Annotated in this window: 62 protein-coding genes and 3 pseudogenes; 14 read left to right on the plus strand and 51 right to left on the minus strand. The window is 68.8% G+C overall.

Annotated features, from left to right (window positions below):
* The first annotated feature begins 1,807 nt into the window (after nt 1-1,807).
* From ACO1BR_RS23865 to ACO1BR_RS23875, 3 genes are all read left to right on the plus strand, one after another.
* Nucleotides 1,808-2,104, plus strand: coding sequence for a hypothetical protein (locus ACO1BR_RS23865; protein ID WP_426797129.1), 297 nt, complete (start codon nt 1,808-1,810; stop codon nt 2,102-2,104).
* 104 nt (nt 2,105-2,208) lie between these two features.
* Nucleotides 2,209-3,237, plus strand: a complete 1,029-nt coding sequence (locus ACO1BR_RS23870; RefSeq protein WP_426797130.1) for a hypothetical protein — start codon at nt 2,209-2,211, stop codon at nt 3,235-3,237.
* 654 nt (nt 3,238-3,891) lie between these two features.
* The gene (locus tag ACO1BR_RS23875) at nt 3,892-4,710 is read left to right on the plus strand and encodes an SAM-dependent methyltransferase (RefSeq protein ID WP_426797131.1); all 819 of its coding nucleotides are present in this window, start codon (nt 3,892-3,894) and stop codon (nt 4,708-4,710) included.
* Between the two features lie 33 nt (nt 4,711-4,743).
* Here ACO1BR_RS23875 and ACO1BR_RS23880 read toward each other — a convergent pair whose 3' ends face one another.
* The 3 genes from ACO1BR_RS23880 to ACO1BR_RS23890 all read right to left on the minus strand — a co-directional run bounded on the left by ACO1BR_RS23880 (nt 4,744) and on the right by ACO1BR_RS23890 (nt 6,969).
* Nucleotides 4,744-5,658: a helix-turn-helix domain-containing protein gene (locus ACO1BR_RS23880; RefSeq protein WP_426797132.1), complete on the minus strand. Its 915-nt coding sequence runs from the start codon at nt 5,656-5,658 to the stop codon at nt 4,744-4,746.
* Between the two features lie 94 nt (nt 5,659-5,752).
* The gene (locus ACO1BR_RS23885) at nt 5,753-5,995 is read right to left on the minus strand and encodes a DUF397 domain-containing protein (RefSeq protein ID WP_426797133.1); all 243 of its coding nucleotides are present in this window, start codon (nt 5,993-5,995) and stop codon (nt 5,753-5,755) included.
* Between the two features lie 734 nt (nt 5,996-6,729).
* Nucleotides 6,730-6,969: a hypothetical protein gene (locus tag ACO1BR_RS23890; protein WP_426797259.1), complete on the minus strand. Its 240-nt coding sequence runs from the start codon at nt 6,967-6,969 to the stop codon at nt 6,730-6,732.
* Between ACO1BR_RS23890 and ACO1BR_RS23895 the strand changes: the two are divergent.
* Nucleotides 6,868-7,149: pseudogene (locus ACO1BR_RS23895) on the plus strand (ATP-binding protein); the annotation flags it as partial. The gene ACO1BR_RS23890 and the pseudogene ACO1BR_RS23895 overlap by 102 nt on opposite strands.
* Nucleotides 7,150-7,248: 99 nt before the next feature.
* Here the strand turns inward: ACO1BR_RS23895 and ACO1BR_RS23900 are convergent.
* Together ACO1BR_RS23900 and ACO1BR_RS23905 are read right to left on the minus strand one after the other, a co-directional pair.
* A complete protein-coding gene (locus tag ACO1BR_RS23900; protein WP_426797260.1) occupies nt 7,249-7,620 on the minus strand; it encodes a hypothetical protein in 372 nt (123 codons plus the stop codon).
* A gap of 43 nt (nt 7,621-7,663) precedes the next feature.
* The gene (locus ACO1BR_RS23905) at nt 7,664-8,131 is read right to left on the minus strand and encodes a hypothetical protein (protein WP_426797261.1); all 468 of its coding nucleotides are present in this window, start codon (nt 8,129-8,131) and stop codon (nt 7,664-7,666) included.
* A 202-nt stretch (nt 8,132-8,333) separates the two neighbouring features.
* On the opposite strand from ACO1BR_RS23905, the gene ACO1BR_RS23910 reads away from it, so the two are divergent.
* From ACO1BR_RS23910 to ACO1BR_RS23920, 3 genes are read left to right on the plus strand one after another with little or no spacing between them, the layout of a single operon-like run.
* Entirely contained in the window at nt 8,334-8,561 is a 228-nt protein-coding gene (locus tag ACO1BR_RS23910; RefSeq protein WP_426797134.1) for a hypothetical protein, read from the plus strand.
* Nucleotides 8,558-8,770 (plus strand): LexA family protein, encoded by a 213-nt coding sequence (locus ACO1BR_RS23915; protein ID WP_426797135.1) that lies wholly within the window; start codon nt 8,558-8,560, stop codon nt 8,768-8,770. The genes ACO1BR_RS23910 and ACO1BR_RS23915 overlap by 4 nt, the downstream gene beginning before the upstream one ends.
* Nucleotides 8,771-8,782: 12 nt before the next feature.
* Nucleotides 8,783-9,001: a hypothetical protein gene (locus ACO1BR_RS23920; RefSeq protein WP_426797136.1), complete on the plus strand. Its 219-nt coding sequence runs from the start codon at nt 8,783-8,785 to the stop codon at nt 8,999-9,001.
* A 109-nt stretch (nt 9,002-9,110) separates the two neighbouring features.
* Here the strand turns inward: ACO1BR_RS23920 and ACO1BR_RS23925 are convergent, their stop codons facing one another.
* The 30 genes and pseudogenes from ACO1BR_RS23925 to ACO1BR_RS24070 all read right to left on the minus strand — a co-directional run.
* The gene (locus tag ACO1BR_RS23925) at nt 9,111-10,226 is read right to left on the minus strand and encodes a DnaB-like helicase N-terminal domain-containing protein (protein ID WP_426797137.1); all 1,116 of its coding nucleotides are present in this window, start codon (nt 10,224-10,226) and stop codon (nt 9,111-9,113) included.
* Nucleotides 10,227-11,492, minus strand: coding sequence for a DNA cytosine methyltransferase (locus tag ACO1BR_RS23930; RefSeq protein ID WP_426797138.1), 1,266 nt, complete (start codon nt 11,490-11,492; stop codon nt 10,227-10,229).
* Entirely contained in the window at nt 11,489-12,358 is an 870-nt protein-coding gene (locus ACO1BR_RS23935; protein WP_426797139.1) for a hypothetical protein, read from the minus strand. The genes ACO1BR_RS23930 and ACO1BR_RS23935 overlap by 4 nt, the downstream gene beginning before the upstream one ends.
* A gap of 105 nt (nt 12,359-12,463) precedes the next feature.
* Nucleotides 12,464-12,781 carry a hypothetical protein gene (locus ACO1BR_RS23940; protein WP_426797140.1) on the minus strand — a complete coding sequence of 106 codons (318 nt, stop codon included), beginning with the start codon at nt 12,779-12,781 and terminating at the stop codon, nt 12,464-12,466.
* Between the two features lie 242 nt (nt 12,782-13,023).
* The gene (locus tag ACO1BR_RS23945) at nt 13,024-13,797 is read right to left on the minus strand and encodes a hypothetical protein (protein ID WP_426797141.1); all 774 of its coding nucleotides are present in this window, start codon (nt 13,795-13,797) and stop codon (nt 13,024-13,026) included.
* Nucleotides 13,798-13,877: 80 nt separating this feature from the next.
* Nucleotides 13,878-14,591, minus strand: a complete 714-nt coding sequence (locus ACO1BR_RS23950; RefSeq protein WP_426797142.1) for a DUF317 domain-containing protein — start codon at nt 14,589-14,591, stop codon at nt 13,878-13,880.
* Nucleotides 14,588-15,391 carry a hypothetical protein gene (locus ACO1BR_RS23955; RefSeq protein WP_426797143.1) on the minus strand — a complete coding sequence of 268 codons (804 nt, stop codon included), beginning with the start codon at nt 15,389-15,391 and terminating at the stop codon, nt 14,588-14,590. The genes ACO1BR_RS23950 and ACO1BR_RS23955 overlap by 4 nt, the downstream gene beginning before the upstream one ends.
* Before the next feature lie 71 nt (nt 15,392-15,462).
* Entirely contained in the window at nt 15,463-16,227 is a 765-nt protein-coding gene (locus ACO1BR_RS23960) for a hypothetical protein (protein WP_426797144.1), read from the minus strand.
* Between the two features lie 129 nt (nt 16,228-16,356).
* Entirely contained in the window at nt 16,357-16,932 is a 576-nt protein-coding gene (locus ACO1BR_RS23965; protein WP_426797145.1) for a hypothetical protein, read from the minus strand.
* Between the two features lie 361 nt (nt 16,933-17,293).
* Entirely contained in the window at nt 17,294-17,779 is a 486-nt protein-coding gene (locus ACO1BR_RS23970; protein WP_426797146.1) for a hypothetical protein, read from the minus strand.
* A 69-nt stretch (nt 17,780-17,848) separates the two neighbouring features.
* Nucleotides 17,849-19,651 (minus strand): TraM recognition domain-containing protein, encoded by a 1,803-nt coding sequence (locus ACO1BR_RS23975; RefSeq protein WP_426797147.1) that lies wholly within the window; start codon nt 19,649-19,651, stop codon nt 17,849-17,851.
* 46 nt (nt 19,652-19,697) lie between these two features.
* Nucleotides 19,698-20,465: a DUF317 domain-containing protein gene (locus tag ACO1BR_RS23980; RefSeq protein ID WP_426797148.1), complete on the minus strand. Its 768-nt coding sequence runs from the start codon at nt 20,463-20,465 to the stop codon at nt 19,698-19,700.
* 4 nt (nt 20,466-20,469) lie between these two features.
* On the minus strand, nt 20,470-21,075 hold the full coding sequence (locus ACO1BR_RS23985; RefSeq protein WP_426797149.1) for a hypothetical protein: 606 nt from the start codon (nt 21,073-21,075) through the stop codon (nt 20,470-20,472).
* A gap of 69 nt (nt 21,076-21,144) precedes the next feature.
* Nucleotides 21,145-21,972 (minus strand): DUF317 domain-containing protein, encoded by an 828-nt coding sequence (locus ACO1BR_RS23990; RefSeq protein ID WP_426797150.1) that lies wholly within the window; start codon nt 21,970-21,972, stop codon nt 21,145-21,147.
* The gene (locus ACO1BR_RS23995; RefSeq protein WP_426797151.1) at nt 21,969-22,325 is read right to left on the minus strand and encodes a hypothetical protein; all 357 of its coding nucleotides are present in this window, start codon (nt 22,323-22,325) and stop codon (nt 21,969-21,971) included. The genes ACO1BR_RS23990 and ACO1BR_RS23995 overlap by 4 nt, the downstream gene beginning before the upstream one ends.
* A gap of 49 nt (nt 22,326-22,374) precedes the next feature.
* Nucleotides 22,375-23,250 (minus strand): DUF317 domain-containing protein, encoded by an 876-nt coding sequence (locus ACO1BR_RS24000; protein WP_426797152.1) that lies wholly within the window; start codon nt 23,248-23,250, stop codon nt 22,375-22,377.
* Entirely contained in the window at nt 23,247-24,053 is an 807-nt protein-coding gene (locus ACO1BR_RS24005) for a DUF317 domain-containing protein (RefSeq protein WP_426797153.1), read from the minus strand. Before ACO1BR_RS24005 ends, ACO1BR_RS24000 begins: the two co-directional genes overlap by 4 nt.
* On the minus strand, nt 24,050-24,439 hold the full coding sequence (locus ACO1BR_RS24010; RefSeq protein WP_383914819.1) for a hypothetical protein: 390 nt from the start codon (nt 24,437-24,439) through the stop codon (nt 24,050-24,052). The genes ACO1BR_RS24005 and ACO1BR_RS24010 overlap by 4 nt, the downstream gene beginning before the upstream one ends.
* A gap of 251 nt (nt 24,440-24,690) precedes the next feature.
* Nucleotides 24,691-25,098 carry a hypothetical protein gene (locus ACO1BR_RS24015; protein ID WP_426797154.1) on the minus strand — a complete coding sequence of 136 codons (408 nt, stop codon included), beginning with the start codon at nt 25,096-25,098 and terminating at the stop codon, nt 24,691-24,693.
* Between the two features lie 30 nt (nt 25,099-25,128).
* A complete protein-coding gene (locus ACO1BR_RS24020; RefSeq protein WP_383914770.1) occupies nt 25,129-25,908 on the minus strand; it encodes a hypothetical protein in 780 nt (259 codons plus the stop codon).
* Nucleotides 25,909-25,935: 27 nt separating this feature from the next.
* Nucleotides 25,936-26,649: a hypothetical protein gene (locus ACO1BR_RS24025; protein ID WP_426797155.1), complete on the minus strand. Its 714-nt coding sequence runs from the start codon at nt 26,647-26,649 to the stop codon at nt 25,936-25,938.
* 16 nt (nt 26,650-26,665) lie between these two features.
* Entirely contained in the window at nt 26,666-27,583 is a 918-nt protein-coding gene (locus tag ACO1BR_RS24030) for a hypothetical protein (protein ID WP_426797156.1), read from the minus strand.
* The gene (locus ACO1BR_RS24035; protein ID WP_426797157.1) at nt 27,583-28,359 is read right to left on the minus strand and encodes a tetratricopeptide repeat protein; all 777 of its coding nucleotides are present in this window, start codon (nt 28,357-28,359) and stop codon (nt 27,583-27,585) included. The genes ACO1BR_RS24030 and ACO1BR_RS24035 overlap by 1 nt, the downstream gene beginning before the upstream one ends.
* Nucleotides 28,356-28,778, minus strand: a complete 423-nt coding sequence (locus ACO1BR_RS24040) for a hypothetical protein (protein ID WP_426797158.1) — start codon at nt 28,776-28,778, stop codon at nt 28,356-28,358. Before ACO1BR_RS24040 ends, ACO1BR_RS24035 begins: the two co-directional genes overlap by 4 nt.
* A gap of 106 nt (nt 28,779-28,884) precedes the next feature.
* A complete protein-coding gene (locus tag ACO1BR_RS24045; protein ID WP_426797159.1) occupies nt 28,885-29,334 on the minus strand; it encodes a hypothetical protein in 450 nt (149 codons plus the stop codon).
* Nucleotides 29,335-29,701: 367 nt separating this feature from the next.
* Nucleotides 29,702-30,805: a hypothetical protein gene (locus ACO1BR_RS24050; protein ID WP_426797160.1), complete on the minus strand. Its 1,104-nt coding sequence runs from the start codon at nt 30,803-30,805 to the stop codon at nt 29,702-29,704.
* A gap of 83 nt (nt 30,806-30,888) precedes the next feature.
* Entirely contained in the window at nt 30,889-31,227 is a 339-nt protein-coding gene (locus ACO1BR_RS24055) for a hypothetical protein (protein ID WP_426797161.1), read from the minus strand.
* Nucleotides 31,224-31,682 (minus strand): hypothetical protein, encoded by a 459-nt coding sequence (locus tag ACO1BR_RS24060; protein WP_426797162.1) that lies wholly within the window; start codon nt 31,680-31,682, stop codon nt 31,224-31,226. Before ACO1BR_RS24060 ends, ACO1BR_RS24055 begins: the two co-directional genes overlap by 4 nt.
* 28 nt (nt 31,683-31,710) lie before the next feature.
* Complete coding sequence (locus ACO1BR_RS24065; protein ID WP_426797163.1) at nt 31,711-32,823, minus strand: hypothetical protein; 1,113 nt, start codon at nt 32,821-32,823, stop codon at nt 31,711-31,713.
* Nucleotides 32,816-33,193: pseudogene (locus ACO1BR_RS24070) on the minus strand (glycosyltransferase); the annotation flags it as partial. The pseudogene ACO1BR_RS24070 and the gene ACO1BR_RS24065, both read right to left, overlap by 8 nt.
* A 171-nt stretch (nt 33,194-33,364) precedes the next feature.
* Here ACO1BR_RS24070 and ACO1BR_RS24075 point away from each other — a divergent pair.
* From ACO1BR_RS24075 to ACO1BR_RS24085, 3 genes are read left to right on the plus strand one after another with little or no spacing between them, the layout of a single operon-like run.
* A complete protein-coding gene (locus ACO1BR_RS24075) occupies nt 33,365-34,501 on the plus strand; it encodes a tyrosine-type recombinase/integrase (protein ID WP_426797164.1) in 1,137 nt (378 codons plus the stop codon).
* Nucleotides 34,502-34,549: 48 nt separating this feature from the next.
* Nucleotides 34,550-37,090, plus strand: a complete 2,541-nt coding sequence (locus ACO1BR_RS24080; protein WP_426797165.1) for a tyrosine-type recombinase/integrase — start codon at nt 34,550-34,552, stop codon at nt 37,088-37,090.
* Entirely contained in the window at nt 37,087-37,671 is a 585-nt protein-coding gene (locus tag ACO1BR_RS24085; RefSeq protein WP_426797166.1) for a DUF6262 family protein, read from the plus strand. The genes ACO1BR_RS24080 and ACO1BR_RS24085 overlap by 4 nt, the downstream gene beginning before the upstream one ends.
* A gap of 264 nt (nt 37,672-37,935) precedes the next feature.
* On the opposite strand, the gene ACO1BR_RS24090 is transcribed toward ACO1BR_RS24085, so the two are convergent.
* From ACO1BR_RS24090 to ACO1BR_RS24165, 16 genes and pseudogenes are all read right to left on the minus strand, one after another.
* Nucleotides 37,936-38,400 carry a hypothetical protein gene (locus ACO1BR_RS24090; RefSeq protein ID WP_426797167.1) on the minus strand — a complete coding sequence of 155 codons (465 nt, stop codon included), beginning with the start codon at nt 38,398-38,400 and terminating at the stop codon, nt 37,936-37,938.
* 436 nt (nt 38,401-38,836) lie between these two features.
* Nucleotides 38,837-39,736: a glycosyltransferase family 2 protein gene (locus tag ACO1BR_RS24095; protein ID WP_426797168.1), complete on the minus strand. Its 900-nt coding sequence runs from the start codon at nt 39,734-39,736 to the stop codon at nt 38,837-38,839.
* Between the two features lie 25 nt (nt 39,737-39,761).
* Nucleotides 39,762-40,127 (minus strand): annotated as a pseudogene (locus tag ACO1BR_RS24100) (glycosyltransferase family 2 protein); the annotation flags it as partial.
* A 55-nt stretch (nt 40,128-40,182) separates the two neighbouring features.
* Entirely contained in the window at nt 40,183-40,701 is a 519-nt protein-coding gene (locus ACO1BR_RS24105; protein ID WP_426797169.1) for a hypothetical protein, read from the minus strand.
* A 115-nt stretch (nt 40,702-40,816) separates the two neighbouring features.
* Complete coding sequence (locus ACO1BR_RS24110) at nt 40,817-41,344, minus strand: hypothetical protein (protein ID WP_426797170.1); 528 nt, start codon at nt 41,342-41,344, stop codon at nt 40,817-40,819.
* 61 nt (nt 41,345-41,405) lie between these two features.
* Nucleotides 41,406-42,182 carry a hypothetical protein gene (locus ACO1BR_RS24115; RefSeq protein WP_426797171.1) on the minus strand — a complete coding sequence of 259 codons (777 nt, stop codon included), beginning with the start codon at nt 42,180-42,182 and terminating at the stop codon, nt 41,406-41,408.
* A 509-nt stretch (nt 42,183-42,691) separates the two neighbouring features.
* Nucleotides 42,692-43,156: a VOC family protein gene (locus ACO1BR_RS24120; protein WP_426797172.1), complete on the minus strand. Its 465-nt coding sequence runs from the start codon at nt 43,154-43,156 to the stop codon at nt 42,692-42,694.
* A 72-nt stretch (nt 43,157-43,228) separates the two neighbouring features.
* Nucleotides 43,229-44,125, minus strand: a complete 897-nt coding sequence (locus tag ACO1BR_RS24125) for an IS982 family transposase (RefSeq protein WP_426797173.1) — start codon at nt 44,123-44,125, stop codon at nt 43,229-43,231.
* Nucleotides 44,126-44,188: 63 nt separating this feature from the next.
* Nucleotides 44,189-44,758, minus strand: a complete 570-nt coding sequence (locus ACO1BR_RS24130) for a hypothetical protein (RefSeq protein ID WP_426797174.1) — start codon at nt 44,756-44,758, stop codon at nt 44,189-44,191.
* Between the two features lie 15 nt (nt 44,759-44,773).
* A complete protein-coding gene (locus ACO1BR_RS24135) occupies nt 44,774-46,288 on the minus strand; it encodes a VirB4 family type IV secretion system protein (protein WP_426797175.1) in 1,515 nt (504 codons plus the stop codon).
* A 42-nt stretch (nt 46,289-46,330) separates the two neighbouring features.
* Nucleotides 46,331-46,795, minus strand: coding sequence for a DUF6238 family protein (locus ACO1BR_RS24140; RefSeq protein ID WP_426797176.1), 465 nt, complete (start codon nt 46,793-46,795; stop codon nt 46,331-46,333).
* Between the two features lie 38 nt (nt 46,796-46,833).
* Nucleotides 46,834-48,306 carry an SCO6880 family protein gene (locus ACO1BR_RS24145; protein WP_426797177.1) on the minus strand — a complete coding sequence of 491 codons (1,473 nt, stop codon included), beginning with the start codon at nt 48,304-48,306 and terminating at the stop codon, nt 46,834-46,836.
* Between the two features lie 87 nt (nt 48,307-48,393).
* Nucleotides 48,394-49,764, minus strand: coding sequence for an SCO6881 family protein (locus tag ACO1BR_RS24150; RefSeq protein WP_426797178.1), 1,371 nt, complete (start codon nt 49,762-49,764; stop codon nt 48,394-48,396).
* A gap of 24 nt (nt 49,765-49,788) precedes the next feature.
* Nucleotides 49,789-50,478, minus strand: a complete 690-nt coding sequence (locus tag ACO1BR_RS24155; RefSeq protein WP_426797179.1) for a hypothetical protein — start codon at nt 50,476-50,478, stop codon at nt 49,789-49,791.
* On the minus strand, nt 50,479-50,793 hold the full coding sequence (locus tag ACO1BR_RS24160) for a DUF6112 family protein (RefSeq protein WP_426797257.1): 315 nt from the start codon (nt 50,791-50,793) through the stop codon (nt 50,479-50,481).
* Between the two features lie 131 nt (nt 50,794-50,924).
* Nucleotides 50,925-52,061: a C40 family peptidase gene (locus tag ACO1BR_RS24165; protein ID WP_426797180.1), complete on the minus strand. Its 1,137-nt coding sequence runs from the start codon at nt 52,059-52,061 to the stop codon at nt 50,925-50,927.
* 523 nt (nt 52,062-52,584) lie between these two features.
* Here ACO1BR_RS24165 and ACO1BR_RS24170 point away from each other — a divergent pair.
* From ACO1BR_RS24170 to ACO1BR_RS24185, 4 genes are all read left to right on the plus strand, one after another.
* The gene (locus tag ACO1BR_RS24170) at nt 52,585-53,340 is read left to right on the plus strand and encodes a DNA-methyltransferase (protein ID WP_426797181.1); all 756 of its coding nucleotides are present in this window, start codon (nt 52,585-52,587) and stop codon (nt 53,338-53,340) included.
* 169 nt (nt 53,341-53,509) lie between these two features.
* Nucleotides 53,510-54,157: a DUF4913 domain-containing protein gene (locus tag ACO1BR_RS24175; protein WP_426797182.1), complete on the plus strand. Its 648-nt coding sequence runs from the start codon at nt 53,510-53,512 to the stop codon at nt 54,155-54,157.
* Nucleotides 54,154-54,642, plus strand: a complete 489-nt coding sequence (locus ACO1BR_RS24180) for a hypothetical protein (RefSeq protein ID WP_426797183.1) — start codon at nt 54,154-54,156, stop codon at nt 54,640-54,642. Before ACO1BR_RS24175 ends, ACO1BR_RS24180 begins: the two co-directional genes overlap by 4 nt.
* On the plus strand, nt 54,639-55,394 hold the full coding sequence (locus tag ACO1BR_RS24185; RefSeq protein WP_426797184.1) for a DUF3631 domain-containing protein: 756 nt from the start codon (nt 54,639-54,641) through the stop codon (nt 55,392-55,394). The genes ACO1BR_RS24180 and ACO1BR_RS24185 overlap by 4 nt, the downstream gene beginning before the upstream one ends.
* The last annotated feature ends 122 nt before the right edge of the window (nt 55,395-55,516 follow it).

Consider the following 55,516-nt stretch of genomic DNA (forward strand, 5'->3'; position numbering starts at 1 on the left):
CCCCTCGGAGGAGTACCAACTTGGTGGTCACGGTTCCTGCGCCCGCAGCCGCACCGGCCCTCATCTCCCCTCGGAGGGGTACCAACCCGAGACGCGGGCCTGGGTCGCCGACGCACAGCGGGAGCCCTCATCTCCCCTCGGAGGGCTACCAACCAGTGCCAGCAGCTCGGCGACATCTTCTCCCCGCTCGGCCCTCATCTCCCCTCGGAGGGGTACCAACCCGAGACGCGGGCCTGGGTCGCCGACGCACAGCGGGAGCCCTCATCTCCCCTCGGAGGGCTACCAACCAGTGCCAGCAGCTCGGCGACATCTTCTCCCCGCTCGGCCCTCATCTCCCCTCGGAGGGGACCAACACGGAGCCTCCAGCAGCATCCTGGCGCAGGTCAGCGTGTCCTCATCTCCCCTCGGAGGGGTACCAACGTCGTCTCCAGGCGGTCATCGCGCCGGGCTCAGCCCAGTCCTCATCGCCCCTCGGTGGGGTACCAACGCCATTGCAGGCACTGCGTCTGCGCATCGGCTACCAGGTCCTCATCGACGCTGCCAGGGGTACCAACGGTGTTGTTCGGCGGCGGTCATCGTGTGGTCCCCTTGTCCTCGCCGACCCGGCGAGGGACACCAACTCCCTACTCAGAGCTGGGCGGTGAGCGGTCGCCGGGTCCTCATCGCCCCTCGGGGGGTACCAACGGCGAGATGCCAGAGGCGACGGACGGGCCTGGATCGTCCTCATCGCCCTCGGAGGGGTACCAACAGTCCGGTGCCGGTGATGGTGACGACCGTGCCGCCGGGCCCTCATCGCCCCTGGGAGGGGTACCAACCCCTCCGCGGCGGCGGGCACGGGGTCCTCGTCCCCACGGCCCTCATCGCTCCTTGGAGGGGTACCAACCTCATGTCGGGCGAGTCGATGGTGTACGGGCTGTCCGGTCCTCATCGCCCCTTGGAGGGGTACCAACAGCACGCCGACGTCCACCGACGGCTCGGCGAGGCCGTCTTCATCGGTCCTTGGAGGGGTACCAACGGAGAGTGATGTGCCTGGAGAAGACGTCGTTGTAGCGGGCGAGGATGTCGGGCTTGGGCGCGAATGGCGGGGGAAGGCGGTGTCGATTGCTTGGGGCAGGCGTTCGGAGTGCCTGACGCAGCGTATGGCGGTCGAGACAACGGGTGCCTGGGATCGGCCATTTCACCAGCGATCAAAAATTCGAAATGATGGATGGATCACCTTGAATGTTTCGCGTGCGGCTAACGGGAAGGCGATACTCCACTTTGCGGGCAAACGTGGTCCATGGACGCGGGCACCTGGTCAGCGACACCGCTACTGGTGTGCGACCTCGCCTTTCTGGGAGTGTCGACGGAGGTCTGATTCCCACGCGTTCCAGGATTCGCTTTCGTGATTTGCTCCAATTCCCATATGCATGCGCCTTTGACGCGGACGCCATACTTCCGCTTAGAGAATGCAGTTGAGCGAGGTCCGCACAACCATTGACCTGCTGATTTATCAAGAGCGATCAGGCAGCGCACTTTTCATGGAAGGAGATGCGCGGATTGGCTCCTCGTTCCGGTGTCAAGTAGGTCATCAACTGTCGTGTGGCACGCGACATCGGTGATTATGCGCCGCATTGCATCTGAGATGGGTTCCCGTGGTGGGACGACCGACGGAGTTATAAGGAAAGGACTGCGAAGGGTGGCTCAATGTGACGATAGTGTTCAGTCACTGCGCGCAGTCAAGTGATGGCCGGCTGTGTGTGGTGGCCTCGGGGTGCGACCCAAGGCCACCTGACAGGCCGTCAATAACCATGAGAGGTATTTGGTCATGCCTATCAACAAGAGCCGGGGATCGGCGATGGAGCCCCCGGCCTCTCGTAAGGGGATTATCCCTTCCCCTTGGAGTGGCGAAACCCGTTCCCTTGATCAGTGGGAAGTTCACCTCTGTTCCAGCCTGCTGGTGGTGGTGCTCGTCCTCGTGGTGACCGTCGTGGCTCTCCACGACCGCTGGCCCGTGATCGTGGGAGGCTCGGCGATCTGGCCGCTTGGTGTGCGTGTGCTCGGCCTGTTGCTGGTGGCGTCCCGCCGCAGCGGCGTGCGGTACGTGCGCGTGCGGTCGGCTTGATCGCCCGGAGGGTGGGCATTGCCTTGCGGTAATGCCTGCGTGGAGCCACTGCCACAGGTCCCGTGCGGTGAAGTCACCGCACGGGACCGGCGAAGGGATTTTTGATGTTCGAGCCGCCGCATCCGATGGGCTGCGCGTATTGCGGAAAGATGATCACGGAGGACAGTCCTCGTGGGCGTCGACGAGATTACTGTGATCCGACCTGTCGGCGCCGGGCGCAGCGGAAACGGGACCGTGAACGTCAGGTATCGGGGGTTGACCGCACGGTACGGCGGTCGATCGCTGTCGACCTTGTCGCACGGGCCCATGAGGTACTGGCCTGTGAAGGTGACTCTGTTCCGCTCGCCGCGTTGTTGAAGCTGGCTGCACAGGTGGGGGAGGACGCCCTGTGCCTTGCAGCCGCGGCCGTCAACGAGGCTCGCGCCGAAGGCGCCAGTTGGCCGGAGGTCGCCGCGGCGGCGACGATGAGCGAGGCGGCGGCGCGGGCGCGATGGGGCGGAGTCAAGGCCGCCGCGCTCCTTGCCTCGCGCAGTACCCAGACACGGTTACGGGCTCGGCATGGCAGGAAAGGGGAGGCCGTCGCCCCATTCTTCGACATGGCGCTGCAGCCGGCCGGTGCGGGCAACCGCCGAGCTGCTGAGGCGCTTGGGAAAGCGCTCAGGACGCTGCTTCTGCGCTGTGGCGGTAGCGACGAAATGGTCGCTGAGCAGGCTGGCCTGCCGCCGGCGGTCGTGAACCTGGCGCTGCAGGGAGCGCACGTGGTGCCGTGGCCGGTGATCTACGTGCTGTCCGATCTGATGAAAGGCGACCCCGTCGACCTGCGGCTGCTGTGGGAGCGCGCCTGGGGACGACCGACGACAACGGCCTCCTTACAGAACTCCCGTACGCTCGCGGCTGCTCTGCGAGGGGCCCATCTGGCGGCCGGCGGCCCGGAGATCTCGACGCTGAGTGCGCGAGTCGACGCCGACCAGGAGGAGCTTGCCCTCGTCTTCGCCGGGCGCGTAGTCCCGCACTGGGCGCTGCTCGCCAGCATCCTGGACCAGTTGGGGACGAACCACGATGACTTCCGCCGACTGTGGGCAGCGTGCCAAGACGCTGGCGACGGGCGACAGGAAGGGGGCGGGGCGTCATGACCACGACTCGTCTTCGATCTCAGCTCCCCGCAATGACAGCGCGCTGTCGACCGACCGGTTTCCGCCTGGCGTACACGGCATTCCGCCAACTTCACCACGACATATACCTGCGCTACGCCTCTGTGAGGACCGAGGACTGGAACCGGGCCAACCAGTGCGTGGATGCCGTCTTCGAGGCACTGTCCACCGGCTGGCCAGCAGCTCTGCGCAGTGATTGCCCCGCGGCGCGGGCCTGGTTCCTGTTGCGGCGGGAAGCTGGCGTCCGAGCCCGCTGCCGGCCGGGCCAGACCTGGCGCTTTCACTGTCTGCTGGAGGATTCGCAGGCGGATGTGGTCCTCCTGCATATCCGGTTGGGGCTGCCCGTGGCCGAGGTGGCGGCTCTCATGGGCGTAGACGATTGCACCGTGCGGGCACTGCTGAGGGCAGCTGAACGGAGCCTACAAGCCATGCCTGCGTGCGTCTCCCACTGGACATCCACTCCGCCCGGGCAGGCAACCGTGGCACGGCATACGCTCCTGTAATTCTTCACCACGCACCGGCAGCAACTCCACTTACCTGCCGCTCGATTGAGCGATTGGCGTGTGTGCCATAGGCCCGTACGATGAGCCCTTCCGTCGGGACGTCTGGCCTTCATCCAAGGCCCAAGGAGCGCGCATGGCCCACGGGGAGAAATCCCAATCTCGCTCTATCGACATGAACACCCCCAGTGTCGCCCGTATGTACGACTGGCTGTTAGGGGGCTCCGAGAATTTTCAGCCGGACCGCGACGCATGCGTCAAGCTGCTTGGGATCGCTCCTACGATCCAGCAGCTGGTCCGCGCGAGTCGCGCCTTTCTCAGGCGTGTTGTACGCATCCTCGTCGATGAATTCGAAGTGATTCAGTTCCTTGAACATGGCTCGGGCCTGCCCACTCGGGACAACGTCCACGAGGTCGCGCAGCGAGCGAACCCGAACGCGAAGGTCGCCTACATCGACAACGACCCGATGGTTCTCGCCCACGCTCGGACGACCCTGCATGAGAACAGCAACGTCATGGTCGTCGACCAGGACGTACGTGATACGGCGAAGATCCTGGAAGCCACCGCTGACTTTTTCGACTGGACGCAGCCGATCGCAGCCCTCTTCGTCTCGGTCCTGCACTGCCTCCGTGACACGGACGACGAACGCGACCCGGCCGCGCTGGTCAAGCGAGTAGCTACTAGCCTTCCGGCCGGCAGCTACATGGTTGTCTGCCAACTCGTCAGCGACGACCCTGTCGTACGAGAGAAGGTAACGGCGCTGATGGCCGAGGCCACCAACAACAACTGGGGAAGGGTCCGCCAGAGTCGCGAAGTACGCTGCTACTTCAAGGGCATGGAGATCGAACCCCCGGGCCTGGTGGACGTCGTCGACTGGCGACCGGACACCCCGCCACCGCCGCTGAATCTTCGACCCAAGGACTGTGTCGAATGGGGGGGCGTCGCCCGCGTCTAGGGGAGGCACGCCGTAGAGCAGCGCATGCGCCGCTCAGCCGTCAACGCGGGCTTGCTGCGCGTACCGCTCTACGGCTGCCTGCAGCTTCTCCAGGCTGGACTCCCTGCTATCTGCCGCGGCATGCATCAGGGCCAGCCACTTGTGGTAACCGTCAAGTGCCTTCCTCTGCGTGGCGTAGGTGGCGCTGTTCACATGCTCCACATACGCCAGCTCGGACGGCCCACCCGTAGGGAATTTGAGCAGCGTGAAGGGGTAAGGAGACAGTACGCGGTCCTTGTTCAAGAGGCGGATGTTGACCTTGTGGGATTGGGCAGCCTTGACCAGGTGCTCCATCTGCTCATGCATGACCTTCGCGCCGCCGCGACACCGATCGAGTACGGTCTCGTCCAACAGGAGCGTAAGCCGCCGTCCTTGTTCCAGGATGAACTGTCTGCGCAGACGCAGCATGACGATGCGCATGACATCGTCGTCGGGAGCATCAGGCCGGACCAGCCGCACCATCGCTTCGGCGTATGCGCGAGTCTGCAGCAGCCCGGGGACCACCTGGTTCTCGAAGATCGTGATCCAGTCAGCTCGCCCCTCCAGCCGGATTAACCGACGGAGGTAATCGGGCGTGACATCCGCGAACTGCTCATACCACTCTTGGTTGTTCGTCTGCGCGAGGAGCTGCTCCACCACCCGCATCTGCGAGTCGGACAGTCTGTAGTGCCGGGCAAGGTCGTAGACATCGCGAGGCTTCGGCGGGCTCTCTCCGCGCTCCAGGCGACTCACCTTCGACGTCGAACCTCGGATAATGGGTGCAACATCCTTCAAGGTCAGACCGCGCAGCTCCCGATGACGACGGAGCTCCTCACCGAGCATTTCGCCCGCAGCCGTGTTGTTGTCCGGCGACGGCATGCGAAGGACGGCCGGGTCGCCATCCGGCTCTAAAGGCTGGGCGACGGACATATGAACTCCGGAACAGCAAAGGGGCAGAGGACGTCCCCAGCATGTCGGGCATATGCCCGCCGCCGCAAGCTATGGCCTGACCATCAGCGTTCGGTCACAACCCCCGTCCCGTCAGGTGGTCGAATTCCGAACCCTTGGCCCCATCGATGAAGGCAGCCAATTCCGCCGACGTGAAAACGAGCGCCGGCCCGCCTGGGAACCGGGAGTTGCGGATCGCCACCTCCCCGTCAGGGAGCCCGGCGACTTCGACGCAGTTACCCGCCCCGACGCTCGCGCTGGCCTTCTGCCATGTCACACCAGAGATCTCACGAGCTGCAACGCCGTTCTTGGGCACCATGAGAGTGCATGCTCCCTTCCTGGACTTGTCGCCAGCTGGCCCTCCGCTGACCAAAGCAATTCCCATATGGGATTGCACGGCGACCTCTATGCAAACGCTATCGAGGGCCGGTTCGGGGCCACAGACCCCGAAAGAGTGCAGTTGGCATCTGAATGTCATATTGAATGAATTAATGTGGGGCTCCGCCCGACGAGCGTGGCTCGACCGGCTGCGGAGCACGCGCTCGCCGACTTCCACCGGTGGCTCTCGACCACCGTTGTCGACGGCGAGGCCCGCGCCTGCGCAGCCTTGCCGGCACGTGCGGTACGCGGTCCGCACTGCCTCGAAGTCGTCAGACCTCGGGCTGGCGAGGAGCGCCTCGCTGCGCAGGTCTGGAGACCGGCGGCCTCGTACTCGTCAAGGCGACCTTCGTCCGCGAGGCTTGAGACCGTAGCGCCCTCTGGGGCTGTTCATTCCCTGGCGCAGGGAGCGGACGACGCGTTCCTTGAGGAAGTCGACCCCGAGACCTGTTCATTCCCTGGCCTTGGGGCTGCCGACGGCCTGAACGAGCGCCGGGATGGTGATGGCGGCCCCGCTGGCAGCACGTCAGAGTGTGCGACGGCATCACGCGGGTGATCACTGCCACCGTAGGCATCCGTCGATGGCTGGTCCGGCCTGCGTCCCGTCGTCGGTTCCGGGGCGCGCTCGTGTGCCCCTCGCCCGTGCCAGGCTTCGCCTTGCATCGGTCTCCGTAATCAGCACTGCTCGTCGGGATCAGCGAGCAACTCGGTGAGGGAACACAACTCGCTGATGAGCTTTTCAAGCGCCACCACGTGCTGGCGCAGCGCCCGCGGCACGCGCGCACGTTCCCACTGTCCTACAGTCCCGCCGCGATGCGCCCACAGCCGTTCCAGCTCTGTCGCGGTCGGCAGGATCTCGGCGAGAGCCACTTCGCCGAAGCCCTGGCCCACAAGGCCATCGACCAGGGCATGCAAGTCGCCTGGTTCAGCCTCGAATCACTCACCGCCCACGTCGGCCGCGCGACCGTCGACAACTCCGTCGCCAAGGCGATCGCGAAGATCACCCGGGCCCATCTGATCATCCTGGACGACATCGGCATGCTGCCGTCCGGCCAGGCCGCCGCCGAAGCGTTCTACCGCGTGATCGACGCCGCCTACGAACGAAGATCCGTGATCGTGACCTCGAACCTGCACCCGTCAAAAGCGCACATGTTCCGGCGAACCCGTGCCAGGTGCTGCCGAAACATCACGGGTTCAAGCAGGGGAGACCATCTCGGTCACAGCGTCGGGTATCAGCGCGATCAGTTGCTGAGACCAGCAGTCCGACTGCTGAGTCGCGACCTCCGCTCCACAGTTGCCGCAGGCGAGGTTGGGGCCGTCCAGGCCGTCGAGCCCACAGCATCCGTTGAGGCGCCCGCGATCGGGGTATCTGGTCATCCTCATGACGTCGTCGGGGTGAAGAACGAGCACGCCGGTTTCCGTACTCACCGCATACGACCCGATCGGCATGAGTGGGGGCAGGAACTTGCTCCCGGGCGATTCCTCGGTGACCAGCGGCGGCATCGCTACTTCCCGGAGGTCAGAACTGAGTCGCTGCTGACATCGCGCGCAAGCAAAGACGGTCATACTCGCAATTCTGTACGAGTTTTCAGCACGGCTTCCCCTCATTTCAGCTGCCATCCGGCAGTGGGAGCCGTCCCTCGTCGACGTGGTCGGCGAGATAGATCAACGTGGCCTGCGGGTCCATGCCGAACGCCGCGGCGACGAGCTTGGGGTCCATGGTGTTCACCAAGTCGCACAGTCGGGTGCTGCGGATCATCCGGGGCGGGAATCCGCAGTCGTCAAGGACGTGGGAAAGATAGGCAGTTGAGGCCGGGCTTCGCCCGGCCTTTGTTCCTTTTGTGACCATCACGTGCGGGTTGTCGGTCTGCCACGCTTCGCGGTGGGCCAGGCACCGCTGCAGCACCGCCCAGGAAGCGGGATCCAGGGGGACGGGATGGGGCCGCTTGCCGAGTTGGACGGTCCGAACTCGCTGGTCAATGTCGTTGATCAGCAGCGTCCGCGTCTCGCTGCTGGAGGCGCGATGCAGCAGCGCGAGCATGCGGTGCGCGTCGAAGCGGCGCAGCACATGCGCCACGCGCCACACCGCAGCCAGCACCCCGCCTGTCCCCAGCACGGCCTGCTCGTCGGCCCGGACACTCCAAGGGCCAGCGCAGGAAGCGGGGCCGCGGCGAACACCGCTGCGGCCAGCACGGCGGCGGTGACCAGGGGTCACAGGCGCCCAATGTCACCCGTGTGAGTGCTGCGCCATAAATCGAACACATGATGCAATTGGGGGCGTGACTCACTACGAGATTCCCGAGCGCTTGGTCCAGGCTCAGACCGCCTGGTACGCCATCTACCAACAACTCGCCTCCGCAGACAACACCTCCGAGACGACGGTCCTCCGACGCCGGCTCCAGCGGCTCTCCGTCCAGATCGCCACCGACCCTTACTGGGCCACGATTCCCGGCAGCGCACCGGCCGCCCGGATGGTGCTGAAGCAGCGGGCCTGGGAGGCGCGATGACCGCCGATCGGGGAGAGACTCGGTACCGAGTCGAGCGCACCCTACGGAGGCTGACCGTGGAGACAGGGGACCCGCCGACTGTTCGGGAGATCGCGGCGGCGCTCGGCCGGTCCGCTTCCACCGTCGCCTACCACCTCCGCATACTGGAGGAGCGGGGCATCGTGCGACACGACTCGCACCGCAGCCGGTCCTACCGGCTCACCTCCTGATGGGCAGAGGCCGTGACCACCTACCGCGCAATCCTCCGGTTCACGACAGCTGGCCCGGCGGTCACAGGCGAATGGTCAGCGGTCACCACCGCCCGCCACGCCTGGCGGGGCTGGATCGGCCTTTACGGCAGCGTCGAAGAGGTCGTCATCCGTGTCGTCGAGGACACCAGCGAGGGTGAGCAGGTCCTCGCCGAGTGGAGGGACGGGCATGTGGTCGTTGACCGGCTGTGAGGAGTGCGACGTCGGTGCCCGGTCTCGTGCAGCAACGATGCCCCGGGGCGCGGCGATCTGTCTTTGTTTCACGGCTCCGGCCGACGTGGGGCCGGCCGGAGCGGGTCGGTCATCGGAGTGCTCGTGTGCCTGCTGCGGTGGCTCGTGGTGGCGGGCCGGCGCGGGAGAGGGCCGGGCTGCGCGGTGCGCGGGGTGCCGGCGGCGTAGGGGTGGTGCTGCGTTGCCAGCGGGTTCGCAGGGCGGTGAGGTCGGCTAGGGCGCGGCGGCTGCCGGTGATCAGCTGGTGCGGCGTGTTGGCCGGATCGTGGGCGTAGGCGGCGATTCGAGTGCCGACGTCGAATGCGCGGGCCAGCAGCGCGCGTTGAAGGATCCGCTCACCCCAGTATTCGGGTGAGCCGACGGGGGCGGAGACCAGGGCGATGACGTCGCTGGGGTCGAGGCCGTCGGCGAGGAGCCCGCGGTGCTGGGCTTCCCAGAGCACGGTGACCGGGTCCACGGGCTCCCCGCCCTGGACCAGGGCGGTCAGGCACTGCCACACCATGGCGTGCAGGGGAAGCGTGAAATCGTCGGGCTGCAGCCAGCGCATGTTCTTCAGCTCTGCCGGGTGCGCAGTGGCCGTGGCGAGGAGGAGTCGTTCCTCGTCGAGGGCTTCCTCGCTGCTGTGCCCCGCGGGGGTGCCCGGCACCAAGGTGCGCGGCAGGGAACCGGGGTGCGGGGCGAACTGTCCGGCGAGCGTGTCCAGGAACTGTCCGAGGATGTCGGCCTGTCCCACAGTGGTGGCGGCGGGGTTGGGCAGGGTGACGTCGGTGGCGGTCTGGGTGAGGAGTTCGGCGTGCATGAGCAGCGTGCGCCGGGCGTGATCGGATCGGATCATCCGCGCGTACGTCGGCGCGTGCCGGGGCCAGGGGCAGACCTGGATGAGGGTGTGGAGATAGGAGGCGGTTAGCCCGGGGGCATGGGGGCGCGCCGCGTCGAGCACGGTGTTCAGCCAGGCGGGATCCGAGCGGTGGATCTCCGGGTCGGGTGGGGGCACCGTGAGCATGGCCTGGAAGAGGGCGCCGTGAGCGTGGTTGCCGAACTGGCCCGCATCCAGGTCGCCGATGTCGGCGAGCCGCTCGGGTTCCAGGAGAAGCGCGCCGAGCAGGGACTGCTCGGCGTAGTGCACCGGCCGGGCAGGGGGCAGGTCGTCCAGGTCGTCCTCGTACGGGTCGGTGGGCTGAGGCATCTAGGCGGCCAGGGTGAAGTCGTCTGGCTGGAGGGTCTTGCCGAGGTGCGGGGCCAGCAGGTGGGCGGCGAGCCGGGGTGGCACGGCGTTGCCGATCTGGGAGAACCGCTGACTTTTGTTCCCGGCCCAGCGGTAGTCGGCGGGGAAGGTCTGCAGGAGGCCGGCCTCCTGGGCGGTGATCCGGATGGACTCCGGCGTCGGCCGCTCCCCGCTCGCGCCGCTGGGAGCGGGCTCAGCGACCCAGACGCACTCGTTCGCACGGTGGCCGAAGAACAGCGTCCCGGCCGGCTCGTCGGATCGGCGCACGGTCGCGTTCGCCTGGTTGTTGCTGCGCAGAGGCCACGACCAGCGATGTGCTTCGCCGGCGAACGTGGGCGCGGGAGCGTGGGCTGGCCGGTTCGCTCTGGTTCCGTGCCGGGCGCTCCACCCGCCACCCTCGCGTCGCGACCGCAGGACGACGGCGCTTTGCGGCTTCCAAGTCCCACGATCGCGGGCGTCGGTGAGCGTCTTACGGGATCCCGATGGGAAGGGCTCGGGGCCGCCGCCCGGTCCTCCGCCGGCGCACACGGTCGGCACGGGACGGTCGGTGGCTCCCCAGCCGAGGGCCTCGGCCATGGACACCCACTGCGCGCGGCCCGGACCGAACAGCGACTCGAGCTCGGCCGCCTTGGCATGCGTGGGCTGCGGCGGCTCGGCGGTCCGGGTGCGGGAGGCGAGCAGGATCGCCCGCCGCCGCGTCTGCGGCACCCCGTAGTCGGCGGCGTTCAGGATCCCGGTCCATACCGAGAACCCCCAGCTGCGCAGGATCGCGGCGTACTGGCGCCACAGGGGCAGGACGTCGGGCACCTCTTCCATCGCGACCCACTCGGGTTGCCCGTGCTGGTTGAGGGCGTGCAGGTAGCGCATGGGCTCGGCGGCGAGCAGTGAGCGTTCGTCGCGGCAGTCAGCCAGCAGCTGTTCGCGGGTGTCGCGGCCGGTGGCGAGGTCGGCGACGGCTTGGTGGACGAGCGGCTGGTCGAGGAGGCCGAGGCGTTTGCCGGCCATCGACCACGCCTGGCAGGGCGGGCTGGCGATGAGCCCGGTGGTCTTCCCGAGGAAGGGCCAGACCGGGTACATCGCCACGTCGGCCCGAATCGTCAACTGCCCTTGCGCGGCACGGGTCTTGCAGGCCCACTCGTCCCATTCCAGGCCGATGTCCCGCACGCCGAGCACGGCCAGTGCGTGGCTCCAGCCGCCGGGTCCGGCGAACAGGTCGAGCACGATCACGTGGCCAGCCCGAAGTCGTCCTGCGTGACTGTGATTTCCCCTCGGCAGGCCCAGGGAGAGCACCCGTCAGCAACGCCCTCTTCCAGCTGCTCTGCGTCTTCTTCGGCGCCGACTTCTTGCTGTAGCGCCGCCCATTCGGCGGCGGTGACATGGTCGATCGGAGCTTCGCTCAGCGGAATGCGTGAACGGTGCAGGAATGCCTCGCCCAGCAGACGGTTTCCGGTGGCGTTGGCGCGGGCGTTTCCCTTCCGGATGGCGGCGTCGAATTCCACCACGTCCGCCCACTCGGTTGGCGAGCTGTCCCGGATGTGCCGCCATTGAGCGTTACCATGGAACGGGCAGCCAAGGCAGCTCGATTTCGGCGTGTCCGCCAATCCGAGCGAGGACAGATAGCGAATGCAGTCGCTGCGCGACCAGCCCATGTCGATGAGCGGGTGCCGGTTGCGCATGTACTTCACGTCCGCGTCCTTGGCGCGGTGGAATTCATCGGTGGAGATGCCGACCCACTGCTCCACGAACACGTCTCGTGGAATGCGGGCAGGGTAGGGGTAGCCGAGGAGTTCGCGGACCTGCTTCTTGATCGGCTTTATCTTGTATTCGCCTGTGCATTGCCTTCTTGTCATTCCTGCCTTGCCGTCCTGATTTAGAATGTAGAGCGGCATGGAGGCGAATCTGTGGCCAGGGTCGAGTGCATCGCTGCGAATGTTTCCGGAAGTGACCCGCAGGATAGGGATACCTGCCGGTTTCGCTATCTCCCGCTCCAGGCGGTCGAGATGCGAATAAACGGACTTCGGTTCCCATCCTGTATCGGCAAAAATGGCGTAATCGACCTTGGGGAGAATCCCTTCGGCTGACAGGGCGAGCATGGCACTGGATTGAATTCCGGCGCCGAGCGAGATGGATCGGAATACGGGGTTGGTGGAAATTGGGTGTCCTTGCGGCGGGCGGGGCGCTGTCCGTGGGCGGGTCGGTCAGCGGCGGGGAGCGGGGGCGCGGCGTGCGGCGGGGGCCGGCGGGGCCGGGGCCGTCGTGGGGGCGCGGGGAGAAGCGAAGGCAGGACTTACCTCGTCGAGGCCGTCGGCGAGGTCGCGGGCGGCGTCTGTGGCCGTACGCAGCCATTCCCATGTAGGGGCGGGAAGTTGGCGCCAGTGGGCGTTGTTGCGAGCCCATTCGAGGATCTCGGCGGCGTTGCGCAGCTGCTCGGCGAGCTGGGCCAGCACGGCGTGCTGCTGGTCTGCGTCGCGAGCGGTGGCCAGAGACTGGAGGAGTTCGTCGAGGGCGGTGGGCACCGGGCCCGGGTCGTCGGGGAGTCCGTAGAGCCGGGCATGCAGTGACTGGGCGATGCCGTTCGCGGGGCCGCCGGAGGACCTGTGGTCGTAGCGCGGCGCGGCCAGGCGGCGCAGGGTGAAGTGGACGACGACGTCGCGGGGTGTGGCGTCGGGGTGGACCTGGGCGGCTAGGGCGAGCGCGATGTCGTGCGCGGTGGGGGTGTCGGAGGGCGTGAGGTCTCCCGGGAAGTGGGGTGCGGGGTTCAGCGGGAGCGGCTGGCGGCGGCCGTCGGCAGGGGCGCGGCTGGGCGTGTGGTGGTCAGACCGGTGCGGCGGTGTCGGCCGAACGAGGCGGCGAGGTCGCGGCGCCCGGCTGCGGTGAGGTGGACGCGCTCGTCGCGGAACCAGTCGGGGCAGTCCTCGCGCATCACCAGGCCGCGGCTCTCCAGGGCGCGGATGGTGCTGATGCTGACGCGGAGGTCCTCGCGGCGCAGGTAGGGCTTGTCGTGGGTGATCGCGACGTCGCCGCGGGCTATCGCGCGCAGTGTGGTGCTCTGCGCGGGGGAGAGGGCAGGCGGCTGGTGCTCGGGTACGAAGCCGCGGTGCCGGCGTTCGGCAACGAAGAGTTCGGCGGTTGCCAGAGCGTCTGCGGAGCCAAGGGCGGTGAGGCTGGCGACGAGGGTGAAGCGTCGGCCGGCCTCTCGTCGGGCCTCCTGCTCGGTCAGGACTGCCAGGAAGTCGTCGCCGAGTTCAACAGGCAGCCCCGCGCGGGTGTGGTCGAGGATGTCGACGGCATCGATGAGATGGTCGGCTGCATCGGTCGCGAGATGGGCGAGTTGGCGTACGCGTGCGTACACCGCCCGGATGTCGGGGCTGTGGTACATCGGCTGGGCGTTGAGCGTGTCCACGATGGCGAGCGCGGATCGGGCGAGGCGCTGGGCAGATTCCGTCTGGCTGTTCAGCAGGGTGGCGGGGGTTGTCCCGTTGAGTGCGTGACGCAGGTGGGCGTCGTTGAAGCGGGTGAAGTCGGCTGCCAACGCGAGGAGCTGTTCGGCGGGTTCAAGGGAGAGGGTCTTCTCGGACAGGGAGGGCTCCAGGGCAGGAGTTGACGGGCCGCTCAGCGACGCCGGCCGGGGCGGTCGAGCTGAGCGAGGGCGTGATCGATGTGCGGGTTCATCGCGGCGGCGCGGACCGGGGTGATCAGGGCACTGTGCCCGTGCCGCGTGCTGAGGGAGACGTCGGCGAAGGCCCGCTCCACGGCTATGGGCGTGGACAGGTGGGCGAAGAAGTTCCGGACGAGGCCCTCGGGGACATCGCGCGTGAAGGTGGCCAGCGGCTGGTTCTCGTAGTAGGCGTGCTCGGCCCGCCAGACGATTTCCTCATGGGGCGTGTGGATAAGTTGGCAGTACCAGTCGGGCGAGGTCAGGACGCCGTCCTCGTCGGACCAGTCGTGGAGCGCCGCGATCTGTTCCAGGGGCATGTCCGTGATCGGGATGCGCTCGGCGTGACGGGTATCGCCGAGCAGCTGAGGCAGTGCCTGGGTCACGGCGGCGACGGCCTCCATGGGCGTCTGCCGGCTGAACTGCACTTCCCAGTACGGTTCGTGGTGGGCGATCGTCCACCAGGTGCCGAGAGGGTGGATGGGGTCGAAGTCGCAGAACACGCTGCCGTCGGGGCTGTCGATCTTGACGTGGCCGGTGGTGGCGTCGTGCTGAGTGGTCCAGCCGAAGAGGTGGATCAGGGGACCGATCGCGTCGGCGAGCCGGTCACCGGCGCCTGCCATGTACCGCGGCGAGACCATGACCCGGTCGTCGGGCGCGTACGCGGTCACCGGTGGGCTCCCTGCGTTGCCGCGGCCTTCGGCACGGTGGCCGCCGCCGTCGACAATGGGGCGCGAGGGCGAGGCTGGGCCAGTGCTTGTCGCCCCTGCTCGGTCACGGTGATCTTCTGGCCCTGATACAGCGAGGTGCTGGCGTCGGCGCTGACCAGTCCGCGCCTGGCCAGAGCCCGGTAGGTGGCGATGGAGACGCGGGTTCCGTCGTTGGTGGCGACCCGGGTTACACCCAGCCCTCGTGTCGAGCTTTCATACAACTTTCCGCCGCCCTGCAGCGCGCAGAGTGCGTCGTACTGGGCGGGGCTCAGCGCGGGGCCCGTCTTTTGCCGTACGGCCGCCGACTTGTACTCCTGTGCGGTGGCCAGGTCCTCGGTGATGCCGTGGGCGAGGTAGTGGCAGCCGATCGCGCACAGGTCGAGCTGGTGGACGGCATCGTCGAGGTGCCCGCTCATCTTCGGGATGGCCTCTGTATGCCGGGCCGTGCGCACCGCCTCGTCGTCGGCCGGGTAGCCGGCGACCTGCGCGCCCTCGTAGGGGTTGGCGAGCACCACGTGTGCCAGGTCGGTGCCGGCGAGCGACGACGAGGAGACGACCGAGGCCAGCAGCTCCAGGCTGCCCCGGCTGCCCGCGATGTGGCTGTACGAGCTGTTGTCGAGCGCGGTCAGGCGCGCCAGGGCGGTAGCCGTGAGGTCCTGCGTCTGGAGAAGGAGGGGGCTGATGCGATGCAGCGCGTCCGTGCCGGGCGTGTAGGAGACGTCGCGCACGCGCGCCTTGAGGGCTTCGAAGTCACGGGCCAACTGCCGCAGTTGGCGGACTTCTTCGTTCAGGTCGAGTGGAGGCGTGGTGATGAGATGGCTCCTGTGCTGGTTCAGCGGCTTCGGGCGATGACCTGCGCGGTGGCAGGCAGAGGGCGGGGCGTGGTTCCGGGCGCGGTGCTCGGCCCGGCCGGAGGTGAGTCGATGACCGAGGCGAGGGCGGTGATGCCTGCCGAGGTGAGGCGCGCGCGGTCCAGGGGCGGGCCGCCGACGTAGGCGGCATGTGCCGAGCCTGCGGTTCTCTCGGCCAGGCCCTTCGTCTCCAAGGCGCGCAGGGTGCTCATCAGCACCTTGGGCTCGCGGGAGCGGGTGAACTCGCGGCCCAGCGAGCTGCTGGCCACGACATGTCCGCAGGCGATCTCGGCCAGGGCTGTGCGCTGAACGGCGCTCAACCGGTCGTCGGGGGCCGGGGCGGTGGCCCAGCGGCGCCGCCGGGTCTCGGCGGCCAGCGTCACGGCGCAGCTGACGGCGGCTTCCGGGGCCAGCGCGGTCAGCTCGCGAGCAGCTCCGACGCTGAGGTCGGCTGCGGCGCTGGCGAGGAAGGCGAGCTGCTTCAGTCGCATGACCGTCTCGGTCAACTCGACGCTTTCATAAAGCCGTTCGGCCTGGATCGCCTTGATGGCGGACTGGGTGTCGCTGGCCAGACGTTGCGCGGAGGCAGCGTGGGCATCCGGTGCTGGCGGGTCGGCGGCGCGCAGGAGGAGGTCGAGCGCGTCGTTGTGCTGGGTGTACTGGTCGGCCAGGTGGAGCAGCCGCTCGACGGGCGTGGGCGGTGGCGCCACGTCGAAGAGCAGGGATTCGGCGGGCGGCTCGGTCATGAGCGACGCCGCGTCGGGCAGAGGTGAATGGGACTCGTCTCCCGTCGGGTTGGGTATGGCCGCTGGCCTCGGGGGCGCTTAGGCGGCAGGGTCGAAGTCGCTCTGCTTCGCGTGGTGGCCGGTGCGTCATCAGCTTGGGCTTGGTGGGGGCGCCGGCGGCTCGGGGGGTTTACGTGGGCCGCGGAACTCGGCGAGGGGAGCGATGACGGCGTATTGGCGTAGTGGGCGAGGGATCTCACGCAGGCGGCGCATCACGGGCTCGCCTCGCACCAGCGTGCGGATGACGCTGCGGGCGAGCTGCGGTGGTGCGTCGTGGCTGAGCGAGAGGTTCCAGCGTTCGGAGCCGTCACTGCGAGGTGTCTGGGTCGCGATCTGCCAGGCAGCCTCCTCGTGGGGGGTGTGCGCGAGGATGCACAGACGGTCGGCCGAGAGATACACGGTTCGCGTGCCGTAGGCGGTGCGCTTCCACCCGGCGTTGTAGAGGTCCTCGGCTAGGTCCTTCAACGGGTCTGTGTCGGTGAGGGGGTGGGAGGGCAGCAGTGTCAGCGGTGCCAAGAGCGCGTGGGGCAGTTCGCGAGGGGTGTTGCACGAGAAGGTGGCGGTCCAGGGGCATGGGCCGCTGTGGGCGGCGGTCCAGCGGGGTACCGGGCCGGAGGCCAGCATGTGGTAGCTGATCGTTGTGGCGTCGTCCGGGGAGGTCAGCATGACCTGACCGGTGTCTGGATCCGATCTAAGGCTCCAGTTGGGTGCACGGTCTCGGATCGCTCTGAAGGTGCTGGTGGTGTTGCCCTCGCCGGCCACGTGCAGTGGTGAGACGAGGAGGAGGGAGGGGGAGAGGAAATAGTCGGAAGACGTGGCGATTCCTTGGCGTCGGGGACAGGCGATCTGCTGCGTTGACTGCTGAGCGGTGCAGGGCGGGCCAAGGGGCATCGAGGTGCCTGCGGAGCTGGTCGTGGAGGTCGACGGTGTCCGTTGGCAGAGCAGCCGAGGACTCTGTCGTGGTGGTCGACGAGGACCTGTATCGCAACGTCGTGCCGCGGCGCGTGGGCACCGGGAGTGTGTGGCGCTACAGGCCGCGACGGTGGAGGGGGCGGGGCGTTGCGGGGGGCTTCGCGTCAGCCGACGCCTTGCGGGTGGGGAGCGGGGGGACGGCGCCGGTCAGCTCGATCCGTGCCTCGTCCAGGGTCCGTTGGGCGGCGTCGAGATGGCGACGCAGAGCGGAGTGGTGCGGGATGGCTTCCAGCTGCGCGTTGATGGTGGTGCGGCTGGCAGGGTCGCTGACCTTGGTCAGGGCGGGGAGGGCCTGGGTGTAGTGGGCCAGGGCACGCCCGATCGTCGCCGCGGCCCGGCTCGATCGCAGGGCGTCCTGTGCGGGGTTGGCGGTCGGGATCTCCTCGGAGAGGAGGTGGTGGGCGTCGGCGGTGAACCGTAGGGCGAGGTGGCCCAGGAGGTCGATGTGGCGCAGGGCGGTGAAAAAGCCGTCGGGGCCGGGGTCGACCTGGTGGGCACGGAGGTCGGTGAGGACGGCCGCGAGAGCTTCGGGGCGCGTCATGTAGTCGAGATCGTCGGGCTCGTATACAGAAATGGACGCCTCCAAGGACAGGGGTGAGATGAGCGGGTGCTACGCGGCCGTGCCGTAGTCGCCCTGGTGAGGGGTGTACTTGGCCAGGGCGCGGTGGGTGATCGCCTTCGAGGCGCGGTCGGAGGCGGCGGACAGCTCCTCGGCGCCGGGCTCCAGGTACCAGGGGCGCAGGTCGAGCATGGCCACGCGCATGCCGGTGGCGAAGCAGAGTGCGGTGCCCTTGGGCAGGGCGCGGATGGCGTCGGCGGCCAGGATGCGTTCCTGCCGCATCGATACCGAGGTGGACTTCCCGGACTCGGAGGTCGAGGTGGAGGTGGTCTCGATGTCGTGGTCGCCGATCAGCCGGGAGAGCTTGTCTGCGAAGTCGGGGTCGTCAATACCGCTGCCGATGACCTTGATGGTGGAGGCGGACCACATGGCGTCCATGCCGGCATCGCCCCAGACTTTCTGGCCCTGGCGGTAGGACTGCAGGATCGTGATGGGGATGATCCCGCGGGAGCCGAGGTGGGAGTACAGGTCCGGCAGGTCACTGATCTTGCAGACGTTGGCGGCCTCGTCCAGGATCGCGAGCATCGGGGGGTCCAGTCGTCCGCCGGCGCGTTCGGCCTGGGCCGTCGCGGCCCGCATCACCGAGTCCGCGCACGCCGCGATGAGCGCTGACGCTCCGCCTCCGCCGTCCTTCGACAGCAGGTACAGGGTGTCCTTGCTGGTCACGAAGTCCTTCGGCTTGAACTCCTCGACGTCCTTCTGCGGGGTCACCCATGCGGCGATCTCGCTGTTGAGGAGGGCTGCGGCGTACTGCCGGGCGGTTTCGTAGATGCCGTCGCGCGTCTCGGGCGGGCCCTCAACGGTGCCCTTGAGCTGGGCGGCGACTGCGGCGTGGCCGTGGTCGCGCAGGATGTCCAGCGGCGTGCGGTCGGCAGGGAACGCGAGCCACTGCATCACGTCGGTGATGGGCCGTTCGTCGAGGGCTGCGGCCAGGAACAACTGCGACAAGATGTTGGATCCGGCCTTGGACCAGAAGTCGCCCTGCTGCGAGGCGTCCACGGAAGCGGCGAGGAAGTGCCCGGCCAACCTGCCGGCGCCGTCCAACGTTTTGGCGTCGGCCAGTGGGTTCCACCACATCTGGCGTTCGGAGTGGGCGATCTGCTGAGGGTCCATCGACCACGTCCGGCCGACGGCCGCGCGCGCGTCGAGCGTTGCCGTATATGCGTCGCCGGCCGCCTTGTTGGAGGTGAGCAGGACCGGGCCGGGCGCGTTGAGGATGGAGGGGATCGCCAGAGAGGTGGTCTTGCCGGAGCGCGGCGCCATGATCGCCACGGCGACATCCTCATAACCCATGCGGACCTCGTGGCGAGTGCCCTGAAGGTTGCCGAGCAAGATGCCGGTGTCCTTGGCATCTATGTGCTTGGTGTCCTTCAGGCTCGGCCGCAGGGAGCGGGCCTTGGCGGTGATGGCCTTGGACATCAGCGGCTCGATGTCCTGGTGCTTGGCCATCCCGGCGACGCGCTTCTTGCGCCCGCTGGTGCCGTCCTTGTGCCGCTTGTAGAGCACGGCGGCGGTGATGCCGAGGGCGATCAGTATGGCGCCGGGCAGGATGCGTGCGCCGATCAGGAGGGACGTGTCGTCCAGGCTGGGCCACAGATGGTCGGGGTGCAGCAGGGCCTGGACGGGCTGGTATGGGGCGGTGTGTCCGGAGTCGGTGGCCCAGGCGGTGAGGTTGCCGCCGAGCCAGGCGAGGTTGGATGCGGGGACGGCGATGGCGATGGCGCCGAGCAGGACGCGGAAGGCTATGTCGTAGCCGTCAGTGTTCGGGGTATTCGGGCTGGAGGGCTGAGGCAAGAGGGCAGGGCCTTACGTGGCGGGGGCAGGCAGGGGAGGAGGTGGGTCAGCGGGTGCGGCGCGGGTTCGGCACGCGTGGCGGCTCGGCGGCCGGGGTGTTCGCGGTGGTGTTCCGTCGCCGGGCGCAGAGGCCGGTGACACGCTGCTCCAGCGCGAAGGCGACGGTCTCCACGGGCACGTGCTGCCTGACGTCGTGCCGGTGGCGCACCCCCAGACCGGGCAGGCGGTTCGGATCACGGATCACCGGGGTGTCGTCGGTGAGCGCCCGGGTCAGCGCGGCGATCAGATGGGGTGGGGTGGTGCCGTCCAGGCACGCCCCCCACAGCTCATCGTTGGGGGTGTGGCCGGCGGCGACTGTGATGAACCAGTGGTCGAGGCCGTGGTCGGTGATGTAGTCGACGCGGACCACGCCATCGGGCGAAATGAGGCCGCTCTGGGGGGAGACATCGCGCCAACCCGCCTGTCGTAGAGGGGCAGTGGGCGGTGGGGCGGCGTTCAGGGCGCGAGGGTCGGTGAGGGCGTCGGTGAAGGCGGCGATGATCTCGACGGGGGTACGGGCCTCGAAGGTGGCCTTCCAGGCCGGCTGGTTGCCGGTGCGGGCGTGGCGGATGGTCCACCACGGTTCGTCCGGGTCGGGATCGATCCGCAAGGTCGCCTGCTGATCGGGGCTGGTCAGGATGACGCGGGGCATCAGTGGGTCGTGTCCGTAGCTCCAGCCACAGGCTCGGTGCAGGGGGACGGTGACCCAGGCCGGATCGCCGCCGCCGGCGAGATACCGCGGGGAGGTGAGGGTCTGCTCGATGGTCTCGTGCATGCCGTCACCTCCGCGCTGTCGACGATGTGGCCGGCGCAGCGGGTGTGGCTGGCGCCCAGCTGGGTGCGGCGCCGGTACCGGGCAGGCGCGACGGCGCTTGGCGAGCTGCGGCGTGGATGTCGAGGAGCGCCTGGCCGTGGGCGGACCACTCGCCCAGGTAGTGCCATGCTTCGGAGTTGCGCTCGTCGAGGACGTCGTCGTACGCCTCGGTGCCGGGCTTGAGGGAGGCCGGGAGCGTGGCCCGGGTCTCCAGCCACTCGTGCTGTAGGGCGTTGAGGCGGTTCAGGGCGTGGTGGAGGGCGGCGAGTCGTCCGGGCCAGTGGGGCCGGACGACTGCGGTATCGAGCTGTTGCAGCTGGACCTCAGCGGTGGCCAGGAGTTCCTTGGCGCAGGAGCGCACACGGTTGAAGGCTCTCCAGGTCTCGGCGTCGCGGACGGCGGCGCGCAGTCCGTACGCCTGCTCGTCGTTGGGCCATCCGGATTCATCCGTGTGCTCGTCGGAGTAGGCATCCCAGCTGGCGAGGATGAGTTCGCTCTCGCGCAGGTACGTCGCGAGCTGCTGGAGCCGTCGTTGGTGGAGTTCCTGCGGGGACGGGGAGGGGGCGGTCAAGGGCGCTCTCGGAGAAACGGCGGGGCAGAGGGAGGGTGAGCTGGAAGCCGGGCGGCGCCCAGCTCACGGTCAGTGGCTGCGGACCGGCGCGGCCGATGCCGCGGTGGGCACCGGACCGCTGCCGGCGGTTAGGACTGCGGTGTGCCGGGCCTTGCGGGCGGCGGCGCGCACGGCTTTGAGGCGTGTTTCGTGGGCGGCGGCGAGCTGCTCGCCCTGCGGTCCGCGCTGCTCCTGGGTGACGAGGTGGGAGTGCGGGACGTCGTACATGCCGCGCTGGACGGGTTCGTCGTTGGTCAGGGCGGTGGTGAACGCGGCGATCAGATGCCGGGGCATGGCGTCGTCGAGTGAGGCCCGCCACAGGAGTTCACGGCCGCCGCCTCCGTTGGGAAGGGCGGCTTCGGCTGTCCAGTGGAACCGTTCACTGGGAGCGACGGTCCAGCGGCGCACGCGCAGGATGCTGTCCGGGTGCGTGGCGGTCTCGTTGCCGTGTTCGTCGCGTTCGTATGCCCAGCCCGCCGAGGCGAGCGCTGGCCAGATGTCCGGCGTGGTCTCGGGCTCGGGTTTGAGCAGGGCGTCGGTGAGGGCGGCGAGGATCTCGACGGGGGTGTTGGCGCCGAAGTCCGTGTACCAGCTGCGGCCTTCGGATTCACCGCGGATGTGCCACCAGGCGCCGTACGACTTCGGCTCGGGTTCCAGCACCAGGGTGTGCCGGTAGTCCGGGCTGACCAGCGCGACGTGGGGATAGTCCGGGTCGGAGTGGTTCTTCCACCCGGCGGCCCGCAGCGTCTGGGTGATCCGGCGGGGGTCGCCGCGCCCGGCCAGGTGCCGGGGGCTGGTCTCGAACCAGATGGTGTTGTGCGGCTCGTTGGCGCGGGTGGGGATGTTGGGGCGGGTCACTGACGGCGGGCCGGCGGGTGCGGCGCGTCGAATGGCAGATTGCCGAGGCGCTCAATGTCCCAGTGCAGGATGTGCCAGTCGGTGAGGTCCTGTGCGGCTTCCCGCAGCCCTTCGATGATCCGGCGGGTCTCGTCGGTCAGGGGGTGGGGGGCCTGCTGGGCGACGAGGCGCGCGGCGCTGCGCAGGACGTCGCCGAGCAGGATGGGCATGCCGGTGTCCTCGTCGAGGAGCGGGGCGAGCAGCGGCAGCATGTCTGCTGCGGCTGGGTTGGTACGCAGATAGTGCTTGACCTGGGCCAGGGTTGTGGTGGCCTGCGTGATCTGGTCGGGGCTGGGAGCAGGGGGGTGGGGCATCAACGTCCTTATGCGGAAGAGGGAATGGGACGGGTGGGCTCGTGCCCGGCTAGCGGCGCTTCGTTCGGTGTGCCATTCCTGTGGGCGAGGCGGGGCCGGCCGAGGGCGGCGCCGGTGGCCTGGTGCGCTGGGCGTCTTCCAGCCGTTGAAGGTGGCGCCGATAGTTCTGTTCCGGGGCGATCGGGCTCCTAGTGGAATGGAGGTATCCGAAGGTGTGACCGATGGTTTGGCCCTCGTCCCGAAGCAGCGGTGCGGGGGAGGTGAGGGAGGTGATGAATCCGGCGAGTGCGGCGGCGGGAGCGGTGTCGTCGAGGGTTGCTCCCCACAGCCACTGGCGGCGCCCATCGGCGCGGGGGAGGGACACCTCGGTCTTCCACCGCCAGGTGGGGGTGCCGACGTTGTCGCGGGTGCCGGCGAAGGTGAGGGTCTGGACCCGGGCGAGGATCGCGGTTTCGTCCGGTGAGAGCGCCATCTGGTCGCCGTCTACCGACTGCTTGGCCCATCCCCGGCTTTCGGCGATGTGCCATAGATCGGCTGTCTGCGTCTGCGCTGGTGTTGGGGTGGAGAGGGCGCCAGTGAATCCGGCGATGATCTCGACGGGGGTGTGACCGCCGAAGTGCGCGGACCATCCGGCGTCGCCGTCGGGGCCGGAGGCGGGGTGGATGCGCCACCAGGTGTCGCGTTCCTCCGGGGCTGTGGGCTCCAGGGCGAGGTGCAGTTTCCGGTCTGGGCTTTCCAGCAGGACGTGGGGGTAGCCGGGCACCGAATGGTTGCTCCAACCCGCGGCGAGCAGGTACTCGGTTACGTGCCGTGGGTCGCCTCCGCCGGCCAGGTGCCGCGGAGTCACCTCGTCCAGGTACCGGACGCGGTTGATGCGGTGGATGGTGGGCCCGTTGGTGCGCGAGTAGAAGTGTTCGTGGCTCACCGCATCCGTCCCGTCTGAGCGGCGTACGACCGGGCGCTGGGGCTGGTGCGCGGTCGGTTGGTGGCGAAGGAGTTGCGAGCCCAGGTGGCGGCGCGGGGGGCGGTGATCCGGGTCTGCTGCCAGGCGCTGAGCTGGGAGGGCAGGACGGACACGGAGGTGGTGCGGATCTGCTGGGAGGGTGGGACATGACTGAGCGGACGCATCACCGGCTGCGGATCCGACAGGGCCGTGCTGAATGCCTGCACCAGGTGCATGGGCGTGGTGGGCGTGAATCGCGCCTCCCACACCGGGCCGTGTTCGTTGCGGGCGCCTGCCCACCAGTGGGCCTGGCCTGGGGCCTGCTGGTGGAAGCGGACGAAGGCGTTGCCTTGCGGGTTGCGCGCGGTGACGTGCTGGCCTTGCTCGGTCTGCCATCCGTGTTCTTGCAGGGGCGCCCATACGTTGGGGGCGTGCGCGGAACGCGGCTGGGTCAGCGCATCGGTGACCCCGGCCACGATCTCCACGGGCACCTGCCGCGAGAAGGTCGCCTGCCACGCCTCCTGCCGCGCGGTCTGCTTTGCGCTGATGGTCCAGCCGCCGGGCTGGGTGATCGGGTCGTAGCCGACGCGTATGGACTTGTCCGGGCTGTCGAAGACGATCGGGCCGCCGGACTTGGTCTTGTCCTTCCATCCCGAGGCGCGCAGGTACTCGGTGACGTGACGCAGGTCTCCGCCGCCGGCAAGGTGACGGGGCTCGACGAGATAGTGCTGCTCAGCCTGCTGGCCGGCCGGGCCCCAGCCGGCCCATTGCTGCTTCTTCCTCACCCGCGCCGCCTGACGACCATGGCGGAGGCCACGGGCTTCGATGCCGGGCCGGTGGCGGCGGGGGAGGGCTTGGCGAGCTGCTTGATGGAGTCGGTGTGCTCGTCGAGGTCCACGCCCACGCTGTCGAGTTCGTTGGCCGCGCGGCCCAGGGCCAGCCACACCTCTGGCCCCAGGATGCCGCGCTGGGAGCGGTCCTGGGCGAACCGCGAGCCGGTGCCGATGAGTTCGGTGACCCGCCCGAGGATGCCTTCGTTGTAGTCGAGGACCTTGCCGAGGATCTGGGCGGCTTCGCGCGGCGGTGCCTGGGACAGTCGCTGGGTGAGCAGGCTGAGCTGACGGGCGATGTCGTCAGCGAGCCGTACGGAAGAGGGGGTTGGGTCGGTCATGGGCCTCCTGAACGATCTGGGCTGCGGCTAGTTGAGATGGCGGTGGACGTCGGCATGGCGACGGGCTTCGTCAAGGGCTGCCTCGGGGCGCCCGCCCGCCAGCGGGATGCTCCGGTCGTGGTTGCCGACGATGACGGTGCGCAGGTAGCGGCGGAACAGGGTGCTGGCCAGGCGGGGTTTGCGGCTGGCGGTGATGGGAGGCGGGGTGCGTTCGGGTTTGTGGGTGACAGGGATTCCAGGTGATGTGAAGGTCAGCGTGTGCGGTGTGGGCGGGACGCGGACACCGAGAGAGGCGAGGCGTTCGACCGGGCTGCGGGCGCTGCGGCAGGCTGGCGTCGCATCTTCGCGACGGCGTCTTGGTAGGCGGCGGCGTCCCAGACGTCATTGGTGATGTTGACCAGGTATCCGGCCATGAGCAGTGCGGGCACGGCGCCGGTGGCAAGGTGCTTCTTCGCGTCCTCGGTGAGGTGCCCGGGAGCCTTGTGCCAGACGTAGACCGGCCCGGCCGTCTCCAACGTCTTGCGTTCGAAGCCGGCGCGATCGAGCAGGGCCAGGAGCTTCTCTGGTGCGCCGGTGGGGGTGTCGGCATGGACGGTGTCGGTCAGGGGCTTGAGGTAGATCTCGACGTCGGTGCCTTCGTCGTCGGCGCGGTTTCCCACGTGACGGTTACTCCTGTTCGCAGGCCAGGGCTATCGGCGCCTGGTGGTCGGCGTGGACTGGGTTGCTGCGGGCGTGCTGGCCGGGGCCGGGGGTGCGACCGCGGTGGTGCCCAGGGCAGGCCGGGCCGGTGGATTACGCAGGATGACGCCGACGCCCAGCTCGGACAGGCGGGCACCGGCTGCTCGCACGCAAGCCCCCTGGCGGGCGGAGTCGTCACCGGACAGGACGAGGACGTCCCTGTGTGTGTCGAAGGTGAAGCCGTGGTCGGTCAGCGTCTTGGCGATGTCGGGGCGTTCGGGCGCCTCGACGACGAGGTCGTCGCCGGACCAGGTCATCACCACGCGATCGGGCTCTGCGGCCGGTGCGGTGAGGCGGGCGGCGTTGTGCCGGACCTGGGCGAGAGCGTTGTCGTAGCGGGGCAGCAGGCCGTGCGTGATGTCCTTGGCAGCCGTGAACGGATTGTCGGCGACGGCTATGCCGTCGGGCTCCCGTACGCCACGGAAGGCTTCGAGGGGAATGCCCTGGGGGGCCATGGCGGCGATCAGGAATCCCTCGTCGTGGCCCTTGCGGTCCATGACGAACAGCCGGGTGCCGTCGCTGCGGGTCAGCACGGCGCAGTGGTCAACGATGTAGTCGGCCATGGCATCGACGACCTCGTTCATGTCCCAGACATCCACGGTGAGGTCGTCGTGGTCGGTGTTGCCTCCGCGGTCCGGGTGGTACTGGCTTCTCCAGGTGCCGGGCAGTTCGCCGGCCAGGATGGTGGCGAAGGAGCCGAGGTATCCGGTGTCGGTGTGGGGGTCGTGCATGGTCTCCTCGGGAAGGAAGGTGCAGGGTCAGCGCCGCCGGGCCGTTGGGTTCGGTACGGCGGGGCCGGGGCTGGTGGTGGACAGCCGTGGCGGGGTAGGTGGGCAGGCGCAGGTGGCGGAGGCTTCGCGTTCGCCCGGTGAGACCTCGGCGGTGCACGCGCGGCGCTGGGGATGGGCCTGGTGCCGGTCGGCGAGGTCATTGCGCATGTGCGCCAAGTCGGACCAGATGACACCGAGCCGGTGATCGGCGAGGTAGCGCAGTCGCTTTGCGGTGTACGGGTCCGGTGATTGGCCAAGGTCCTGGTAGAACTCGGCAGTTGCCGCTAGGACCTGACCGAGGGCGGTCAGTACCCCGTCGTGTGTGGCGGTCAGTTCGGTCAGTGTGTCGGCGACCTCGTCGGTCGTGGTGGCTTCGCGGATCTGCTCGGCGAGGTGGGCGATCTGGGAGCCGAGCGGCAGGTAGTGCGCCTCGCGCAGGTCCGTGTCGAAGGCGTCGTCGGCCTCGACGTGATAGCTCACGGCGCGCAGCCGGGCCACGGCGCGAGTGGCGAGACGGTTCTCCTCGGCTTCGTCCAGGCTGGTGGGCAGGCGGTGATACGTCTGGTGGAGGCGGACGACGGGGATGAAGCCGGTGCGCTGAAGGATGCTGTGGGCTTCGGGGTCGCCGCCGCGGGCGAGGACTTCCCCGGAGTGCGTATCGCGTCCCAGGGTGATGAAGCGGTCGGCAAGGGCCAAGAACAAGGATCTTTCTGGTGGGTCAGCGGGACGGTCGTGCGGGGGTGGCCTGGGGAGACGTGATCGCGGGGGTGGTCGGTGCGGGCCTGCGGGTGGTGCTGGGCAGAGCGGCGGCGGTGGCTTCGAGGTCCTGTTGGATGCTGTGCAGACGGCGGGCGATCAGCTCCAGTTGGTGTCCGGCCGCCGGGCCGTAGGTGTGGGGCAGGCGGTCGAGGCGGTAGGCCGCGTGCTCGACGAGGCCGCGCACGGTGGCCACCGGGCCGGTGGCCTCGTCGGCGAGTTGGTGCAGCAGTTCGGCGAGCTGTGCCGTGGCGCCGACCAGTTCCTCGGCGGAGTGGGCAGTGGGGTGCCCGGTGGCCTTGGTGAGCGCAGGAACGGGCTGTGCGGGACGCTGAGGAACGCGGCCCTGGCGGGGCGGGGTGAGGCCGAAGTCGGCCTCGATGCGCCGGCACTCGCTCATCAACGCCTTGGCCAAATTGTGGGGTTGTCCTTCCCATGTGCCGTCGGCGCGGATGAGGTTGGCCAGCAGGTCGAGGCGGCCGGGCTGGGCCTGGACGGCGATCCAGCGACACCCGTGGTGGTCGCCCGGGGTGTGGATGCCCGCGGTGCGCGCGAGTCGGTGGGCGATCTCGGACCACTCCGCACCGGTGAGATCGCGGTCGCCGGGGTGCAGGCGCACGTCCGCGTGCCAGATGGCGCGGCGGTCCTCGCGCGTGCTGCTTGGGAAGGGGCGATCCCGCATCGGAGCGTCGAGGAGTTCGGCCCAGTCGGCAGACGTCCACCTCTCCTGCTCGTCATCGGGGGTGTAGTAGTCCAGGCCCGGCCAGTGCGCGACCACTGTGTACGCGGTCAGGCCCTCCTGGTCGCTGACGGGGCGGCCGAGGGCTTCGCCGAGTGCCTCGACGGCGTCGGGGCTCCGCTGGTGGATGCGGGGGATCATTACGGGGCGGCTTTCCCTACTGGTAGGGCGAGTTGGGTGAGATCGTGGGCTGCAGTGACCAGGGCGCGTTCGCGCACCAGGTCAGCGTGAACGGCCAGTTCGCCGGGAGGCAGCAGCTCCAGAGCACGGTCGATGGTGTCCAGCGCCTCGGGGTACCGGCCCAGAGAGCGCAGGGCCGACGACTTGCGGAACAGCGCGATCGGATCGCCCGCTCCGCCATCGGGGAGCCGGTCCACCAGCGCCAGCAGCCAGTGCGCTCGCCTCGGAAGCAGACCACCCAGCCATACCCCGTGCAGCAGGACGTGCAGCGTCCCAGGGTGATCGCCGGCGGTATCGAGGACCCGCTCCATGCGGGCAAGCCCCTCCGAACGGGACTGTCCCAGGCGCGCGAAGGCGTCCAGCGCCCAGCTGTAGGGGTCGCGATTGAGCACGCTCACTGGGACCTTGCCGACGACGGATTCGAGGGTGCGGCAGCGGAAGTCGTAGCGCAGCGTGCTCAGATATAGATGCCGGTTCGTCCGCCTGGCGAGCGGGTCTGGCCCGTGGCCGGTGATCTGATCCGGGTGGAGCACGCCCAGTGCACTGTGCCCGGTGGCGCGGGCCTGCCAGGCGACGCTGGCGCACACCTGGGCGGATTCCTGCCAGGTCGCATTGAGATCCTGCAGGACCTCGGCCAGGCACGCGGGCCACCGCGGATCGGCGAACGTGGTAGTGGCGTGGGAGGCCGCCCGTGCCAGCGCCGCAGCGCGGTCCGGGGTGCTGAGGGTATGGGTCACCGGTCGCCTCGCGCGTCGTACACGTGCACGAGCTGGTTAAGGCGGGTGAGCGAGTACCAGCCGCAGTCGACCGCCGCGTTGCCGTCTGCGAACTGGGGCAGCAGGTAGTCCTCCAGAGCGCGCAGGTAGATCAGACAGTCGGGGCACCGGCGAGAGAGGTGGACGAGGTAGCGGGGGTGAGCGGTGATGTAGGTGCGGTCCCCGCCGTTGGGGTCGTACAGGCGCCACCCGTCTTCGTCAGTCGGGGTGTGCCAGGAGGGGGTTACGACCTTGTACGCCTCGCCCCACAGTTCGTTGCCGGCCACGCCCTTGAGGACGACGACCTTGTCGCCGGGGCGGAAGTGGGCGTGGGTGATGTCCCGGTCGGGGGTGAAACTGTCGCCGGGAATGTAGGGCGGGCGGGGTACGGCGTCGGGCACAGCTGGTCCTTCCACATCGAGCGCGGGGTGGCGGTGGGAGGATCAATACTCCGAACGATCCCCGGTTTCGGTAACCGGGGATCGTCGGGTATAGAGGGGCCTGCGCCTACCGGAACGGGTTCTCGGTGCCCAGGTCGTCGCTGGTGGCTGCGTCCAGGAGTTCGGGCAGGTCAGTGCCCTCGGCGTCTCTCTGATCGATCCACCATCCCGACCGGGTGACGGCACGGATCTGCTCCTCCAGCACGGCCCAGTCGGCTTCATCCCAGCTGCCTTCGGTCACCAGCGCGGTGTAGGCGGTGGTGACGAGCTGGTGGCGGGAGCGCTCACCCCAAGCGAGGGCCTTGTGGGGGCCTTCGAGCGGCGGCATGGCGAACTGCTCGGCCCAGTCGGTAGCGGCCTGCTGTTCCTCGGCGCGCTTGGCGGCGAGCCATTCCTCCTTGCTGGCGCTGTCGGAGTCGCGGGCGGCCTTCCAGCAGTCGGTGCATTCGCGGTCTTCGAGCCAGCGGGCGAACCCTGCCCGCCGATCAGCGGGGCGGTTGGACAGGTCGTGATCCACGGCGTGTCCACAGCTGTGGGCAACATTCCAATTCGTTCGAACAGGCATACGGGTTCTCTTTCTTTGCAGGTGAAGTGGGTTCAGAGGTGGGCGGGGTGAATCCGCGGTGGGCCGGTGCCGCCCACGGTGAGGGGCGCTACCGGCGACTGTGAGGCGGCGGCACCTCGCCGATGAACGCACCGCCTGACCAGCCCCCTTGGGCGTCGTTGAACGGGACGTCGGCATCGTGAACGCCGCCTTCATCGGCATGTTGAACGCCGGCAGCACAGGAGGCGCGTGGGTGTGGGCTGCCCGGCACCGCGCTGGGGGTGTTGCGCGGTGCCGGGGCCGCCGAGGCCGTCAGGGACCACCGGGGAATACGGGAGTGCTACGGGTGATGTGCGGGGGTCGTGGCTCGGGGAGGTGGAGGCGGGGGTGTGGTGTCCAGGGCCGGGCGTGGGCGGATCCGCGGCGGTGTGGGGATGCGGTGGGGTGGCAGGACGGCGACGGTGGCTCCGAGGTCCTCGGCTGCGTCCTTAACTTCGCGGGTGAGGAAGTCGAGTTGCCGGCCGAGGGCATCGAGCCGGGCTGCGATCTGTCGGCCCTGCACGCTCTCCAGGGCGCCGGCGAAGTGGCTGGCCCTGTGGAGGAGTTCTTGCAGGCGGACCATCGGGCCTGCGTCGTGCCCGTGCTGGGTGGCGGTGAGCAGCGTCTCGGAGACGTCGCCTGCGGCGCGTGCCTCGGCGAGGTCCTGGAGCAGCTCTTGCAGGGGCACCTCGGGCGCGGGTTGCGGGCGGTTGAAATGCGAGATGTCCGGGCGCAGCACTCCGGGTGGGACGGGGCGTGGCAGTGCCTGTCCAGCCGCGTACTCGTGGGCGTAGTGCCCGATGACCTGCCAGCCCGGCGCGTCCGGGTCGCCGGCGAGGGCGACCACGGTCGAGGAGGTGTCCTCCTCGACCAGGTAGGCGAGCGTGATGCGCCGGCCGTCGGAGATGTACCACGACTCGATCAGGTCCAACTCACCCCGACGCTGCGCGGCCTGCGCCTTCTGCGTCCACCTCTGTGCTTCTTCAGCGGCCAGTTCGGGCTCGGGCTGGTGGTGCTGGTCGGCGAGGTCGGAGGCGATGGTGCTGTGGTCCGCCCAGGCGGCGAGGTGGGGCCACAGAGTCTGGTGCTGTTCGCGCTCGGCGGCCGAGCCGGGGGCTGCGGGGCGGCCCAGGACGCGGATGATCTCGGCGTGGGAGGCGGCGAGGGCATCGAGCAGGGTTCGCCAGGCGGTGGTGTGCCGGGCGGGCGGCAGCTCATCGAGGTTGCTGCGGGCTGCGTCCAGCAGACCGGTTGCGTGCGGGGCGAGATACGCGGCGTATGCCTCGACGGCTGCAGCGTTCCGACGGGTGCGGGCTGCTGCCGCGGCGTGGTGGTGGACGGTTTGTCCGAAGCGGTCCCGGGTGGTGTCGAGCGTGGTCTCGGTCTCGCGGTCGATGACGGCCATCCGAAGGCGGAAGTCACGGGCTCGGCTTGAGAGTTCGGTGGCTGTGGGGATGTCGGTGATGCGTCTCTCCTGGGGTCGGAACGTCAGCGGCGGGCCCGACGCCCGGGCGGGGCCTGCGCGGTCAGGGCCGGCGGGCGTACCGGGTCAGGGGGTGCGACCTGGTCGGGGGTATCGGTGCGCAGGTCGGGGTCGAGGTGTACCGGGTAGTGGGCGGCGGTGAGCATCTGCGTCGCCCACGTCGCGTGCTCGTTCTCCCAGTCGCGCCCCAGGTCGAACGGGAGCCGGATCCAGTGGCCGCGCAGGGTTGGCTGGATCAGGAAGCGCGCTCGGCGCAGGATGTCTGCGGCCAGCAAGTCCAGGGTGCCTTCGACTTCGACTTCGCCGCCCTGTCCGCGGGTGATGCGGATCGGCTCGGTGCTCACCGGGAGCGTCCGGTGGCCGAGGCGGTCAGGTGGACGGTGGGGGCGTAGGTGGGCTTCGCCGGGATCGGTCGGGCGGACGGCGGCGACGTGGTCAGTGCCGGACCGCGTTGCGGGGAGCGGCTGGCGGCGGCCCGCGCGATGCGGCTGCGGCGCTCGGAGTGCTCGTGCACGGCGATGGGGTTGTGGGGTGGGCCGGGGGTGAGAGCGGGGTCGAGGGAGTAGTCGGCTTGCACGGCATAGCCGTGGCGACGCAGGTCGTGTACGGCTTGCCGGGTGCGTCGCATGCCGTCCTGGTCCGGGTTGGTGAGCCGGTACAGGCCGGGTGTGGCGAGGACGGGCACGAACTGCTCGCGCACCAGGAACCAGTGGGCCAGGTGTGTGGGGACGTTCGCGGTGGTGGCGACGAAGCCGTGCTCGGGATGGGTGCCGAAGGCGAAGTAGGGGGCAGGGGGCAACGGGTGAACCTTTCGGTGGAACAGCGGGTCACCGGCGGGGTGCGGGCCGGCCCGGCGGGAGGATGCGGGGCGGCGCCGCGACGGCCAGAGCGGAGCGTGGGTGCGGGGTCGCCGCCCGGGCCTGGCGGAGGAACGGCTCACTGTGGGTGAGCCAGCTGGCGATGGCCGGCCACGTCCGCGCGCCCAGTTCGGGGCGGGTGAGCGAGGTGCCACGGGCCAGCTCCTCGCGCACCGCCTGGGCATCACCGAGGGCGTCGGCAAGCCGTGCGAGGGCGTCGGTGTCCTCGGGCCACGGCGCGGCGGCGGGGCTGCACCGGTCCAGCAGCGCGGGAGCGTGGTCCACGACGGTCAGGAAGTCCCGCCAGGCGCCATCCAGGAACTGTGCGGTCGCGGCGCCGAGCGCGTCGATGTCCAGGGGAGTGGCGTCGCTGTAACGGTTGGAGGCGACCATCGCACTCCAGGTGTCGTGCTCGGTGCGGATCCGGTCGAGGGCGCCGGCCGCTGCGGCGATCCGTCGGGCGTGGACGGCCCGGTCGTAGGCGGGCAGGTACCAGTCGGTGATCGCCCTCGCCGCGCGGCCGGGGAAGGGCGGCAGGACGATGCTGCGCGGGGCGTGCGGCTCGCCGTACCCTTCGTCGAACGGCTCGGGGGTGAAAGCGCCGACGAGGTAGTCGAGTTGGTGGCCGGGGCGCTCGACGAGCAGCAAGGTGGTGCCTGAAGCGGATTCGGTGAGGGTGGCGGCGTAGGGGATCCGGTCGCTCTGGACGGCGCGGCCGAGTTCGCCGCTGTCCCATAGCCATGGCACGAGGTCCTCCTGCCACACCGGGTGGCAGTACAGCTCGACCTGTGTCTCCCAATTGCCAGGCAGGAGGCCGGCGATGTCACGGACGGTGTCGTCGATGAAGCGCCGCGTGCTGGTCGTCACCGTGACGCCGTACGCCTTGGCAGAGCGGACCAGACCGGTCACGGTGGTGCGGGAGGCGTCCGGATCCTCGGCCTGCAGGCGGTACACCCCGGCTGCGTCTCGATGGAATCCGGAATCCTGCAGCGCGCCTTGCGCGGCCTGGTACTTCGTGCCGGATGCGATGGCGACGATGCCGGCATCCCGGCTGTAGGCGAGGATGATCTGCGCGTCAGCCATGGGCGGGCATCTCACGGCAGACGACGGAGCGAAGGCTGCGACCGTAGTGCCAGGCGTGCTCGCGGGCGGCTGCCTCCAGCTGGTCGTATCCGCGCTGGGCGGTGAGCTGGCCAGGGTGCTTGCGGTACCTATACACAGGCTGGGGCAGAAGGATTCCGGGGGCGAGGTTGGTCACGCCGACGGCCGCCATGTAGTCCTCGCCCTGGACGAGGCCGCCCATGGGGGCGGCGCGCACCAGCTCGGTGCGGGCGAGGATCGTGGTCGGCCCGATCGGGATGGTGTCCGCGGGCGACCGCCAGTACGTCCACACGTCGCCGGCCTCGTGCCGGCCGGGCGGCGTGGGGCAGCGCCACAAGGTGGTCGACCCGTCGGTTTTCCGGCTGGGGTGAGGGCTGTTCGCGATGTTCGCCGAGTCGGTGACCGCGTGCGTCACGTGCTCGTTTGCCGACTACTGCCGTGATGTTCGCCATGTCGGTGGACGGGTCGGCTCGGAGGAACTGTGGTGCGGACGCTGTCGGTTGGACAGCTCAGGGTGCAGACGGTGCGGCATGGTGATGGCCGTGAGGCGTACACCATCTTCGACTCGGTGCGAGGAGTGCACGGCGGGGCGGACCGTTACCTGGCCGGCTATGCCTGTACGGGGTCGGATCGGACGTACGCCTACCTGCTCGTCGATCATCTTCGGTGGCTGGAGCACGAAGGATTGACGCCGGAGGACGTCGGGTTCGGTGACCTTGAGCGGTACATGGGAGCGATCGGAGCGAAGATCGCCGGACCGTACGGTCGCCCGTGGCGGGTGGGGAAGCGGCCGTACGGCAACGACGCGCTGCGCGGGGCCGCGGCGTGCCTGAAGGGCTTCTATCTGAAGCAGGCCGAGTTGGGCGTCAACACCGAGCTGGTGGGGGCGCTGAAGCTGCACCGGATGCCGACCCAGCGGGATCGGGACCGGTCGCTGCTCGGTCATCTGCAGCGGAGCATGCAGGCGAATCCGCTGGCGCCGAAGTCGGTGCGGCGTCGGCACAAGAAGATGCTGCCGGACGGTGCTCGGGCAGTGTTGCTGGATGAGGTCAACTCCTTTCGGGATCGGCTGGTGGTGGAGTGGCTGAGCGACGGCGGGTTCCGGGCTGGTGAGATGTGCGGGCTGCACCTGTGCGACCTGCACCTGCGGGACGAGGCCGCATGCGGGGAGTGCCGCGGTCCGCACGCCCATGTCTGCCATCGGGATGGGCTGGTCAACGGGGCGCGGGCCAAGACGAAGTGGGAGTGGGAACTTCGTGACGGAGTGATCCACGGCGGGCTGATCAAGAGGGTCAGCCCGGCCATGGTCCATGCATACTTCGACTACCTGACCCTGGAGTACCCGCGCGGCGCCTCGCACGGCATGCTGCTCGTTCAGCAGCACGGCCCTGGGCGTGGTCTGCCGTGGGCCCCGGAGGGGGCTCGCAAGATGCTCAAGCGGGCCGGCCGCTGGGCGGGGCTGGGCCTGATCAAGCCGCACATGTTCCGGCACACCTGGGCCAGTGCGGTCCTGGACGCCGCCGGCGGGAACCTGGCCATCGTCCGGGACGCGGGCGGATGGGCCTCGACCGAGGTCGTCGATGAGATCTACGCGCACGTCGACGTGAACGACCCGGTTTTTCATGACGCCCTCCTTACGACGTGGGGTGGGCTGCGGTGAGCGAAGCGACACGCGCCCCTTTGCAGCCCCTGGCCAGCACTTCGGCCCGTGAGCGACGCGATCGGCTGGATCACGGCCCTTCTAGCGGCGCCGGGCGTCGAGCCGGTCTATCGCGAGTCGGCGTTGCGTTGGCCCGGCGACCACCCGGTCTACGGCTGGTTCTGCCGGGTCAACGGCTGCCGCGCCACCCGCACCAACACCGTCGACCTGTGCCATCCGCACCGGGCGGAGTGGCGAACCGCGAAGCAGCAACCTGGCGCCACGCGGCGGGAGTTCCTGCGCACAGCCGAGCCCAAGGAACTGGACCTGCGTCTGATAGGGCCGCCGGATTGCCGGTTCTGCCCTGAGCGCCCGTCGCGGCATCTAGGGCTGCGGCTGTGCCTGACGCACTGGAGCCGGTGGAACAAGGTCCTGTTCAGGAAGAGGGATCTCACCTACGACGAATTCGTTGCGCTGCAGACCGAGGCGTTGCCCGGCTACGGCGACTGCCTGGTTGCTGCCTGCGTCGGCCGGGCGGACAGCCCTCTGCGGCTGTGCTACGTCCATGACGAGCGCTATCGCAATGACGGACGGCCCGGTGAAGCCCAACGGCCGCCAGGGTGGGGCGGTGACCGGGTCGTCGGGCGAGAGCCCGTCGAGATCAACTGCATCGACCCCGATGCCTTCCGGCACTGGTGCCGCACCGCCCGCCCCGCCTCGCGCGCCGGCACCGTCAATCTCCTGGGCCTTGTGCCGCTGGTCCAGGCCGAAATCCGCTTCGGGCTGCTGGCCCATGCGCAGAAGGCTCAACGCTCGGCCTGGCCCCTGTGGCACATCCAGGCGGTGGCGAACCTGGCCCGCCTGCGCGGCGTGAACTCCGTGCTCGACCTGCTCTCCGACCCGGCGGCGCTCGCCGAGCACGAACGCAGGATCCTCAAGGAGACCGCGGACGAGCTGAGGATCGTCTACGTCACCGAGCAGGAGGCCAAGGACGCTGGCTTCCTGGAGACCGAGCACTACGGCATCCGCTACAAACGCCGCTCCAGCCACTTCGACTTCACCGACGTGCCGCAGCGGTGGCTGCGTGATCTGCTCTGGGAACGAGTGGCTCGCCGCCTGCGGTCCCCGCAGGCGCCGCGAAGCCCGCAGCACATCGAGAACGGGCGCAAGGCGTGCGCCGAGCTCGGCGTGTTCCTGACCGCTGTCGCGCCCGGAGGCGGCCACGACCCGACTGCGCTCACCGCGGACCACATGAAGCGCTTCGTCGCCGATCACAACAAGCGGGCGCGCGAGGGCCTGCCGTCGTTGGCGATCAGCCGTGACGGACGGCCGATGAAGGTCACCAGCTACACCCGCCGCAATGTCTTCAACGAGGCCCGGTCGATCCTGCGCGACGCCCTGGAGACCGGGGATGCCGAACGCATCGGCTTGCCGCGGGAGTTCATCATCACCCTGCCGACCGCTCGACGAACGGACCGCACGCGCAACCCGTTCCCCGACCCGGTGGCTCGGGCCCTGGCCGACGAGCCGAACCTGCAACTGCTGGATGACCGCTTCGACCCGAACGACATGGGCTATCGCGACATCTGGGAGGCCCTGGTGTTCACCGGCCGCCGCGCCTCGGAGATCACCGAACTGCGACTGGAATGCACCTCGATCCAACGCAAGGTCCCCTTCCTCTGGCACGACCAGACGAAGGTCGGCAACCTCGACGAGGCCATCCGAATCCCACAACGTCTCTATGAGCGGCTGGAGCTGCGCAAACAGCGCACCGTCGAACGCTTCGAGGACCTCTACGGCCGCAGCCCCGGACCGAAAGAACGCAAGACCCTGGCCCTATTCCCCTCGCCCCACAAGAATCCGGTCGGCACGGTCGCGATCACCTACAGCATCTTCGGTGACGCCTTCCGCGACTGGCTGGAGGCGTTGGACATCGGCGGCTGGGTGCCACATCAGGCCCGCCACACTCTGGCCACGAACCTGCTGAAGAACGGCGCCGGCCTGCACCACATCAAGCAGTACCTCGGCCAGATCTCTGTACGGATGGCCGAGCACTACGCGAAGGTCGCCTCCTCGGAGGTCGACGACGCACTCGAGCGGGTCTGGGTCAGCGGACCGGGATCGGCCGAGCCGGGCCTGCTGCTCGCCTCGCCGTCCGAGCACATGACCCGAGCTGAGGCCCAGGCCATGGCCATCGACCTCGCGCGCCGCAGCACCCCGGCCGAGGGCGGATTCTGCACCTACCAGCCCGTGGTGCGCGGGGATGCCTGCCCGTGGGACCTGGACTGCCACAACTGCGACAAGTTCGTGATGTCCGGCGCCGACCTCCTGTATTGGCGCCGGAAGGCCGAGCAGTGGGCCTCGCTGGCCGAACGCGCCCCGGACGACCGGACGGCCGACTACCTCCACACGGTCTTCGAGCCGACCGCCCGTGCCATCGGCGGCCTGGAGAAGGCGCTGGTCGGCCTCGGCATGCGGGAGGACGCGCTCGCCCTGGACCTGCGGCGGCCCCAGGACTACTTCGACCGCATGTGGACGCTCGCCTTCAAGGCCAGTGACCTTGCCGCGATCGACCCCGACGACACCGACTCGTACGAGGAAACTGCATGACCGCCTCATCGCACCGCACCGCCCAGGCTCTGAAGGCACGCAGCCAGAGGACCGAAGCCAGCCTCCTGCGCATCAAGAGCGTCGTCGACCAGCTCGCCAAGAACGGCGGCCTGATCACCGTGGCCGCAGTCGCCCGGCAAGCGGACGTCTCGCGCACCTTCCTCTACGAACACACCGAGGCCCGGAACATCGTCACCGAGGCCACGCTCCGGGCCCGCGGACTGCGAGCGCAGACGGATCAAGCCCAGCGCGACGCAGTCGAGGCGTCCTGGCGTGAACGCGCGCTCAACGCCGAGGAGGCCCTCAAGAACACCAACGCGGAGGTCGCCAACCAGCGAGAACGCATCGGCGAGCTCCTGGGGCAGATCGCTGCACTGCAGGGCGAATGGACTGACGCCGACGTCGTACGCATCACCACCGTCAACGTCGCCCTGCAACGCGAGGTCAGGGCCCTGACGACTGAGCGGGATCGCCTCACCAAGCGTCTCGCTGCCGCCCGGGACAACGCGCGGTTCGCCGACAAGCGCATCGCCGCACTCGAAGCGCAGATCGCCGAGCAGCTCACCGCCCCGCGCACCTGACGGTGCGCCGCCCACGTGATCGGACTGCACGAACTCGCTCGCCACCCTTACGCGACCGACGCGCATGTGCACTGTAGGGTCCGCGACTCGATGCGCAGCGCTTCCTGTGGAAGCGTCGGAATCCGGATGGCATTAGCACTTGTGAGGTCGGTAGATGCTGCCCAATGCTCCGTGACACTTGCCGAAGGGCCAGCGTGCACGCCTACAGACTGTGACAGTGATCAGTGCCGCACTGGGGGTGGCCAAGCCTGGGCCGTGACCTGTTCATAGGCCGATCGGTGAGATCTCGGCGGATTCTCGCAGTTGAACGAATCTGTGGCCAGCATCCGTCACGGTGACATGAATGGAGAGGTCATCACCTTGATCGGGTATATCGTCGATCGAATCAACTTTAATGTACCCAACATCGCGCAGATGTCGCAGTTCGCCCTCCAGCGGAGCCCACTTTTTGTATTCTCCAAATTTCCCGGAGTCAAGTTTCTTGAGGTTGAAATACATGCCCTCCGACATCGCCATAAGGAACAGCTTTGAAACGCTCTGGTCAAGACTGTCCAATTCCTTCTTCACGACGCCGATTTCATTTTTAAGCCCTCCAATTTCGACGCCAAAAACCTTAATTGGGTCCCCGCGCTCAATGCGTTCTTTCAGCGGCTGCTGAAAAATGAGCAGGGCGAGCAGAATCAGTATGACCCAGAGTGCGGTCTGTATCAGTGGCACGTAGTTTTTCATCTATCGCACCTTCCCGCCTCAGGAGAGAAGTCTTCTGCTCCATTGTCTCGCGCAGGTGGGTTGGTGTCGATAGCTAAATCTGCTGGTCAAGGAGTTGCAGCAGGTGGTCGGCTTCGGCGAGGAAGTCACGGGAACACGTCCAAGCCAACAGCCTTTTTGGTGTTCCTGATCTGGTCGCGGAGGGGCGTTTCGCGGACCCCAGGGCCTTGGCTGCTGCCGATACGTGAGGCTGTCCGGGGATCTTGGTGAGCCGACACAGCCGTTGAACCACGTGACTCGCCCGCAGACGGACACCCGTGCCGTACGGTCATGCCAAACACCGTACGGAGCGACGCGCCCAGGCCGCCCTGAGAGACCACTAAACATCGGCAACCGGCAGTTACAGTCCGCAGTCGTTGTGCACTGATCGCCGATTTTGCGCATCAACTCGCGGTTCCTACATGCACGTCCCCTGTCGCAGCGACTCCAGGTGCTTGCCGTGGTTCCAGGCGAACCGGCGGGCCTGCAGCTCCATGGCCGGATACTCGGGCTGGGCCGTCATCTGCTCCGCATGCTTGCGGTAGTGGTAGACCACGGTCGGCAGCAGAGCACCGCGGGCAGCACCGGTGACGCCGATGAGATAGACGTAGTCCTCCCCTTGGGGCAGGGCGGCATAGCCACCGCTCGCGCGGACAATCTCGGTGCGTGCGAGGAGCGTCGTTGGTCCGATGGGGATGGTCGAGTTGGGGTTCGCCCAGTGGCGCCAGACGTCGCCAGGTGCATGGAATCCGGGCGGAGTTGAGCAGCGCCAGGTGGTGATCGAACGGTCGGGGTGAAGGTCTGCAGACCAGCCTGCACACCAACCCAGGTTGTGCTTCTGTGCGTAGCGGAGGCGCACGGACAACGACTGCGCGGGGAGTACGTCGTCATCGTCTGACGTGGTGAGCCAGTCGGCGGTCACCTCGTTCACGGCGAAGTTGCGCGCAGCGCCGGCTCCCACCGGCCGCGGAAGCGCGACCACCTTCACACGGGCGTCCGTGCGCAGGACTTCGGGCACGCCCTCCTCGGACACGCCGTCGAGGGCCAGGACCCATTGCCAGCTCACTTCCTGGTCGCGCAGGCTCGCATAGAGCTCCAGCAGGTACGGGATGCGGTCCGGGCGCAGCCGCGTAGGGGTGACGACGGCAACCTTGGCGTCAGGCGCGGAATGCACGGGGGATCTACCTTTCAGCGCCGCGACGGTTCGCGCGGCGTTCGACAACTGGCCTTCCATGGCACCCGATTGAGTGGAACGGGGCCCGGTCGGGAGCGCCGTCGCGTACATGTCCGCTACGTTCAATCCCAGGTCACCGGCCACAGAGCGCCTCCGTCGGCCAGAAAACGTCGGGGTGAAGGTCCTCGCTCCACCCGGCGCACCAGCCCAGCCCGGTTGCTTCCAGGATGTCCAGTCGCGCCGCCATGGCGTCGTCACTGAATTCGTCATCGTCGTCGGCCCAGTTCACGTACTCGGTGCGAACCTGGGCCAGCGCGAAATTCCGGGCGCAGGCGGCGCCGACTGGCCGCGGCAGGGCGAGGGCGCGCACGCGCGGGTCGCCGGCGAGCGGGGCGGGCAGGCGCGCTGAATCGGACCCGTCGATCGCGACAACCGCCTCCCAGGGTACGGACTGCCGGGTGAGGCTGGCGTGCATGGCGGTCAGGTAGCCGAGCCGGTCCTCGTGCAGCTGGGTGGCGATAACGACGGTGATCAGGGGCGTGTCGGACGTGGGCAGGGGAGGTCCTTCGGCAGGTGGGGAGAGGTTGGGGTTAGCGGCGTGCGGCTGGGTGGGCCGGTACGCCCCGCGCGGGGGTGAAGGCGCCAGCGGCGGCCTGGGGTGCGGCGATGCGCGGGGCTTGGATGACTGGGGGCGGCGCGAGAGAGGACCAGCGCGCGGGGTTGTCGCTGAAGGCAGCGCGGGGGTCGGTGTTCCAGTCCACGAACGGGCCGATGTCTTCGTGGAGCAGGCTGATCACTTCGATCCCCTCCGGGTGCAAGATGTAGCCCCATTGCAGGTCCTGCTCGTCGGCGGTGTAGTCGGTGACGGTCATCCGCGCCGGCGGGGAGCCGTCCGGGGTGATCAGGTTGTCGAGGGTGCGGCTGGGCCACTGCTCGCCGCCGGTCAGGGCAGCGACGAGCGCGGGCGGAGCGCCGTGGAGAAGGTCGGTGCCCAACTCGTCCCAGCCGATGGCAACGTCGTCCACGAGGTGGCGCGACATGGCTTCCAGGTTCTGGCGGAACCGGTACCGAAAAGCGGTGAGGAGGAGCGGCAGGTGGTGGCTCGGCACACCGTCGGTGTGGACGTAGATGCCCTCGTAGCCGGTTATGCCGGCGTAGCCGGTCTGCGTGGGACGGGCGATGAAGGATCGGGTTGACAGGAGGGGCTCCAGAAGTGTGGGCGGGCTACCGGCCGTGTGTCGGGCCGGTGGGAGGGGCCGGCGGAAGGCCGGGCGCAGTCCGCCCCTGGGGTGGGAGGGGCGGGGTCGGTGCCGGGTCGTATTCGGCGCGCAGGATCGCCAGGTCTGCTTGGTCAGCGATGGCCAGCACGGACAGGCTGCGGCTGGCGGCTGTCATCAGCGCCTTCGGCGGAGACCCCGGCTCCGCTCCGCGGTTCTGGCCGCGCCAGCGGGCGGCGGCCACAAGGTAGTCGCTCACCGCCTGGAGGACCGGTTCGGCCGCATCCAGCAGATGCCGGGTGACCGCACTGGCCTGCGCTGGTGTATCGGCGGTGGCGAGAGCGTCGAGATAGGGGCGAAGGTCGGGGCTCGGCAGGTTCTGCTCGGGCAGCGGGTGCTGGGCCAGGAACGGTTTGGCGTCCCGTTTCGCCCAGCGCAGTAGGTCTTCGCGGGTGGCGATGCCGTAGTGGGCGGCGGCGATCTGGTCGGCATCGCGTCCGACGTTGTCGTACAGCTCGAAGTCGGGATCTGGCATCAAGGCTCCTACACGCAGGTGAGGAAAAGAGGGGGAAGGCGCGAGCGCTGATGGGGGCGCCTTACCGATGGCGGGCGGTCGCGGGGGCGCTGGGTGGTGCGGGAGCGGGCGGGTGCGCGGATGTGGTGGTGGGCGCGGTGGTGTGGCGGAGGTTTACGCCGATGCCCTTGTGGGCCAGCTGGTGCACCAGGGCCTGCACGCGTAGAGCACGGCCGTCCTCGCCGTATGCCGCAGGCAGCAGGAACGCGGCCTGGTGGGGGTGGTACTGGAAGCCGAGGGCGTACAGCGTCATGCGGGCGTCCTCGGGAACGCTCTGGTACGGCGTGCCGAGTGCGCCGTCCTCGTACCAGGTCAGGGTGACGACGCGTGCCACCTGCGGCGGTCCGGGCCGGTAAGGGGGCTCCGGCTGGAGGGTGGCGTTGTGACGTACCACTGCCAAGGCGTACCGGTATCGGGGCAGGACGCGGCGGATGACCGCGGCGGCAGCGCGGACAGGATCGCCTGTGACCTTGATTCCGCCTGGTTCCGCCACGCCGTCGAAGTGGTGCGGCTTGAGGCCAGCCTCGGGAGCGAGCGGAGCGACGAGGAATTGGTCGCGGTGGAGCGGCCGGTCGATGACGCACAGCTGCTCGCCGTCCGGACCGGTCAGCACGGAGTCGTGGGCAAGGACGAATTCGGCGACTGCCCACTGGACATGTCCGCAGTCCCAGACCTGGTCGCCGAGGGCGAACTGTTCACTGTGTTGCGTGTGGTGGTGGTACTGGCTGGTCCATACGCCGGGCAGACGGGCGGCGAGCGCGTCGGCGAAGGAGGCCAAGTCGGTGCGGTGGGCGGTCATGTGGTCCAAGGTGTGGAGCCGGTGCAGGTGAGTGTGAGTGCCGGCTCAGAACGGGAGACGAAGGGCGCGGGCGGTGCGCGGCGGGCCCGGTGGGAGGCCCGCGATGGGCCCGCTGGCGGGCGTTGAGCGATGACGCAGGGTGGCCGGGTCGGACGCCGCTGTTGAAGGCTGACCATCGTGAGGCTGTGGAGCGCTGCCGGGGTACTCCCAGGTGAACTCGTACTCGTCGTACGAGTCGATCAGGCCCATTTCCATCTTGGTTTCACGGTCAGCGACTTGGGCGAGCAACTCGTCCTCTTCTTCCTGGCACTGTCGGTACTCGGCCCAGTCGGCGTCGCTGAAGTGGGCGGGGCGGTTCAGGGGACTCCTTGAGTGGGTGATGCCGGCGTGGACGCTTCGGTGCGCCCTAGACGAGTAGTTCCGATGTGTTCAGCGATCGGATGCAGCCAGTTGGGACTGGAAGAGGACGGCGGGCGCACCTTCGAGGGCGTGCTCGGTGCCGGGGAAGGCTAGTGCACGCAGAACTCGTTGCCCTCCGGGTCCCTCATGACCACCCACTCGCCGGACGGTTCCTTGACGTGGCTCTGGATTCGGGCGCCGAGGGCGCGGAGGCGCTCAACCTCCGTGTCGAGCTCGCCCGCGGGGCCGTGAAGGTCGATATGCAGGCGATTCTTGGTCGTCTTTTTCTCCGACGGCGGTACGCGATTGAAGAGCAGCCGACGCCCCAGGCCCGTGCCGCTCTCCGCGTCGTACGGGTCGTCGGGGTGGCGTACCGCCGCCGCGTCCCGCCAGGCGCGCCGGTCGTGGTGGTCGATGAGGATCTCGGGCGGGATGGCGCCGAGGTCGAGGAGCTTGCCGATGAGGGCGCTGTGGTCCTCGACCTCGTAGCCGAGCACGGCTGCCCAGAAGTCCGCCTGGGCGTGCGGGTCGTGGGCGTCGACAACGAGCTTCCAATGCAGGGGAGTTGAGGTCATGGTCACCACTTATAGACCCCGGCACTGACATCGGGGCCGCCACCCGCACCCAGCCGAGTGGTTCAGATGCGTTCAGTAATCGAATGCGGTCAGCGACCGCAGGACTGGGGCACCGGTTTTGTGGTTGTGCCAGATCGAGGCGGCCATCGCGAGGATGCGCTGGGCGACGCGCACGGCGACACCCTCGAAGGTGCGACCGCCGTGCTGTTCCAGGTCCAACTGGCCCTTGAGGGTGTCGTTGACCGACTCGATCAGCTGTCGCACCGACTTCAGCAGGGACTCGCCCTTGCGGCGTTTCTCCCGTTTGAAGGACGGCCGGAGCAGCTCGGCGCCCTGGAAGGCGAGATCGGTCTCGAACTCCCTGGAGGCGAAACCCTTGTCCGCGGTGATCAGCAGGCCGGGCCGGTCTGCGACCAGGTCCGGCTCGCGATCCAGCATCGCCGTCATCACCTCGCGCTCGTCGATCTTCGGATTTGCCAGCGCCCAGGTGACCGGCATGCCAGTCGGCGTGCAGACCAGGAACAGGCGCAGGCCCCAGAAGAACCGTGAGTGCGAGGCGCAGTACCCGTATCCGGCCCAGCCGGCCATCTGCGACCGCTTCACCGTCGGCCGCGACATCCCGCATGGCACCGGCGTGGAGTCCACGATCCAGTGGTTGTCGAACCAGAAGTCGGTGTCCACCGCGAGCAGTCGTATCGCCTTCTTGACCAGCGGCAACGCGGCACGCAGTCGCTTGTTGTACCCCGGCCGCTTGGGCAGGTAAGGAAACATCGAGCCCAGGTTGTTACGGGCGAATCGCAGCCAGCGTTCCTCCGAGGCGAAGCCCAGCAGGGCCTGCGTGACGGCGAGGCAGACCAGCTCGGAGTCGCTCAACCGCGGTGGTCTGCCCAGGCATCGGGTCTCTCCGATCTCGTCGTCGATCTTCACGTACAGTCCGGTGATGAGGGTGTCCAGGTGCTCGTTCGTCACAAAACGATCTTGGACGCCCTCTCTGTGTCTCCAGACGGACCATCAACATTCGGAACTACTCGTCTAGCGGTGGCGTGTGGTCGGCCGGGGTGGCGGGGGCGCCGGGCTCTGCTGTCGGGCCTGTGCGGGGAAGAAACGGTGGAAGTCGAGGTGGGCGTCGAGTTCGTTGGCCGCGTCGCACAGCGATTCCGACGCGCGCCGCAGGTAGGCGCGCGCCGTGGCGTGGTCGATGACCATGCGGTTGTCCCGGTACTGCCGGTCGGTCGGGCCGGAGGACCGGGGCAGGCAAAGGGCGCTCTCCGCGGTCTCGGCGAAGTGCGGTGCTGCGTGGCTCGACATGGTCGCTGCCGTCGCAAGGTGGGCCAGTACGGCGCTGCCGACGCGGTTCGAGCTGTGGGTGCTCCGGGCGAATTCGGCAGTCATTCGGACGACGTCGGCCGAGAGGGCCTGTGCGTCGGCGGCATGCTGGATCAGTTCGGCGTAGGACGGCGCGGCCGGCACACGGCCGGTGTCGTCCAGCAGCTGGCACTTCTCGGCGGCGGCGAGGAGTTTGGCCTTCAGGTCGTTGAGTGCGCCGATAACGTGGATGGTGTAGTCGCGAGGTATCAGTTCGCGCTGGGCATCGGGATTCATGAACCCACTGGGTATTCAGTGCATGCGGGCGTCGGTGTCGAAGAGTGCCAGCTCGTGGGGGTGCAGGAGGTGCTGCACGATGAAAGATCTTCCGGCGACCTTCCATAGTCCGCGGCCCCGGTTGAGGTGGGCGATGGCGTCGGTTTCCACCGAGGTAAGTCCCAAGAGTCCGGCTGCTGCATGGAGTTGGTCGGTCTCCTGCCGGTAGATGATGCGGGTGGAGCAGTCGGCGAGCAGTCCTTCGGCCAGGGCGCGTCCACGGGATCCGGCATCGCCGGCGGTGAGCAGGTCGGACAGCCGGTGGATGACCATGAGGTTGGCGATGCCCAGGCCGCGGCTCAGCTTCCACTGGGACTGCATGCGCTGCAGCAGGCCCGGGTGGCGCATCAGGCGCCAGGCTTCGTCGTAGACGATCCAGCGCCGACCGCCGTTCGGGTCGGACAGGGCGGACTCCATCCAGGCCGAGGCGCAGGTCATGGCGAGGACGAGGGCCGTGTCGTCGCCGGAGCCGCCGAGGTGGGACAAGTCGATGGTGAGCATCGGCGAGTTCGGATCGAAGGCGACGGTGCTCGGCGCGTCGAACATGCCGGCGAGGTCGCCGTGGACGAGACGGCGCATGGCGTGGGCCAGGTCACGGGAGGCGTCACCGAGGCGGCCGGACATCATGCCGCCGGCGGCGTCGAGTTCGTCGGGGTTGTTCAGGGTGGCGGCGATGTCGCCCAGTAGCGGGGTGCGGCCGGTTGCGGCGGCGCGGGTGACGACGGCGTCCAGGGCGACGTCGAGGCCGGTGTGCTCCATCGGCAGCAGGTCCCGCCCGAGGACGGTGCGGGCCAGGGAACCGAGCAGCAGCAGGCGGCGCTTGCGGATCTCGCTTGCCCAGTCTGCCTCCGAGACGCTGTTGGGCCTGGGGGCGGCGTCCAGAGGATTGAGCTTTCCGGGCAGTCCAGGGCCCAGAGCGATGGAGGTACCGCCCAGGGCTCTGGCCACAGCCGTCCATTCGCCCTTGGGGTCACAGGGGACGTAGACCCGGTACCCGAAGGCAATCGAGCGGAGCGCGAAGGACTTGGCGAGAGCGGACTTGCCCTGGCCGATCACGCCGGCCAGCAAGACGTTGGGGTTGGTGAAACCCTCGATCTTGCCGTACAGGGCGAACGGATCGAAACAGAACGACGCCTCGGCGTGGACGTCGCGGCCGATGTAGATGCCTTCCGCGCCCAGCCCGCCTTCGGCGAGGAAGGGGTAGGCCCCGGAGGCAGTGGCGGTGGTCATGCGGTGGGCGGGCAGCTTGAGCTTGTTGTTGCGGGCCGAGGCGGGCCCCGGGCGGCCGGCGGGCGGGAAGAGGGGCAACGGCATTGTCTGCTCCTCCGCGCTGGTCCCGGTCGTGTGGGCGGCGGCCTCGATTCGGGCTTTCGCGGTGGCTTCGGCGAGCTGCCGGCGGGCTGCCTTGCGGGCGGCGCGGTCGGTGCCGTGCGGGGTGAACAGGGGGCTGGCGCTGGCACGGCGGGCTCGGCGCGCGGGCCGGTGGTTCATGGCATTACGGCTTTCACGTGGTGGGGTCTGGTGCGGTGCCGGTCAGCGGCTGCAGCTGGTGGTGTGGCCGTGCAGCGGGGTGTTGAGGTCGCTCGGGGTGGTCTTGCGGCGCACAGCGTGGCTTGCGGCGAGTTGGCGCTGGCAGATGGTCAGGACGGGTGGGCCCTCGGGCAGCCGCTCGGGATGACATGCGGTGTCCGGCGCGGTCTCGTGCACTGCGGGCAGGAGGTGGAAGGCGTCATGCACGGCAGCGGCGGACTGCCACAGCCGGGTGTGCGCGGTGGCAAGGTGACGGCCGGCGGCGGGATGCGTGGGCCGGGTGACCTCGGCGAGATGGTCGAGCAGTTGATGCAGCGCGGTCAGATGGGCGTGCAGCACGTCGAGGTGGATGCGGTCCGCGCTTGTCGGAGCGGTCTGCTGGGTGAGGGCGCGTGCGTGGTGGCGGACGCCGGCGCTGGCGGCCCGCAGATACGGGTGGGCGTCGCCGACGGGGAGGGCAGAGGTCAAAGGGATCCTTGACGGCGGGGATACGCCGTGGGGCGGGGTCACAGAGCGGTGCGGGCGAGCGGCAGCGCGCCGAGCGTGAACGCGTCGGGCTGCTGGTAGTTGAGGCGCCGCAGGTCGACCTGGGCGGTGACGGCGGCGGTCTCGATCTGCGCGCAGGCGGCATCGAGCAGGGCATCGGTCTCGGCGGAGACGGTGAGCAGCCCGATCAGGGCCACGTCGGCGTGCCCGGCGATCAGCTGACGTTCGCGGGTCTTGACGTCGGCGTACTCGACGGAGTCGGCCTCGGAGTCCACCTGGCCGCGGCGGGCGCGCTCGTTGGCGTCAGCGATGATCGCGGCCTTCTTGCGTTGGACGTCGCGCATCGCGGACTCGATCCCCTGTGGGACGTAGATGAGGGAGAGGGTGCGCCGGACTCCGGTGGTGAACATCAGTCCGTGAAGGAAGCCTGGGCTGGTTTCGGTGCGGGGCCAGTCCTCGACCCAGTAGGTGGCGTGCCGAGCGGTGTCGGTGGCGAGCCGGTCGTACTCCTCGACCTGGACCACGGGACCGGCGGCGGCCGGTTCGGCCTCGGCCTGGCCGGATGGCGACCACTGCTGCAGAGCGGACAGTGCCTTGGGGTCGTAAGCGGTGCGGATGACGGCGGCGATCTCGCGGGCACTGAGCCAGCCGGTCACCGTCAGCCCGGCGCTGCGGGCAGCCTGGGCGATGGAGGAGGTGGTCTGCTCCATCACGGTGAACGCACCCGGGAGTCCGCCGCCGGCTTGGTTGATCAGACGCTTGGCGGCCTTGAGGTCCAGGGAGATCGCCAGGTATGCCTCGTGTGGTGCGGCGGCAGGGCCTGCGGAGGCGACCAGTTCGCTGTAGACCTGTCCGGCGACCGGGGTCTGGGGGTTGCCCTGTTGGGTCCAGTGGCGGGTCAGGGTGTCGCCGGAGTCGGGGACGGTGCGTTCCAGGACCTGCACGGTGGCGACGTGCCCGGTGCGGGCGATGCCTGCCAGCGCTCGTCCCCACCCGGCCACGTTGTGGTTCTGCGTTGCCGGGTCGAGCAGGGCGAAGGCTCTGCTGGAGACCCGGGCGATGGCGGTCAGGGTCTGCTGGTGCGGGTCGTGCACGGCGGCGGCCTGGTTCGTCGAGTCGCCGGGGGTGACCACGCGCAGCGAGGCGGCGCTGCCGGGAAGGTGCAGGATGCCGTCCTGGCGGGGCCGGGTGACGGGCCGGGCGCGCCACAGGGTCTGTCCGGTGCGGCGCCGTCGTGCGTAGCGCAGGACGATCGGCGCCCAGTCGATCAGCGAGCGGCCGTGGCGGCGGACGGCGACCAGGGTGGTGACCGCAGCCCATAGCGGGGTCAGGGCGATGGCACCGAGCAGCCCGGAGGACACCACCGTGACCAGCAAAAGCGCCAGAGCACAGGAGACAAGGACGAGTTGGGCCAGGGAGAGGCCCAGCAGGATGCCGCGCCTGGATCTATGGGGGAATTTGACCGTGAGCGGGGTGATGGAGAGATCAGACAAAGGCCGTTCCGATGAAGCGCGGGTGGTGACCGGGACGGCACGCGGCGCAGAGGTCACGGCGCGTGCCGCCCCGGAATTGGGCAAGGGTCAGATGCCGGTGGGTGAGGGTGGCGGAGGGCCGGTCCCGCTGGCGGTGCCCGCGGAGTCCGGGGTTGACGGGGGGCCCTGCGGCGGTGGCGTGGAGGCGCCTGTTCCGGTCTGAGACATGAAGCCGGCAGCCTGGCCGGAGGGCGCTCCCGAACCGGCACCGCCCTGACCGGGCGAGCCGCCGACGTGACCGCTGGTGTCATCCCGGGGGCTGGTCGGCGGAGGTTGGACTGCCTTCTCCAGGCTCGTCTTCATCGGGCTGATCCCGGGGGAGCCTTCCGAGCTCTCTTGCTTTTCGCCGCCGCTGCCGCCGGTGGGATTGGTGGCGATGTCTCCGGGGAAACCGCCACCGGAGCCAGGCCCCTGCGGTGCAGCCCCGACGCTCGCGCCGGCTGCTGCGCCGCCGGTTCCGGCTGTGGCGGCCATCGAGGCTGCCTTCCGGCCGGCCTTTTCCGCGTGGGCCCGGGCCATCTGGGCACCAGCGCCGCCGGCGCGGTGGATGTCTTCGCCGTTGGTGCCGTCGGCCGCCCAGTGGACGAACTTGAACACGGCGTACGGGCACAACAGGACCAGCACCATGATCACGATGCCGGACATGATGTCGGCGAGGGCGCCGATGCCGCCCTTGGCGGGGGTGTTGCCCATAGCGGAGATGCCCAGCACGAAGATGATCGTCATCAGTAGCTTGGAGACGACGAGGGTGGCGGTGGCCTCGATCCAGCCGCGGCGCCACCGTCGGGCGACCTCCCAGCCGCCGCCGGCTCCGGCGAAGACGGCGAGGGTGACCATGACGAGGATGCCGACCTTGCGGACCACCATCACGCACCAGTACAGGATCGCCCCGAGGGCGGCGCCGAGTCCGGCGCACACCGCGACCAGCCAGCCCATTCCGGTGACCGCGCCGATCTGGGCGACCTTCACGATGCGACGGACGGCTTCCTCGATCGACAGGTGCGAGACCTTGAAGAGCCCGTCGCTCAACGCGTCGACCACTTCGATGGCGACGGTGGTGAACGCGATAGCGCAGAAGGCGAAGAGGACACCGGACATGGTGCCGGTGAGTGCCTGGCTGAGGGCTTGGCCGTCACGGCGGACGGCTGCGCGGATGAGCTGGGCGCAGAACGTCGCGACGAGGATTACCAGGCCGATCGGCAGCAACAGCTCGTAGTTGTCGCGGAACCAACCGGCGTTCAAGTCGACCTTGGTGGTGTTGTCGACGGCCTTGGCCGCCAGGTCGGCGGCTGCCGCGGCCAGCTCACCGGTGGACTTGGCCATCCAGTTGCCGATGGCCTGGCCGGGGTTGGAGACGAAGTCGACGGCGTCACCCACCGAGCAGAGGGTGCTGGCCAGGGGCAAGTCACAAAAAGCCACGGAAGTACTCCTCTCAGGGGTGGGTCACTGGATGACGGTGGGGGCGATGGCTGCCAGGGAGCAGTCGTGCTGGGGGCGGCACTGGACGGCGAGGGTGATGGCGCGGTCCTCGGCACCACCACCGCCCTTCTTCCATGCGAGCGTCTGCTTGCCGTTGACGGTGACGACGTAGACGTATGCCTGGGTGATCGCTGACGGGTCGTCGGCGAGGGCCTGCTTGAACGCGGTAGGGAAGTGCGCCTCGGTGACTGTGGCGGTGGCGTGTTGGTCCTGGTCAGCCAGGCGCGACCACAGCAGCGGATCGGGGACCTGCCCGGAGACGGACGCCCAGTCGGCGTACTTCGACTCCTTCGTCATCCACGCCTGCATGCCGGCCAGTTGTTGGTCGCGGCTGGTGGTGCGGGTGTCGTAGGACCACAGCATCGAGGCGGTGGCCTTGGCGTAGGCGACGGGTTCGGAGATCTGCGGCGGCTTGGCCACCGCCCCGGTGCCCGGCGATGGTGCCGTCGAGGTGGGATCCGTGGAAGGCGCGGTGCTGTTCGTCGCCGACGGTGTGTCGGCCTCGTGGCGCTGACTGTTCTGCCCGGTGAACCAGGCGGCGATGCCGGCGACGGCAAGCAGTGCGGCGATGGCGAGGGCGACGACCACGACGCGACGTTTGGTCGTCCAGGTGGCGCCGTAGCCCGAAATGAGGGTTCGGAGTCGATTCGGCATTTAGTGGACCTGAGACCCCAGGGCCGAGAAGAAGGCGACGATGCCGTTCGCGGCCCCGAGGCCCAGGGCGGCGCCGGCCGCTACGACGGCGCCCTTCTTGCCGTTGGCCTCGGCCTGGTGGCCGCCGGTGTGGTGGCCCCAGGCCCACACACCGAGAGAGACGGCCAAGGCGCCCACGACGGCCACGATGCCGAACAGGTTGATCGAGTTGACGACGTTCTTCAAGACGGACAGGCCGGGCAGGCCCCCCTCAGAGGGCGAGACGCCTGGGTTGTAAGCGAGGTAGACCACGTGGTCTGCGAAGGATGCGGGTATGGCGGAACTCCTTGCATGCGCAGGCCGAATGGCGCAGCGGGGAAGGGGAAGAAGAAGGGGAGATGGCGCTCAGGGCGCGGAGGTGCAAGCCGAGCCCGCCCGGCGTCCAGGGGCCGGGCGGGACGCGCGGATTAGGTGACGATGCGGCGGGCCGCCAAGACGGTCCAGCCCTTGATCGGCTCGATCCGGACCGGCTTAGTGGTGCGCGGAGCGTTGATCACCAACCCCGCACCCATGTACATGCCAACGTGTTCGGGGTGGGCGGCACTGCCGCGGCTGAACACCAGATCGCCAGCTTTCAGGGCGTTCGGTGAGACGGGTTTGCCCTCGGTGACCTGCGTGTAAGTGGTGCGGGTGAGCGAGATGCCGGCGTGGGCGTACGCCTGCTGCATCAGCGAGCTGCAGTCGCACCGGCCCATCGGGTCGGGACCGTGAGGGTTGGTGCACGCTCCGCCCCACTGGTACTGGGTGCCGAGCTGCTGCATGGCCCACTGAAGCACGTCGCGGACCTTCGGCGGGGCGTCCTTCGGGATGCTGTACCCCTGGGGAACGGCGCCCTCCGGGATCGCACCCCAACTGGAGCCGTCCACACCGTGCGCACAGATGGAACCCGTTGACTTTGCGGCGTCACCGTCGTTGGTCTTGCCGGGCTGTGTGTCCTTGCCGCCGTGGGGGAGGGCCTTGGCAACGGCCTTCTGCAGAGCACGCGAGAGCTGTTCCCACTGCGCGTAGGCGCCTGGGAAACCGGATGCCTGGACTGCCTGGGCGGCCTGGGCGATCGTCATCTGCTGCCAACCACGCACCTCCAGCAGCGACTTGTAGAACTTGGTGCTCGTGTATACCGGGTCGCGGATCTGCGCGGCGGTGCCCCAGCCCTGGCTGGGGCGCTGCTGGAACAGACCCAGGGAGTCGCGGTCGCCGTAGTTCAGATTGCGCAGCCGGGATTCCTGCATCGCGGTCGCGAGCGCGATGACTTGGCCCTGCTCCGGCACCCCGAGTGAGATGCCGGTGGCGACGATGGTCTTGGCGTTGGGGATCTGCTCGTCTGGGAGGTCCAGTCCCTCGACGTGGATGTTCGTGGTGGAGCCCTTGCCGCCGAGGATGGCAGTGACTTGCTTGGCGACGGCGGCGGTGTCGATATTCGCGCCCGCGGTGGTGCAGTCAGCGTTGTGGGCGCTGTTGCTGGTTGCAGCGGCCATCGCGGCGGTGCCGGCGAGGAGGAGGGGGGAGAGGCAGCAGACGCCGATGGCGGCGACTATGCCCTTCAATCCGGCCCGCCTCCCGGCGGGCGATGCCCGGTCGGCGGCCGGTTTTCAGGCAGGGGCGAGTAGGGATGCGTCACAGCGGGGGTCCTTGGAAGTGAAGCCCGGCCGCGCATGCGCAAGGGTGGAAAGGGTGCGACGGCCGGTGGGGTGAATCTCGGGGGCGGCGACGGGTGCGAGTTGAAGCTTGCACCGCGTGCCGGGCGGCGGGTCAGGTGTGCCGGGACAAGGGGATACCTCCAGAGAAGGCAGGAGTGGGGATGAGCCATCGGCGGTGTTCGCCGGGCAGTTCCAAAACAGTAAGGGCGGATCCCCGGTTGCCGAAATCGTCTCCGATCAAGGCTTGATTTCGGGGTTTTTGGCGGCGATAGCGCTCAACCGGGGATCGTGCCCTACAGTTTTGACTCCTCCACCGCCACCCCGCCGTGCGGACCGTGAAGCCTCCTGCTTGCATCCGGTCCCGCGGGGCCTTCTGGCGAGCCGGAGCGACTCTCTCCCATCTCACCCGACCCGAATTGGGGTACCCCTTTTGTCTTTTTCCCTGCACCAGGGCGACGCGCTCAGCGTCCTGGCCGAGCTGCCGGACAACTGCGTAGACTCCGTCATCACCGACCCGCCCTACAACAGCGGTGGCCGGACCGCAAAGGAGCGCACCTCCCGCAGTGCGAAGCAGAAGTACACCTCCGCTGACGCCGGCCACGAACTGCCGGACTTCACAGGCGAGAACATGGACCAGCGGTCCTACGGCTTCTGGCTGACCCAGATCATGACCGAGGCCCACCGGCTGACCAAGGTCGGTGGCACCGCGCTGCTGTTCACCGACTGGCGTCAGCTGCCGATCACCACGGACGCCATCCAGGCGGCCGGCTGGCTGTGGCGCGGCGTACTGGCCTGGCACAAGCCGCAGGCCAGGCCGCAGAAGGGGCGCTTCACGCAGAACTGCGAGTTCATCGTGTGGGCGAGCAACGGGCCGATCGACGGCTCTAGGAACCCGGTCTACCTGCCGGGCCTCTACAGCGCCTCGCAGCCCTCGGGCAAGGAGCGGCAGCACATCACGCAGAAGCCCGTCTCGGTCATGCGTGAGCTGGTGCAGATCGCTCCGCCGGGCGGCACCGTGCTGGACTTCACCTGCGGCTCGGGCTCGACCGGCGTTGCGGCCCTGCTGGAGGGTCGCGATTTCATCGGCGTCGAGAAGACGCGCCACTATGCGCAGATCGCGGCTGACAGGCTCGCCGAAACGCAGCAACAGACCCTGACGCAGGATGACTTGACCCTGATGGCCTGAGTCCCATTGCCGCCGTGCGGTACGGCCCTTGGTGCGCTTTCCGTGCGCCTTTGCCGTGCCGCGCACGGGGGTTATAGCACCGGATCCCCGGTTACCGAAACCGGGGATTGTCCGGATGGTTGGAGCCGTAATTCACGCCATCGGCTGCGGCTTCAAGGAGGCCCTTTTCGTGCCTGAATCCATAAACTCCCCGGAGGACGGGGCCACGGAACCGGTCCGCCTTCCGGAATCCGATCTGGAGACCATCGAGGCGAGCGTCCGCAAGCTGCTCGATCAGTCAGCCGAGCAGGCGCGGCAGCTCGACAGCCTCGCCTCCGCGCCTGCGGCGTCACCGTTCGGTGCCTTCGGGATGCCGGGATTCGCCGGCATGCCGCCGCAGCCCGCTCCGCCCGAACCCCGCCCGATCCTGGAGCTGGAGGGCGAGGAGTACGAAGACGAACTCGACGCCCTGTCGGACTGGACGGATGACTTCCTCATCCGGGTCTACGGCGCGGAGGTCACCACCGCCGCGCCGTGGTGCGAGCAGTGGCAGGAGCACGACGACGTCGTCGCCTGGCTCCATGCCCTGTGGCTGGCCTACCAGCAGCACAAGGACCCTGAAGCCGGGCCGGCCGGGCTGTTCGTGTGGCACCGGGACTTCCTCACCCACGCCATGGCGGCCATCCGGGCTCCCGGAGGACCGCTGTCGGCGTGCATGACGGATCCGGACCGGCCCGCCCACCGCCTGCTGCCCGGCCCCAAGCCCTCGATTCGATCTTCAAGCTCCGCTGCCGAAGAGCCGGAGGAGAACGGCGGACCGGACCAGGCCGCCGGATGACCGGCCCCGAGATGCGGCCGGCCTTCGGCCTCTCCTTCGACCCCCGCGCCCTGACCGACCTCCTACAGGCCCCCGGCGACATCCGCGACCTGGCGCTCTCCCAGCTCCAGGACGTCGTCAACGCCCGCTTGTTCGGCGCCAAGCTGACCCGGGATCTCGCCGGATGCCGCAAGGTCTACGTCGACCACCGCAACGCCTGGCGCATCGTCTACGCCCAGCGCCCGGCACCCGCGCACTCCACATACCGCACCGAGATCCATGTGGTGGCCGTACGCCCACGCCAGGCGCACGACGTGTACGACACCGCCCGAGCCCGTCTCGGCATGACCCGGCAGCCGATGAGCGCCCGCACCCACGCCGCCCGTACCCGTTCCCCGCAGCTGGGCACGCGGCAACCGATCCCCAAGCCGGCACCGCCGCTGTACGCGGTGCCTGGCCTTCCTCAACCTGCCCCCTCCCCGACCCTGAAGGGCCCCGTTCGTTGACGCAGTTCCCCACCCTGATCGACCAGGTCGCCACCGCCGTGCTGGCGCCGACCACGATCGCCGAGAACCCGCACCACCGCACCATCCTCGATGTATTCACCGAGATTCAGGACCTGGACCGGCAGCTCGCCGAGCTGTCCGGCGACGAGCTGCCCGAGGGGGTCAGCGCAGCCGAGCAGCTCGACAAGCTCACCAGCGTGCTCATCGAACGCATGGCAGCCGGAGCCGAGCTGAACGCCCTCCTGTCCACTACCCGCTGTTGCGCCGCCGCGTACGAACCCGAAGACGGGGGTGCGGACGAGCCGGTGGATGACGGGGGAGCGGACTTCGATCCCGATCTCGACCTTGGTTTCGATCCCGACCAGGAGCCCGACTTCGAGCCGGACTTCGACCCCGGCCTGGAGGACGACTTCGAGCCCGACTTCGAGGGCTTTGAGGCGCACGCGCCCGAGCAGGACGGTGTGTTCTGCCCGAGTCGGCCGAAGACGATCGTCCACGCCTGCCTGGATGCCTTCGACGCGTTGGCGGCCCCGGAGTACGTCACTCCCGCCGACCTGGTCGCGTACTTGCGTGAGCTGCCCGGCCAGGCCGAAGGGCGTCGGCCGTACGCCGACATCACCACGGTCCGGCTTGGCCGACTCCTGCTCCCTTACGGCGTTCGGTCCCGCGAGCCCCGTGCTGCTGACGGCAGCCGCTACAGGGCCTACCGTCGCGCTGACCTGCTGGCCGCCCGTCCCAACTGCTCCTGCTGACGCACCACGCCTGGCGCGCACTCGGCCCGGTCACGGCCGCAGGCTGGACCTGATCGACGCCGCGCCGAATCCGCCCCGATGCAGACGTGCCATCACTCGCGCTCGTCTGCATCGGGCATGAC

This window comes from Streptomyces sp. YGL11-2 (genome assembly GCF_050054615.1).
In the GTDB taxonomy this organism is placed as follows: domain Bacteria; phylum Actinomycetota; class Actinomycetes; order Streptomycetales; family Streptomycetaceae; genus Streptomyces.

Coding starts and splice junctions, on each gene's coding strand:
- ACO1BR_RS23875 (WP_426797131.1), top strand. CDS start 3,892: ATGGCCCACGGGGAGAAATCCCAATCTCGCTCTATCGACATGAACACC.
- ACO1BR_RS23865 (WP_426797129.1), top strand. CDS start 1,808: ATGCCTATCAACAAGAGCCGGGGATCGGCGATGGAGCCCCCGGCCTCT.
- ACO1BR_RS23935 (WP_426797139.1), bottom strand. CDS start 12,358: ATGCTCGCCCTGTCAGCCGAAGGGATTCTCCCCAAGGTCGATTACGCC.
- ACO1BR_RS24135 (WP_426797175.1), bottom strand. CDS start 46,288: ATGAACCACCGGCCCGCGCGCCGAGCCCGCCGTGCCAGCGCCAGCCCC.
- ACO1BR_RS24120 (WP_426797172.1), bottom strand. CDS start 43,156: ATGACCTCAACTCCCCTGCATTGGAAGCTCGTTGTCGACGCCCACGAC.
- ACO1BR_RS24030 (WP_426797156.1), bottom strand. CDS start 27,583: ATGATCCCCCGCATCCACCAGCGGAGCCCCGACGCCGTCGAGGCACTC.
- ACO1BR_RS24110 (WP_426797170.1), bottom strand. CDS start 41,344: ATGCCAGATCCCGACTTCGAGCTGTACGACAACGTCGGACGCGATGCC.
- ACO1BR_RS23885 (WP_426797133.1), bottom strand. CDS start 5,995: ATGGTGCCCAAGAACGGCGTTGCAGCTCGTGAGATCTCTGGTGTGACA.
- ACO1BR_RS23915 (WP_426797135.1), top strand. CDS start 8,558: ATGACCGCCGATCGGGGAGAGACTCGGTACCGAGTCGAGCGCACCCTA.
- ACO1BR_RS24090 (WP_426797167.1), bottom strand. CDS start 38,400: ATGAAAAACTACGTGCCACTGATACAGACCGCACTCTGGGTCATACTG.
- ACO1BR_RS24130 (WP_426797174.1), bottom strand. CDS start 44,758: ATGAATCCCGATGCCCAGCGCGAACTGATACCTCGCGACTACACCATC.
- ACO1BR_RS24180 (WP_426797183.1), top strand. CDS start 54,154: ATGACCGGCCCCGAGATGCGGCCGGCCTTCGGCCTCTCCTTCGACCCC.
- ACO1BR_RS23900 (WP_426797260.1), bottom strand. CDS start 7,620: ATGACCGTCTTTGCTTGCGCGCGATGTCAGCAGCGACTCAGTTCTGAC.
- ACO1BR_RS23925 (WP_426797137.1), bottom strand. CDS start 10,226: ATGCCTCAGCCCACCGACCCGTACGAGGACGACCTGGACGACCTGCCC.
- ACO1BR_RS24050 (WP_426797160.1), bottom strand. CDS start 30,805: ATGGCCGTCATCGACCGCGAGACCGAGACCACGCTCGACACCACCCGG.
- ACO1BR_RS24155 (WP_426797179.1), bottom strand. CDS start 50,478: ATGCCGAATCGACTCCGAACCCTCATTTCGGGCTACGGCGCCACCTGG.
- ACO1BR_RS23960 (WP_426797144.1), bottom strand. CDS start 16,227: ATGACCGAGCCGCCCGCCGAATCCCTGCTCTTCGACGTGGCGCCACCG.
- ACO1BR_RS23995 (WP_426797151.1), bottom strand. CDS start 22,325: ATGCCCCACCCCCCTGCTCCCAGCCCCGACCAGATCACGCAGGCCACC.
- ACO1BR_RS23970 (WP_426797146.1), bottom strand. CDS start 17,779: ATGACGCGCCCCGAAGCTCTCGCGGCCGTCCTCACCGACCTCCGTGCC.
- ACO1BR_RS24020 (WP_383914770.1), bottom strand. CDS start 25,908: ATGCACGACCCCCACACCGACACCGGATACCTCGGCTCCTTCGCCACC.
- ACO1BR_RS23965 (WP_426797145.1), bottom strand. CDS start 16,932: ATGCTGACCTCCCCGGACGACGCCACAACGATCAGCTACCACATGCTG.
- ACO1BR_RS24065 (WP_426797163.1), bottom strand. CDS start 32,823: ATGGCTGACGCGCAGATCATCCTCGCCTACAGCCGGGATGCCGGCATC.
- ACO1BR_RS23980 (WP_426797148.1), bottom strand. CDS start 20,465: ATGCACGAGACCATCGAGCAGACCCTCACCTCCCCGCGGTATCTCGCC.
- ACO1BR_RS23870 (WP_426797130.1), top strand. CDS start 2,209: ATGTTCGAGCCGCCGCATCCGATGGGCTGCGCGTATTGCGGAAAGATG.
- ACO1BR_RS24010 (WP_383914819.1), bottom strand. CDS start 24,439: ATGACCGACCCAACCCCCTCTTCCGTACGGCTCGCTGACGACATCGCC.
- ACO1BR_RS24115 (WP_426797171.1), bottom strand. CDS start 42,182: ATGACCGCCCACCGCACCGACTTGGCCTCCTTCGCCGACGCGCTCGCC.
- ACO1BR_RS23880 (WP_426797132.1), bottom strand. CDS start 5,658: ATGTCCGTCGCCCAGCCTTTAGAGCCGGATGGCGACCCGGCCGTCCTT.
- ACO1BR_RS24085 (WP_426797166.1), top strand. CDS start 37,087: ATGACCGCCTCATCGCACCGCACCGCCCAGGCTCTGAAGGCACGCAGC.